This is a genomic window from Ralstonia pickettii (assembly GCF_000607165.1).
GTDB classification, from domain to species: Bacteria; Pseudomonadota; Gammaproteobacteria; order Burkholderiales; family Burkholderiaceae; genus Ralstonia; species Ralstonia holmesii.
On sequence record NZ_JFZG01000025.1, the window covers coordinates 171,623 to 229,293 of the forward strand.

Genomic DNA, 57,671 nt, shown 5'->3' on the forward strand with positions numbered 1-57,671 from the left:
TATGCAGGACGCATTGGCGCAGATACGACATACCTCGAACAGGAAAGCGCAGAACAGATGGACGTCATCCGTCGGCGCCGTGCGCTCTATACCCCGAACCGCGGTCCGTATGACGTAGGAGGACGCGTTGTGATCGTGGTCGACGACGGGCTGGCGACCGGAGCTTCCATGAAGGCGGCACTCCACGCCATACGGCAGCGTCATCCGCAACGCCTCATCTGCGCGGTTCCCGTGGCGGCACCAGATAGCCTGGACGACATTCGACCGCTGGCCGATGAGATCGTCTGCCTCTACGCGCCGCAGGGTTTTCGCGCGGTCGGCTTGTATTACACCGACTTTCCTCAGGTCGAGGATGCCGAGGTGTGTGCCGCGCTGGCCGCGGGTCCGCAATCCGAACGCCGGGCTGGCTGACGCGGCCTCTACAGGCGCGCCACGCCCGGATTCAATCCAGACCGTATCTGCGCACGTACCAGGCTTTCATCACGTAGGCAAACAACCCATAGGTCAGTACGATCGCTGCCAGGCCGGGCCAGTACGCTGCCGGCAGCGGCACAAAGCCGAAGAGCGCCCCGACCGATGTCAACGGCATGGCGACACCCACGCAGGCAATGGCGACGCTGGTCAGTACCAGTGCAGTACTCGCCCGGCTTTGCACGAACGGCACCTTCCCTGTGCGGATGATATGGATGATGAGCGTTTGCGTGAGCAGCGATTCAACAAACCACCCGGACTGGAAGAGCGCCGGATCCGCCCACGCGTGAAAGACACCCAGCAGCAGCGCGTAGGTCGCAAAATCAAACAACGAACTGACCGGCCCCATGTACAGCATGAACTTCAGAATGCTGCCGATCTCCCACCGTCGTGGTTTGACCAGGTACTCGTCGTCCACGTTGTCGGTCGGGATGGCGGTTTGCGAGAAGTCGTAGAGCAGGTTGTTGAGCAGCACCTGCACCGGTGCCATTGGCAGAAAGGGCAGAAACAGGCTTGCGCCCAGCACGCTGAACATGTTTCCGAAGTTTGAGCTGGCGCCCATCTTGATGTACTTGACGATGTTGCCGAACACCTTGCGCCCTTCCGTCACGCCCTCGCCCAGCACCGCCAGGCTTTTCTCCAGCAGGATGATGTCGGCGGACTCCTTGGCAATATCGACCGCGCTATCCACGGAGATGCCAACATCCGCGGCTTTGAGCGCCGGCCCATCGTTAATGCCGTCACCCATGAAGCCCACGACGTGACCTCTGCGGTGCAGTGCCTCGACAATGGCCGCCTTCTGCGCGGGCGACACCTTGGCGAACACCGAAGCGCGTTCGGCCATGTCAGCCATCTGGTCGGGTGACATGGCAGCCAGCTCGGTGCCAAGCACCACCGGTTCCACGGCCAGACCGACCTCGCGACAGATCTTGCGCGCAACAATGGCGTTGTCCCCGGTCAGGATCTTGACTGCCACGCCGCTTGCCTTCAATGCGGCAATGGCAGGCGCGGCCGTATCACGCGGCGGGTCGAGAAAGGCGATATACCCCAGCAACGTCAACCCTGACTCGTCTGCCACGGCGTACTGGCTTTGCTCGGGCGGCATCTCCTTGTATGCAACAGCCACGACACGGAAACCGTCAGCATTCAGGTTCTCCGCCAACTGCCGCGTATCTTGGAGGTGGCTTGCCTCCAGCGGGCCTGCCTCATCGCCGCTCACGTAACGCGCGCTGACGGCCAGCACTTCTTCCACCGCACCCTTGCAGATCAGCACGTGCGTGCCGTCGTCCTGCGCCAGCACAACCGACATGCGCCGGCGCTCGAAGTCAAACGGCAGCTCATCGATTTTCTGGAAACGCGCATGCACATCCAGACGCTGCTCCAGCTCCACGTGCTTGAGCACGGCCACGTCCAGCAGGTTCTTCAAGCCCGACTGATAGAAGCTGTTAAGAAATGCGTACTCCAGCACCTGGTCGGATTCTTCGCCGCGCAAGTCGAGGTGATGCTTGAGGATGATGCGGTCTTGCGTAAGCGTGCCGGTCTTGTCGGTGCACAGCACGTCCATCGCGCCGAAATTCTGGATGGCGTTGAGCCGCTTGACGATGACCTTTTTGCGCGACATGGCGATGGCGCCCTTGGCCAGATTGACCGTGACGATCATCGGCAACATCTCGGGCGTCAGGCCAACGGCCACCGCCACCGCAAACAACAGCGCCTCAAACCAGTTGCCCTTGGTCAATCCATTGATGAGAAAGACCGTGGGCGCCATCACCAGGATCAGCGTCAGCATCAGCCATGTGAATCGGGTAATGCCGCGATCAAAGCTGGTCTGCACGCGCTGCCCGGCAATCAGGTTGGCCACATGACCAAAGGCGGTGCGGTGCCCGGTGGTCAAGACAACGGCCGTGGCGTAGCCGCTCACCACTGCGCTGCCCATGAAGCACAGGTTGGGCCGGTCGAAATCCGCCGCAGGATGGCTGTCGGAGGGCTGCGCGTGCTTTTCCTGTGGCATGGCTTCGCCAGTCAGTGCCGACTGGTTGACGAACACATCCTTCGCACTGAGCAACCGCAAGTCGGCCGGGATCATGTCACCGGCGGAAAGCTGAACGATATCGCCTGGCACCAGTTGCTCGATCGGGATTTCCTGGCTCGCTTCGGCACCATCGGAACCGATGCGCCGTACCGTTGCCGTTGTATGCACCATGCGACGCAGCGCCTCCGCCGCCCGGTTCGAGCGGTGCTCTTGCAGAAAGCCCAGCACAACACTCAGCACCACCATGACGGCAATCAGCACGGCCGCCCGTACATCGCCCAACACCGCCGAGACGCCCGCCAGCGAGATCAGCAGCAGATTCAGCGGATTGACCGATCGGCGCACCAACTCAATCAGCACAGCTTCGTGATGGCCGTTGGCCACGCGGTTGAACCCGTATTCGCGCAGGCGCTGTGCAGCGGCTTCCTGCGTCAGGCCCTGCGTCTGGGTCTGAAGCCGGTCCAGCACGTCCTGTGAGGCAAGCGCCGACCACATTGAGAGATCGTCGGCGGGCGAATGCGGAAACGGCACGGACGTGATGTGCATAGGAAATTGCGAGCAAACCGCATGGATGTGCAAACCATTAGAGCGCAGGACGCGCGTCGGGCCTTGACGCAACTCAACGGCCATCGTTGCCTGGGCGGCTGTCGTGCGTGCCCGCCACCGGGGGTTCAATGCCGGCGCCACGCCAGCCGCCGCCCAGCGCAAGGAACAGCGCCACGGTGTCTTGCAGCCGCTGTGCACGCACCTGCAGCGTGCCGAGCACGGCTTGCTGATACTGCAGGTCAGCACTGAGCACCTGCAGATAACCAGCAACACCAGCACGGTAGTCTGCGTTGATCTCTTCCAGCGCGGCACTTGCCGCCGCCTGCGCGCGCAACTGTGCGTCAAGCTGCACTGCATCGTGTTCAAGCGCACGCAGCACATCGGCCACCTGCTCAAATGAAGCGAGCACCACCTGCCGATAGCCGGCATCGGCAGCCTGCAATGCCTGCCGGGATGCGGAACGGCGGAAATACAGGGTACCGCCTTCAAATAGCGGGGCGACAAGGTTTGCCCCCACGCTCCAGGCGCCGGCTTTCGCACCGAACAGATCGGCGCTACGGCCGCTCATCCGGGCGTAGTCTGCGCTCAGGGTCAGGCTTGGCAGCATCGCCGCCGTTGCAACACCCACCTCTGCGCTGGCTTGGTGCAGGCGCGCCTGTGCGGCCAGAACGTCGGGCCGCTGGCGCACCAGTTCAGAGGGCACCAGCCTGGGCAGGTCCGCCGGCAGTTGCAGCCCGTTGAGCGCAACGTCTACGGCGTCTGCCTCGGAAGGAAATCGGCCGGCCAACACCGCTTGCAGATGCGCAGCCTGGTCACGCTTCTGCTCCAGCGGCGGCAGCGATGCTTCCAACGACGCCAATTGCGCAGCAAGGCTCAACTCGCTGGCATGCGCCATGACGCCGGCTTCGACCTGTGCGTGTGCAATCTCCACCTGCTCGCGCACCACGGCAATCAGGCTGCGCGTGGTGTCGATCTGCGCCTGATAGGCGGCATGCGCGATCACGGCGTTCACCAGATTGCCGGTCAGCGCAAGGTAGGCGGCGGCAACCGCGTACCTTTGCCCTTCTGCTTGCGCCGCCAGTGATTCCACCGCACGCCGATTGCCGCCAAAGATATCGACCGCGTAACTGATGGATGCCCCCAGTGTCCACAGCGTAAAAAGGCTTGGCGCGCCGGTCTGCCCGAGCCTGGCGGGCACCGCTGCCTGGCGTGACACATCGGCTGATCCAGCCACCTGCGGGTAGAACACTCCCGCGCCAGCTCGCAACAGGTCTTGCGCGGCGCGCAGGTTGGCTTCTGCCTGCTGCAGGCTCGGGTTGGCCGTAACAGCCGCTTCCATGGCCTGATCAAGCGCGGGACTGCCGAGGGCGCGCCACCAGTCTGCAGCAGGCACTGCTGCCGCCGTGAAGCGTTGCGCAACGCCGTCTGCAGAGGCCGCCTGCGCAGGATCGCCGTCACGAAGATAGCGATCGACGTCAGGTGCCAGCGGTGCGTGGAAATCTGGCCCGACCGCGCAGCCCCAGACCACAACCGCTGCGGCTAGCGCCCCCGCCGCCGCTTTCACGACGCCCCCTGCAGATAGACGTCGACCAGTTGGCCGGGATAGACGGCGAGCTTGTCTGGCTGCTTGAAGCGGAAAAGCAACGGCAGCACGCGCACATCCACGCGTTCGGAGCGCTGGTCGGACAACTGCACCTTGGGCGACACGTACGGCTGCACGCGCACAAATTCCAGCGGCACGCTGACATCGGTGCCGCGCACAAACATGCGTGCCTGTACTGCACCGGGCGGAAGGCGGTGTACCAGGATCTCGTCCACATACACACGCACGGCCAGCTTGTTCTGACCGGTGCTCATCGTGACCAGCGGCACGTTGGCCCGTGTGTAGGCGTCATAGGTGCCCTGCGGCGATACATAGCTGCCCATTGCCGTGTTCACGGACATGACAACACCATCCACCGGTGCCCGCACGGCATATTTTTCGAGCAATGCCGCCGCTGCTGCCGCGCCCTTCTGTAAGGCGTCGCGCTGTTTTTGCAGCGTGCGGATGTCGTAGCTCCAGGCGCCGGCGCGCGTCAGGTCGTACTGACGCTGGGCAACTGCAAGATTGCCGTGCGCCACCCGTACCGCGTTGGCAGCGTTGTCCATTGCATCGCGACTGACTGCCTTGGGATTGAGCCGGGCGGCCGCTTCAAGCTTGTCCAACTGATCCTGCACGGTGCGCAAGCCGGCATCTGCGGCGCTCACCTGCGCGCGGGTGACTTCCAGCGCTTCCTTGCGCGGTTGGGCGAGCAGCGCGTTCAACTGGGCGTCGACGGCATCCGCTTGCGACTGCTGCTGTGCCGTCAGCGCGCGTTGCACGGAATCCTCGATCTGGATCAGCACATCGCCGCGCTTGACTGCCTGCCCTTCCTGCACGGCGATACGGGCGACGGTGCCCGACACTTCGGCATACAGGTTCAGGTTGGCGCCACTGGGCTGATCGCTTTCGACAATGCCGTTGGCGTAGATGCCCGTCGCGTACGGATTCGCCGCCGGTTGGAAGACAGGCGGCAGCGGCGGCCTCTGCCGTGCGTAGTAAATGGCCGCCCCCAACCCTGCCAGCGCACCGATCACAGAGAGCACAAACAACCATCGGATCTTCATCGCATCTCTCCGTGTTCAATGCGGCTCAGCTTGCCATCCTCCATGTCGAGGATGCGGCTGGCCATGTCGAGGATGCGCGCGTCGTGCGTCACGATCACGATGCAGCGGTGCGCATTCAGGATCTCCGTCTTCACGAACTGCATGATGGCGCGGCCGGTGTCGCCATCCAGCGATGCGGTGGGTTCATCCAGGATCAGGATGTCGGGCTGCGTGACGATGGCACGTGCAATGGCCACGCGCTGCTGCTCTCCACCGCTGAGCTTGACCGGCGGCAACTGCGCGCGGTTCTTCAGCCCAACCACATCGAGGTAGTGCATGGCCTGCTCGAGCGCTGTGTCCCACGGCACATGCCGCAGGATTAACGGGATGGCGACGTTCTCAACCGTGGTGAGACGCGGGAACAGGTGGTAGTCCTGAAACACGAAGCCAATCTTGCCCAGGCGGAAATCGGCCAGAGCGTCGGCACCCAGGCTCCAGATGTCGACCCCATCCACCACCGCGCGGCCGCCATCGGGGCGCAGGATGCCGGAGATCACGCTCAGCAGTGTGGTCTTGCCACTGCCCGAAGGCCCGACAATGAACAGCATCTCGTTGAATTCGGCCTCGAAACTGACCTGCATGAGCGCACGAGTACGCGCCTCGCCCTCGCCAAACCATTTATCGAGTGCCTGCGCGGCAATGGCAACATTGGCCACGATCAACCCCGGAAGATGTCGAAAGGCTCGATGCGTAGTACCTTGCGCACCCCGATGTAGCCAGATATGCCGGCAATCGCCACCACCATGGCCAGCGCCAGCATCAAATTGGTGAACGTGATCATGGCCGCATAGTCCGGAATGCGAAGACGCACCAGCGCGATCGACGCGGCACATAGGCCGATGCCCAGCCCGTAGCCAACCAGCGCCACGAACGTGGCCTGGAAGACGATCATCGTGACCAGCTCGCGCCCCTTGGCCCCGATGGCCTTGAGTGCGCCGAAGCGCTCCAGGTTTTCCAGGATGAAGGTGTAGAAGGTCTGCCCCGATATGGACAACCCCACCACAAAGCTGATCACCGTCATCAGCAGGATGTTGGTGCCAAGCCCGGTCTGGAAGGTATAGAAGCGAGAAATGCGGTTGATGAACTCTTCTTTGGTCACGGCGCGATAACCTAGCCGGTCTACCGCACGTTCGATCGCTGCAATGTCGGCCTCGGTCTTGGGCTCAATCAGGATGTATGACATCGTGTAGCGCGTACCGGGCAGATATTGCACAGCGCGGCGATACGTTGTGTACAGGGTGGGCACGCCAAACAATCCGCTTGTTGCCACCTCGCCAATGCCGACGATCACCCCTCGATGGTCGTTGACTTCGAATTCCGTGCCGATATGTGGGTTTTCGAGCTTCCCGAACTCGGCGTCCTGGATGACGATGAAGGCGTTCTCGCCGTACAGATCCTGGATACGGCCACTGAGCATGCGAGGGCGGCCGAACAGGCTGGTGTCGTCGATGCCGACCACGGTCACGGGCTGATAGGCTCCGCTGTTCAGACGCACAAGTGCGCCGCCTGAATACAGCGGTACGGCAAATTTCACGCCGTGAATGCTGCGTACCGCATCAAGAACGTAATCCGGCATGCCGATGGAATTGGCCACGGTGTTGACAGCCGGATCCATGACCCACATGCGAGCGCCGATGTTGTACACGGCAGACGAAGACCGATTGAGCACGCCCGCAAACAGCGACGTCATCTCGATCATCAGAAACACCGCAAACGTAATGCCGACCAGCAAACCGCTCAACTTGGCCTTGTCATTGACCAGCAGCTTGTAGGCGAGTTTGAGAATGGCTTGCACATGGCCCCCAGGCCATGCATGGCAGACAGGGATACGCCCCGGGCGTGATATCGACCGGCCGATGCATGTGCATCAACGATAGCGATTCGGGCGCGGCGGCCTTTGACGTGTCGCAAGACCGCGCTGGGTCCTGCGGGGATTGCGCTACAGCGTATCGTCGTCGGAGAACAAGCGATGACGTATTGCGTAACGCACAAGGGCAGCTTCGCTAGAGAGCTGCAGCTTGTCCATCAACCGCATCTTGTAGGTGCTGATGGTCTTGGCGCTCACACACAGGCTTGTGGCGATTTCGGTCAAGGGCTCGCCGCGCACCAGCCGGCGATAGACCTCCATTTCACGGTCGGACAGGCGCGTGTGGGCGGCCTCATCACTGGGCTCGCCCAGGCTGTGGGCGAGCTTCTCCGCCATGGGCGGACTGACATAGGTGCCGCCGCTCGCCACTTTCTGCAGCGCACTGACCAGTTCGGTGGCGGCGCTTTCCTTCGTCAGATAACCGGCCGCCCCAGCACGGAAGGCGCGCGCTACGTACTGCTCTTCAGCATGCATGGTCAGCACCAGCACGCGCACCCTGGGGTGATCATCGTGCAGCTGGCGGAGCAGCTCCAGCCCGCTGCGCCCCGGCATCGAAAGATCGAGCACGATCACCTGCGGTTGATGGTCGCGCACCAGTTGCACCACCTGCGTACCGTCAGAGGCTTCACATGCGACTTCAAAATCCCCCGCGCGCTCCAGGATATGACGCACGCCATCGCGCATCACGGCATGATCGTCGGCGATCATCACGCGAATCATGTCCGTGCCTCCTCAATGGCTTCGTGAACGGCGGGAAAGCTCACACTCAAGCGAAAGCCGCCCCCAGGCACGTGTGTGATCGTTGCCTGCCCGCCCAGTAACCGGGCCCGTTCGCGGATGCCAAGCAACCCCAGCGGCTTGCGTTCACCCACCGCCGGAGGCGCCCCACTCCAGCCATGCCCATTGTCTTGAATGGACAACTCCAGCACGTCCTCCTGCTGCGAGAACTCGATCTCAACGCGAGTGGCATCGGCGTGGCGCACGACATTGTTGAGCGCCTCCTGCACGATCCGAAAGACCGAGATGGCAGCGCGCTCGTTCATTGCCAGTTCTTGTGCATGCACAGTCACGACCAGGCCAAAGCGTTGGCGAAAATTCTTGGCCATCCACTCGATGGAAGGCACAAGCCCCAGCTCGTCGAGCAACGGCGGCCGAAGATCCGCCGAGATCTGCCGCACGGCAACGATCGTCTCGTCAATCACGTGTTGCATCGCCTGGGTCTGGTCGATCAGCGCCTTGTCGCTCCGTGCGGCCTGCAGATCCGCCGCCAGCAGCGAAATGTCCATCTTGAGCGCACTCAGGCGTTGCCCCAGATCGTCGTGCAGTTCACGGGCGATGCGGTGCCGCTCCTCTTCCCGCGTTGCCAGAACGCTGTCCGACAGATGTTGCAACTCTTCCTGAGAGCGCCGCAGCGCCGCTTCCGCGCGGGCACGCTCCGTGGTATCGCGCAGCATCACCGTGAAAAGCTTGCCGCCGTTCACCTCGATCTGCGAAATCGACGCTTCGATCGGGAACTCTCGCCCATCGGTGTGCAGGGCAAACAGCGGGCGCTGCTTACCCATCTGGCGTTCCGACACGCCCGTCACCCCGAAGCGCCTCACGTGCGCTTCGTGCGCGCCGCGAAACCGCTCGGGAATAAAGTCTGACAGTGGCCGACCGATGGCCTGGCGAGCTGAACAACCGAACAGTGTTTCGGCCATGGGATTGAACAGCACGACGCGCTGGCTGTCATCGACTGAAATGATGGCTTCCATGGACGAGCGGATGATGCCGGCCAACCGGGCTTCGCTCTTTTCAAGGTACGACAGATCGCGGGCGACGGCGGCTCGCAACTTCCGTAGCCGCAGCCAATAGAACACCAGTGCGATCACGGCAGAAATACTTGCCGAGGCTAGCAAAACAAAGGGAGCGTCCCCGGCGTTGAGGGCAAATGCCAGCCGGGCAACCGACGCGGCCAGCAGCAAAATGGCCAGCCCACCCACCACAAGTTCGGCTGAGGTGGATTGCAACTGCAGCCGCCGCCTGTGCGTCGCCTTCGAGGATTGAGCGTCTTTCTCCGCCACCGGACACCATCAAAAGGTCGGGATGCAATCAACATAGCCCATTCCTAAGGCTGGAGATACTAGCCGTGTGAAGGAGACGCCCCCCGGAAAACCCTGCCGCCGCTGTCAGGGAACCCTGACAACGGCATGGCACATCCCGACGACCATCTCAGCACTGCCTGATTTCGTGCAAACCCGGCACCTCCGATACTGAGCGTACGGACACCGGACCCTGGTGGAACGCTGTGACCGGATACCCACCATCTCACCGAGGATGTGTGGTTCAAACACTACAGACGCCTTCCGGAGCCGCCCCATGATTCCGCGCACGATAGAGTCCCCTGCACCCGTCGAAACCCGCCATCCTGCTTCACTTCCTCAGCTCAGGCTCGTGCGCGACGCAACACAGGTCCGCCAGACAACGCCACTGATCCCCAGCAGCCAGTGCGCCAATTGCATGATGCACTGGGCCTGCATCGCGAGCGCTGTACCATCCGCGCAACGCGAACAGCTGGACCAGATGGTGCACACCTGGCGCAAGATCGCCAAGGGCGAAGCACTCTTCCGTGCGGGTGACATCTTCCACGCACTGTATTCCATCCGGTCGGGATCGTTCAAAACCGTGGTATCGCACCCCAACGGCGCAAATCACGTCACCGGATTCCAACTGTCGGGCGAAACGCTTGGGCTCGACGGCATTGCCGCCGATCGCCACACCTGTGATGCGATTGCCCTGGAAGACAGCACGGTCTGCTCCATGCCTTTCCATTGCGTTGAGGACCTGTGCCAGGACATCCGCCCACTGCAACATCGCCTTCACCAACTGATGGCCGAAGAGATCGTGCGCGAGTCGGGCCTCATGCTGCTGCTCGCCGGGCTAAGCGCGGAAGCGCGTGTTGCCACCTTCCTGCTGAATCTCTCCACGCGCATGCAGGACCGCGGATACTCCGCTTTGAGCTTCACGCTGCGCATGACCCGCGAAGAAATCGGCAGCTACCTTGGCATGCAGCTTGAGACTGTCAGCCGAGCGCTGTCGAGGTTCCAGCGCGAAGGCTGGATCGTGGTGAGCGGCAAGAACATCGAGCTGACCGACAAGGCCGCCCTGATGGAGCTTTGATCGCTCTGCCTGCCCCTCAAAAAAAACATGCCGCCCCGCTTTTTCTGGCGGGGCGGCGTGTTTTTTTTCCTGCATATTTCCAACCTTACGGCGCGATCTGGAGATGATCGATGACTTCCGTCACGCCAGGTGCGGACCATGCCGCCCCCTTGGCCGCGCGCCGCTCCGCTGCGGAACCGATGTGGCCGCTGAGCGTAACCGTCCCGCCCTGAACAGAGACGCGGATGTGGTCGGCCTCGCGCGCGGCATGCCGCTTGAGCGCCGCACCAATCTGCTCGGCAACATTGGCCGGCGCCACGCGCGCTTTGATCCGCAGCCGGTTGATCAGCCCGGCGACACCGCGCAACGATCCCACCGCATGCGCCGCCTGTTCGCTCTGATATGGCCAGTCCACCTCACCCGAGAGCGTCACCCAGCCATTTTCGACCAGCACCTCAATGCGGTTGGACGGTAGGCTGACCTGCCATTCCAGCGCGGCACGGGCCGCTTGGGCAACGTCGGCGTCCGTGTGTGCTCCCGGCAGACGGACTTCGATTTTCTGCACGACTCCACGCACACCAGCAACACGCTCGGCCGCATGCTCTGCAGCGAGCTTCTCCATGTAGCTGTGCACGTGGCCGGTCAGTGTCACCACGCCGTTTTCCACTTCCACACCAATCGCCGCGGCATCCACCGCAGGTTCCCAAACCAGTTCGTCGTTGACGTCCTGCTTGATACCCAGATCGCTTTTCATACCTCGCTCCTGCTAGATAGAGTCGCCTGGCTATGCCCAGTGGCGTTCACGCGCCGTTTGGCAAGACAGACAGCGCATGGCTGTCGGCTGGGCTTGCAGGCGTAGAAACGGAATCGCTTCGCCACAATCGACGCAGATGCCGTAGCTGTGCTGCTGCATACGCTCGCGTGCAGCATTCAGTTGCTCAAGCTCCCTTCGGTAACGCACAAGCATGACGTCGTTCGTTTGGTCCCCCGCCTCTTCATCGGCAAGATCCGCGTTCTCGAACGGCGCTTCACGGGGCATCGGCACAACGGATCCGCCCAGCGCCGATAGTTGGCGCTGCACGCGTGCTTCCTGTTCGTCGAGCAAGCTCCTCAGCCGTTTCCATTGCACCTCGGTAAAGCGGGTCATGCCGAGTCTCCTTCTGTTGATTCAGCGTCGCACCGTGTGTTCGGCTTCACGCTTCCGTTGGCGAGAGCCAGGCCGGACGCTGCCTCGATTGCTCCCACCGGCCGGCCGCCTTCACCTGATCGATAAAGCCCGCCATCTCCTCCTGCGATAACCCGCTGAGCACGTCGCGCTGGAACAGCGCCAGCACCGGCGCGGGAATGGTGGCGGTGATCCGCATGATTTCTTCGACCGCACGGAATGCCCCGCGCGCCGCCATGACGCAAATCACGGACAGGTGCGTGGACCCGGGCAATTGGTCAGCCAGGAAGTCCCGCATGGGCGAAGCCAGGTGGCCCATCCAGATGGGTGCGATCACGATGACGTGTTCGACTTCATCAAGGGACGGACCTTCATAGCGATACTTGGCGCGCGCATGGAATACCGTTTCGATGACACAGCGCGCATCTCCCAAGAAGCCGGCACGCGGATGCTCGTCCGTCACCTCGGCAAGCTGCCATCCGCTTTGCGCAGCCATCTGTTCGGCCACCTGACGTGCCGTGCCGGTGCGCGAGTAGTACACGATCAGCTTCTTTTCCATCTCGTACTCCAGGGATTTCGAAAGCAGTGGAACGGGCAATTGCCTCTAGGAAACAACCCACATCTGATCGACAACGGCACGCACGCCCGGCGCGTCCCATGCGGCTTCGCGAGCCGCACGGCACTCGTTGAGGTTGCGCAGCGGCCCATACAAGGTCACCGTCCCATCCGCCACGGAAACACTGAGGCGCGAGGCGTCGACCACCGCCAGGCGTTGCAGCGCCCTCGCAATGCGATCACTCAGATCCGCCGGGCCGGAGGCGGGGCGCAATGTCAGCGCATTGGCCACGGACTTCACGCCGTGGACTCTGCGCACCGTGTCTAGCGCCGCACGGCGCTGGAAGTCCTGGTCGACTTCACCGCGCAGCGTCACGGCCCCGTCTTCGACGGTGATCTGTACTGCACCGGACGGCACCGATGCATTCCAATGCAACGCACTGCTGATTGCCTGCGCAATCTCGTCATCCGGGCGTTCCATATCCGGCGGCATCCGTACATCCACGTGGATGACAAGGGCGGTCACACCGGCAACGCGCCGGATCGCCTCTTCCGCGGCATGCTTGTCAGCGAACGTGTCGACGCCGCCGGAGAGCGTGACGACGCCGTCCTTGGCCTGCACTGCAAAGCGACTGGCATCCACCGCCGGGTCCCATTGCAGTTCTTCTTCGACATCGTGCTTGAGCTGGATATCGTTTTTCATGGCGACCTTCTCTGGTTCAATTGAGGTCGAAGCTCAGTGCGACATCAGCACCGGCACGGTCATCGTCTTCAGCAGGGTGCGTGTCACCCCGCCCAGCACGAGTTCGCGCAAGCGGCTGTGCCCGTAGGCTCCCATCACGATCAGATCGGCATTGAAATCGGCCGCTCGCGAGAGCAGCAACTCACCTACGGCGGTGTCGGAATCTGCACAGTCGGTCTCTTCCACCGTTGTGTGAATGCCGCGCGCGTTCAACGCACGCGCCACCTGACCCACCGTGGTTTCTTCGGCCCAGTGCTTCGGCTGCGTGCTCGTGATCTGCAGCACGTGCACATTTGCGCCCGTCATCATTGGCATGGCGTCGTGCAGCGCACGGGCCGATTCGCGACCGCCGCTCCAGGCCACCAGAACGCGCTGCGGCAATGCCGTGAAGTTGCCCGCGTACGGCACAACCAGCACCGGGCGGCCCGACTCCAGGATCAGGGTTTCCACAAAGTCGCCGGCGATAAATTCATCCGGGTCATCGTGGTTCCGTTGTCCGACGACGAGAAGATCGGTCTCCCGCGCTTCGCGCAGCACGAGTGCCACGGGATCGCCTTCCACGGCACGCCACTCCGTTTCCACCCCAAGGCGCTCCGTCGCCTGGCGAAAGCGCGCTTGTACGGTATCGCGGATGCCGTCGCGCCGGATGCGGTCTTCCTCCAGATAGCGCGCAGCGTTCTCCATCATGTAGAACCAGCTGAGGCTTGGCGCAAAGCTCGCATAGATGCCGACGAGTTTGGCGCCGTGCGCCTGCGCGTACTGGGCCGCAAGGTTGAGGCGATGCATGGCGCGTTCGCTGCGATCCAGATGCACCATCACACTGGCATAGCTCATGGTCAGATCCCGATGTTGTGTCAGAGGACGAGCTACCCGGCTAGGCAATGACGGCATTGCTTAGCGGTTCGGTCGCCGCATGCGGTGTTTCCGTGGGCAACGCGCGGACGAGCAGCACCGGCAGCGTGCTCCGGCGTACAACGCTCTCGGCCACGCTGCCCAGGAGCAAACGCTGGAAGCCGCGACGCCCGTGCGTGCCCAGCACCAGGGCTTGCGCACCGACGTTATGGGCCGCCTGTTCAAGGGCAGTGCCGATATCGAAGGTTCCGATGGGGTCGTCCACCACCACGCTGTGGACGTGCACACCTGCCTTTTCGGCCTTGGCCCGCGCGTCGGCAACGATTTGATTGCCTTGTTTGACCAATGCCTCGGTAAAGGCGCCGACATCGATATAGCCAACGTCGTACATCAGATACGAGTTGTCGATCACGTGGGCGATGACCAGCTCAGAGCCGAGCTTTTGCGCAAGCTGGATTGCCTCGTCCAGCGCGCGATCTCCCGTAGGGCTGCCATCCACCGCCACCAGAATCCTGTCGTACATGATCTGCCTCCGTCGAATCCGTCGTCCGCCCCAAACGGGGTTGCTGGATTCCATGTTGGACCACCAAGCGGATCACCCCTTGATTTACATCAGCGTTTGGCTCACCGGATGCGCCGGCCATGCCACTTGATCTGCCTCAAGCGCTTGCGTCCAACGCTCGATAGACTCGTTCGCTATCGACTGCCTCCTGCTGCAGTCACGGAAAGCTCACGGCACCTTGTGCGGGATCAACCTCCGACACCTTCCCGTTCTTATAGTGAAAACGTACGCGCATCGGAGTTCAGCATGAGGGTCGACGAGATTTGTTCCCACCGCATCGTCCACGTTCAGGCAACGGCAACGCTGCAACAAGCTGCCCGGTTGATGCGGGACGAAAGCGCCCGGGCGTTGCTTGTCACGGAACACACCGCTGGCGGTTCGCGGGTGGTGGGCATCGTGACAGACCGCGACATGGTGGTGCACGGCATTGCCAGCCGCAGTGATTGCACCCAGACCGCCGTCTCGGAAGTCATGACGCGCGGTCTTCTGACCATCCACAATGACGCCGTGATCAGTGAAGCCTTGCGCTCGATGCTGAGCCACGGCCTGCACCGTCTGGCCGTGGTCGATCGCCAGCAACGGCTGGTGGGCATGCTCAGCCTGGACGACACCATCCGCGCGATGGGCGGCGAATGGACCTTGCTGGCCGGCATTCTCGGTCGCGAGAACGCGACCGGCTCCCGCCAGCATGCGCCGTCCGATTTGATTCTCTGAGTCTTCCCCTCTGGAGACGGGTCTGATCCGCATGTGCATTAGCCAAAATTGACTAGGCGACAAACCAGAACACCGCCCAGCAGGACAAAAGCATGGTCAGCAGACCTGCGGTGACCCTGCTGGCAAAGGCACGCCCACCGCTGATGGCCACGACAACCTTCGAGAACGTGTTGGCCGTCAGCGCGAGCATCACCAGCGTGCCTGCCGTAGATATCTGCAGCGTATGACCAGCAACCTGCGTTGCAATGGATGCAGTCGCGGCATGCACATCGGCAAATGAGCCAAACACGGTGACAGCCACCACCGCTGCTGTCCCGAACCATGTGCGAGCGGCGGCGGCGGCAAGCAGCAAGGCCGCCGTCCACAACGCAAAACCGATCGCGACCCTCCAATTGATGGATGACGCTGAACTCTCCGGCGCCTCCTGAAGCGGCTCGCTGCCGCGCCATATCCATAGAGCAGACCATGCCACGGTCGCTATCATGCCCACCGCCAGCGGCGCCGCCAGCACGCGCAGCAAGTCGATGCTGATGGCGGCAATCAGCAGCAGCATCTGCACCATCGTGGCGACGTTGGACAGCAGCGCTGCGGCAACCGCACCGTCAATGGGTCGATGGTCCTTCCGGACCCGCGACGCCATCGCCGTGATCGTTGCCACACTCGATGCAAACCCACTGAACAGGCCGGCCAGCGGCAAGCCGATGCGCTCTCCAAACCATCGCGCCGCAAAATGGCCTGTGTTACCGGTCAGCATGACAAGCAGCACAACCAGCCACAGCGTATGCGGGTTCCAGGCGTTCAGCGGCCCTATGTTCCGGTCGGGAACCGCGGGCCAGATCAGCAATGCCGCGACGGCGAGGATCAGCAGATCGGCGAGTTCACGCTGGGTGATGACCGTACGGGCAAACCGATGCAAACCCGCTTTGGCATAGAGCAGGACCAGAAGTACCGTACCTAGGCCAGCCGTCATTTCGGGCTCGCTCACGGCATAGGCGCCTAACAGCGTGGTCGCCACCAGTGCGAGTTCCGTCGTCACGCCAGGATCAACATTGGCCGAATGGTGATAACCCACCGCCGCCAACACCGCGACCGTCAGCAACACAATCGGCAAGGCAAACGGCACCGGCAGGCTTGCCGCAATGGCGCCTGCCAGCGACCCAATCGCAAAGGTTCGCATGCCTGCCGGCAACTCTGCGCTGCCGGTGTGACTACGCTCGCGCTCAAGGCCGATCGCCAGGCCCACGCCCAAGGCAACCGAGAAGGACAGTAGTGAAGTCATTCAGTGGAGCCGGATGGCCGTTGCATTGCACCCATTCAGTATTGCGCGTGGCAACGCTTTCCGATTGATCTGGCGCAGTCGATGGTCGACTGCCGGGGCGGAGTTCCGCAGGGCTGATCCATACTGACCAGACATGCCAGACGGAGACAGCGATGTCTGAATCGATGCAGGCCATGGTGATGGAAGGCGCCGGAAAGCCATTGATTTGGCGTGAAGTGCCCAGGCCCACACCTGGACCGGGCGAGGTCCGGATCGCCGTGTCCGTGTGTGGTGTGTGTCGTACCGACCTCCATATCGTGGACGGCGAACTGACCGCCCCGAAACCATCCCTCATTCCCGGTCACGAAATCGTAGGTATCGTCGAGTCGTGCGGCGAGGGCGTGACGACGCCCGCCCCGGGCGAGCGCGTGGGCGTGCCGTGGCTAGGCTGGACATGCGGCGTCTGCCCGTACTGCCTGCACGGGCGCGAAAACCTGTGCGACCACCCTGCCTTCACCGGATACACGCGCGATGGCGGGTATGCGCAATACGTCGTCTGCGACGCGCGATACTGCCTGCCGATTCCGGCGCGGTACAACGATGCCCACGCGGCGCCCCTGCTCTGTGCCGGCCTGATCGGCTACCGCACGCTGCGCATGGCTGGCGATGCGCGCCGGATCGGCATCTACGGCTTTGGTGCTGCGGCCCACCTCATCACGCAGATTGCCGTGGCAGAGCAGCGCGAAGTCTTTGCCTTCACCCGGGCTGGCGACACTGCGGCTCAGCAACTTGCGCTGGACACCGGTGCCAAGTGGGCCGGTGCCAGCGACGGCCCTGCACCGGAGCCGCTCGACGCCGCGTTGATCTTCGCGCCCATCGGCGCGCTCGTGCCGCAGGCGCTGCAGGCCGTGGTCAAGGGCGGCTCGGTGGTCTGCGGTGGCATTCACATGAGCGACATCCCCGCGTTTCCGTACCGGTTGCTATGGGAAGAACGCAAGCTGGTCTCGGTGGCAAACCTGACGCGGGCGGATGGGCTCGCGCTCATGCGCATCGCAGCGGAAGTCCCCTTGCGGGTTCACGTCACGCCCTATCGGCTGCAAGACGCCAACACCGCCTTGGAAGACCTCCGCGCCGGGCGGGTGGCCGGCGCAGCCGTCCTGCAGGTGTCTTCGGAAAACATTTGACACGTATCAACAGCCCAGGCGCCACGCTGTCTACGCTGAATTACACGCGGTGCCCTACTGCGCAACGCCTTGGAGACCACCATGTATCAGCGAATCCTGCTCGCCATCGACGGCAGCCACGCGTCCTATCTCGCGCTGCACCAGGCTATTGTGGTCAGCAAGGCGACGGGCGCGGAAGTCGAGGCCCTATTCGTTGCCGATAGCAGCGACATCACCTTCGACATGGTTGGAGTTGACTCGATTGCCTACGCCAACCAGGTGGTCGGCTACGGCCGTGACACGCTTGCCGAGGTATCGAAGAAGCTGGACGCGGCTGGCGTCAAGCATTCGACCAAATTGCTCGAAAACTCCATTGCGCCGGGGCAAATTTCCGCAACGATTGTCGGGGAAGCCAACGAGACCGGAGCCGACCTGATCGTGCTCGGCACGCATGGCCGGCGTGGACTCAAGCATCTGGTGCTCGGCAGCGTGGCCGAGGGCGTGGTGCGCAAGACCAACAAGCCGGTACTGATGGTGCGTAGCGAGGTCGACGAGTAAGAGGCAGCGAGCAGCGCGGCCTACCGATCCTCTCCTGCGAGAGGGGCACACCCTGACGCCGCCCGCCTGGAAACCCCGGACGGGCGGCGAAGTCTTTCTGGAAACCGGGCCTGTCGCGCGGCAGCTAGTGCATTCAAGCGCACTCAATTCTCTGCCCCCCTCCCCGTCCGGACCGGCCCTCCGCCCGCCGGACCAAGCCGCGACAGTGCAAAACGCAGCCGCGCCGGAACGCGAGCCAATGGTGATGCGTTTTGACGACAGTGTTGCCGCGCTGAACGTGCACGTCTGGGTCACGACCGAGCACTTCTGCGACATGCCGGTGGCGCTGTCCCTGCCAGTCCGCACCACCCTCGCAGATGCCCAGTGCGCTGCGCTCATGCGGGTTCGCGAGCTGAATATCGTGCAAGCCGCCGCCCAAAAAAACGAGGGCGGACGCATCTGTCAAGGCCGCAAAACCGCCCGGACCATGGCTGGATGAGGGTTGGGATTTTCTTGTGCATTCGCAAACGCATTGCATAGACTCACCTTTCAAGGCATCCCTATAGGCAATGCATCATGTGTCGCTGGCTGGCGTATTCAGGCAACCCCATTCAGATGGAGACAGTGCTGTTCCGGCCGCGGCACTCGTTGATCGACCAGAGTCTGCGCTCCCGCCTCGGCGGCGAGACGACCACCAACGGCGACGGTTTCGGCATCGGGTGGTACGGCCGCTACTCAGAAGTGCCCTTCCGATATCGTTGCCTGCACCCCGCGTGGAACGACACCAACCTGCGTGAAGCCGCTCGCGCCATCCGGTCTTCGATGTTCATTGCCCACGTGCGCGCGGCAACGGACACGCCCGCCCAAGAGACGAACTGCCATCCGTTCCGCTACGGCCGGTGGCTTTTTGCGCACAACGGGCTGATCCGCGAATATCCGTTGCTCCGCCGCGCGCTGATGATGGAAGTGGCGCCCGAGCTGTTTCGCTGGATCGAGGGTTCGACCGATTCCGAGATCATGTTTTTCCTGGCGCTCTCGTTCGGGCTGGACCGCGACCCACGCGGCGCCCTGGAACAGATGGTCGGGTTGATCGAAGACATCGGCCGCCGCCACGGCGTCGAATACCCATTGAACATGACGGTCTGTGCAACGGACGGCGTTCAGATTGTGGCCGCGCGCTATTCCAGCGAGGGCGAATCACGCTCCCTCTTTCACAGCACATCTTTCAAGCACCTGCACCAGCTCTATCCTGACAGCGCCGCAATTGAAGACGCAGGCGACGGGGCATTTCTTGTGCTGTCAGAGCCGCTTGTCGACCTGCCCGGCGCTTGGGCGGAGATCCCCGAAGAGACTGTCGTCATCGTCAAGGGCGGTGTGGTCGAACACCACCGTTTTGTGCCGCGCAAGCCCGGTCCCACGGGTTTTGACCTGCCCGCCAACCAAGCCACTTACGGACGCGAGGCAGGCTGATCGCGCTCCCGCCGGGGTGATACCAGCATCACCCCGTCCTTTTTTCCCCTCCGCTGAAACCTCCTGACAAAACGCTGTCAGGAGCCCTGCGTTACGCTCGCGTCCGCGTCATGTTTCGTAGGCGAACCGGATCTTCATAATCCGCTACAGTTTACGGCTCGAATTCTGATTGCCGGCGCGGCTGCCATCGGTTCATCCGCGCCGGCATTCCCCCTTACCTCCAAGCTCCAAGGAACGCCCTCCATGTCCTCCGGTGTCATTCGCCTGCGCGGAGCCCGTCAGCACAATCTCAAAAACCTCGATCTGGACCTGCGCACGGGCGAAATGACCGTCGTGACCGGCCCGTCGGGGTCCGGCAAATCCAGCCTCGTTTTCGACACGCTCTATGCCGAAGGCCAGCGCCGCTACGTCGAGACCTTCAGCGCCTATGCGCGCCAGTTCCTCGACCGCATGGACCGGCCGCAGGTCGAGCACGTTGAAGGCGTGCCGCCCGCCATCGCCATCGACCAGACCAACCCGGTGCGCAGCTCGCGCTCGACGGTCGGCACGATGACGGAGCTGAACGATCACCTGAAGCTGCTGTTTGCCCGCGCCGCACAACTGTTCGACCGCGACACCGCGCTGCCGGTGCGGCACGACACGCCGGAAACCATCTACGACGAGCTGCTCTCCCGCACGCGGGAGGGCGATCCGCGCCTGGTGGTGACGTTTCCCGTGGAGCTGCCGGCCAATACCAGCCCGGAAGAAGTCACGCAGTGGCTGTCGGTCAGCGGCTATACACGCGTGCAGGCCGAGCGCGTGGTCGAGTCCTCCACGGGCAAACGCAAGCTGCTCGACGTGGTGGCCGACCGCTTCCGCCTGCAGGGCACCGAGCGTGTCCGCGCGCTGGAGGCCATTGAGTCGTCGCTCAAGCGTGGCGGCGGCCGCGTGAGCGTGTATGTCTTGCCGGCCGACGAGGCGTCGCAACCCGTCATCTGGCGCTTTTCCACGGGCCTGCACTGCCCGGAAAGCGACCTGCGCTACGCAGACCCGCAACCCGCCCTTTTCTCGTTCAATTCCGCTTACGGCGCGTGCGATGCCTGCCGTGGTTTCGGCCGCGTGATCGGCGTCGATCTGGGGCTGGTGATTCCCGACGAGCGCAAGACCCTGCGCGACGGCGCCATCAAGCCGATGCAGACGCCGGCGTGGAAAGAGTGCCAGGACGATCTGATGCGCTACGCGGCCGCAGCCGACATCCCGCGCGGCACGCCGTGGGCAGAGATGACCGAAGCCCAGCGCAACTGGGTCATCAATGGAGACCCGGCCTTCAAACGTGGCGGCTGGAACAAGCAGTGGTACGGCGTGCGCCGCTTCTTCGACTACCTGGAGTCGAAGGCGTACAAGATGCACATCCGCGTGCTGCTCTCCAAATACCGCAGCTACACGACGTGCGAAACCTGCGGCGGTGCGCGCCTGAAAACCGAGTCGATGCAGTGGCGCCTGGGCACCAAGGAAAACGCCGACGCCGTGCTCGCACCCGAACACCGCTTCATGCCGCGCGGCGTAGCCTGGAGCCGCGCCCAGCTCGAAGCCCTGCCCGGCCTGACCGTGCACGACCTGATGCTGCTGCCCATTGAGCGCATCCGCCGCTTCTTTGACGAACTGACGCTGCCCTCAACGCTGCTCGACGACGCGCTCAAGCTGCTGCTGGACGAGGTGCGCACGCGCCTGGCGTATCTGTGCGACGTCGGCATCGGTTATCTGACGCTCGACCGCCAGAGCCGCACGCTCTCTGGCGGCGAAGTGCAGCGGATCAACCTGACGACGGCGCTCGGCACATCGCTCGTCAACACGCTGTTCGTGCTGGACGAACCGAGCATCGGCCTGCACCCGCGCGATCTGGACCGCATTGTCCAAGCCATGCAACGCCTGCGCGACGCGGGCAATACGCTGGTGGTGGTTGAGCACGATCCGTCCGTGATGCTGGCTGCAGACCGCCTGATCGACATGGGGCCCGGCCCCGGCGAGCGTGGCGGCAACATCGTCTTCGACGGAACGCCGGCGGCCATCCGCCAGGCCGATACGCTCACGGGCGCCTATCTGTCCGGACAGCGGCGCGTGGCCGATGCAACCGATTGGCAAGCGCGCGCCGTCAACGACGCCACGCCGCGTCTGGTGCTGGAAGGTGCGGCCGAACACAACCTGCGCGATGTCACCGTCGACATTCCACTGCAGCGCCTGGTGTGCGTGACCGGCGTGTCCGGCTCGGGCAAATCGACGTTGATCCAGGACGTCCTGCACCCCGCGCTGGCACGCCACTTTGGCAAGGCTACCGAATCGCCAGGCGCATTCCGCGCCCTGCGCGGCGCCGATCAGATCAGCGACGTGGTGTTCGTCGATCAATCCCCGATCGGCAAGACCGCGCGCTCGAACCCGGCCAGCTACGTGGGCGCGTTCGATGAAATCCGCAAGCTGTTCGCCAAGGCGCCGATGGCGCTGCAGCGCGGCTACACGGCGGGCACCTTCAGCTTCAACTCGGGCGACGGCCGTTGCCCGACCTGCGGCGGCTCGGGTTTCGAGCACGTCGAGATGCAGTTCCTCTCCGACATCTACCTGCGCTGCCCGGATTGCGACGGCACGCGTTATCGCGCCGAAATCCTGGAAGTGAAGATCCCGCGCGCGGGGCGCTCGCTATCGGTGGCCGATGTGCTGGAGCTGACGGTAAGCGAGGCCGCCAGCATGTTCGCTGATGACGCTGACGTGCTGCGCGTGCTGCAACCCATCGTTGACGTGGGCCTGGAATACGTGAAGCTTGGCCAGCCGGTGCCGACGCTCTCCGGCGGCGAGGCACAACGCCTGAAGTTGGCGGGCTTCCTGGCCGAAGCGGCGCAAGCCGCCCAGGCGGCGGCTCGCAAGCGCGTCAAGCAGGATGTGCCCGCCAATGCCGGCCGCCTGTTCATGTTCGACGAACCGACCACGGGCCTGCACTTTGACGACATTGCCAAGCTGATGCGTGCCTTCGGCAAGCTGCTCGAAGCGGGGCATTCGCTGATCGTGATCGAGCACAACCTCGACGTGATCCGCGCGGCGGACTGGATCATCGATCTCGGCCCCGAGGGCGGCGACGCAGGCGGCCTGCTCGTGTGCGCCGGCACGCCCGCGCAGGTGAAGGGCTGCGCTGAATCGCACACCGGTGTGGCGCTCAAGCAGTACGAAGCCAGCATCGGCCAGCCGGAGGCAGCCGAAGGTGTGCCGTTGCAGACCGCGTTGGCTGAACGCCGCGCAAAACGCGCCGCCTTGGCCGAAGTCCAGGGCGAAAACGTGGTGCGCATCGTTCACGCACGCGAGCACAACCTGAAAGGCCTGAACGTCGATATTCCGCACGGCAAGTTCAACGTGGTGACGGGCGTGTCGGGCTCGGGCAAGTCGACACTGGCGTTCGACATCCTGTTCCACGAGGGGCAGCGCCGCTATCTGGAATCGCTCAACGCCTATGCACGCTCCATCGTGCAGCCGGCGGGGCGACCGGAAGTCGATGCGGTCTACGGCATTCCGCCCACGGTGGCCATTGAGCAGCGCCTGTCGCGTGGCGGCCGCAAGAGCACGGTGGCGACAACGTCCGAGGTGTGGCACTTCCTGCGTCTGCTGTATGTGAAGCTGGGCGTGCAGCACTGCATCCACGACGGCACGCCGGTATCAGCGCAAAGCCCGGAGGCGATCTTTGCCCAGCTCATGCGCGACCATCGCGGCCAGCACATTGGCCTGCTCGCGCCGTTGGTCGTGAACCGCAAGGGCGTCTATACCGACCTTGCCAAATGGGCCAAGGCGCGCGGCTATACACATCTGCGCGTCGATGGCGAGTTCCTGAGCGTCGACCCATGGCCACGCCTGGATCGCTTCCGCGAGCACACGCTGGAACTGCCCGTGGGCGACATCGTTGTCTCGCCGGAAAACGAAGCCGCGCTGCGTGCATTGCTGGAGCAGGCGCTGGAATACGGCAAGGGCATCATGCACGTGCTCGCGCCGCTCGATGGCCTGCAGAACGCCATGCGCAACGGCGGCACGGCGCACGTCGGCAATGTGAAGGTGTTTTCGACCAAGCGCGCGTGCTCGACCTGCGGCACCAGCTACCCCGAGCTGGACCCGCGCATGTTCTCGTACAACAGCAAGCATGGCTGGTGCACGAGCTGCGTCGGTACCGGATTGGCGCTCACGCGCGAACAGCGTGCCGCGTTTGATGACACCGTGCTCGGCGGTGACGATCGCGGCCGCGAGCAGACGTTGCCGTCGGAGGAGGTCGATCCGGACGGCATGACCGACCTGCCCTGCCCGGATTGCCACGGCACGCGCCTGAATCCGACTGCGCGCGCTGTCACCTTTGCCGCCAAACCCATCGTCGACATTGCGCAGTGGACGGTCAGCCAGACCCGCCGCTGGGTCGAGGGCCTGGACCTGACAGGCCGCGATGCCGACATCGCCCGCGACGTGGTGGCCGAGATTCACAGCCGCCTGTCGTTCCTGGAAGAGGTCGGCCTGGGCTACCTGAGCCTGGACCGCGCCGCGCCGAGCCTGTCGGGCGGTGAAGCGCAGCGTATCCGCCTGGCTGCGCAACTCGGCAGCAACCTGCAAGGCGTCTGCTACGTGCTGGATGAGCCGACCATCGGCCTGCACCCGCGCGACAACCGGATCCTGCTCGACGCGCTGCGCAAGCTGGGCGACAAGGGCAACACGCTGGTGGTGGTTGAGCACGATGAAGACACCATCCGCCGGGCCGATCACATCATCGACATTGGCCCGGGCGCCGGCAAGCGCGGCGGCACGCTGGTTGCACAAGGCGGCGTGGCGGACCTGGCAGCCCAGCCGGATTCGCTCACCGGCCGGTTCCTGTCGCAGCCGATCGAGCATCCGCTGCAGCCGCGCCGTCAGGTGGTCGCACCGCGCGCCGGTGTTCAGGCGGTGCCCGAGCAATGGCTGACGGTGCATGGCGCCAAGCTGCACAACCTGCGCAACGTGACGGCGACGATGCCGCTGTCGCGCCTCGTGGCCATTACAGGCGTATCGGGCTCGGGCAAATCGACGCTGGCTCGCGATGTTTTGATGACGAACCTGCTCGATGCGGTCGGCCGTTCGGTGCTGTCTTCGCCGGCCACGCGGCGCGCGCGCAAGACCGCACAGGCCGAGACGCCTGAGGCGAAGATGCCGCGCAAGCTCGACGTCAAACACGACTGGCACGGCTGCGACAGCGTCACCGGCTGGGAAACCATCGACCGCGTGCTCGAAGTCGACCAGACCCCGATCGGCAAGACGCCGCGCTCCTGCCCGGCCACCTACATCGGCGTGTGGGACACCATCCGCAAGCTCTTTGCCGACACGCTCGAAGCCCGTGCGCGCGGCTATACCGCCTCGCGCTTCTCATTCAATACCGGCGACGGCCGCTGCCCCGCCTGCGAAGGTCAGGGCGTACGCACCATCGCCATGAGCTTCCTGCCCGACGTGAAGGTCGGCTGCGACGTCTGCCACGGCCAACGCTTCAACGCCGAGACGCTTGCCGTCACCTGGCGCGGCAAGAACATCGGCGATGTGCTCACCATGGAAATCGACGAAGCGGTCGAGTTCTTTGGCGCGATGAACAGCATCGCCCATCCACTGCAACTGATGAAGGACGTCGGCCTCGGTTACCTGACGCTCGGCCAGCCTTCGCCCACGCTGTCCGGCGGCGAGGCGCAGCGCATCAAGCTCGTCACCGAGTTGTCCAAGGTGCGCGATGACCTGACCCGCCGTGGCCAGAAGGCACCCCACACGCTGTACGTGCTGGACGAGCCGACCGTGGGCCTGCACATGGCCGACGTGGCCAAGCTGATCCGGGTGCTGCATCGCCTTGCAGACGGCGGCCACAGCGTGATCGTGATCGAGCACGACCTCGACGTGATTGCCGAAGCGGACTGGATCCTCGATCTCGGCCCCGAAGGCGGCGATGAGGGCGGCACGATCGTGGCGGCGTGCGGGCCGGAGGCGTTGACGCGCGTAGCGGCCAGCCATACGGGCGCGGCTTTGGTGCCGGTGCTGGTACGCGGCAAGCAGGTCGACCCAAGCAAGCAAGGCGAAACGGTCTAGCGTGGCGCGCGACGGTCTCGGGGCAGATGGAGACCGTCAGCGCGGTGCGCCGCTCGGTGTGGCGTGGGCAATTCTTTCGCTTTCCTGAGCAAACCGGCAAAAAAGCCTGCCCGAGCAGGGTTTGCCCTAAAGAACCGGGCTGCGCTGCCGTCACATTGTGGAGATTGTGAAGAAAGCGTTTGCGCGCGTCCGACCATGGCCACTTCGTCCACAAGCAACAACTACATTCCGCCGATCTCGGTTCCGGGCATCGGTACGAACATCGACGTCAACAGCCTTGTCACGAAGCTGATCCAGGCGGAAAGCAAGGGCATGACGCTGCGGCAGACGCAGCAGAAGGCTTTTCAGACGCAGTTGTCGGCGGTCGGCTCGCTCAAAAGCGCGTTGGCGACCTTCCAGACAGCGATGGCGGCCCTGAACAACCCGGACACGTTCACCGGCAACAAGGCCAGCGGGCACGACACGTCAATCCTCACGGCTTCGCTGTCCAACACGGCGCCCGCCGGCACGTATCAAGTCAACGTGACGCAGCTTGCGCAGGCGCAGGTGCTGTCGGCCAACGGGCAGGCATCCAGCAAGACGCCCATTGGCGGCGGCACGCCCACCACCCTCACGTTTTCATTCGGTAGCGTCTCGGGCGGCAGCTTTGCCAACGGCAAATACACCGGCGCCACGTTCACGCAAAACGGCAACCAGGCCGGCGGCTCGATCACCATCGACCCATCGAACAACACGCTCGCCGGCATCCGCGACGCCATCAACAGCGCCAACGTGGGCGTCTCGGCCAGCATCGTCAACGACGGCAGCAATTCGCCCTATCGGCTGGTGCTGACGTCCACCGCAGGCGGCGCCAATTCGGAGATGAAGATTTCCGTCTCCGGCGACCCTGCTCTGCAATCGCTGCTGAGCCACGACCCGGCCGGCACGCAGAACATGACCGAGGTCGCCACGGGCCGCAACGCCATGGCCACCGTCAACGGCATCAGCGTGCAGAGCGCCACCAACACGCTGACGGACGTGGTGGATGGAACGTCGTTCACGCTGGCCAAGACGGGCAGCACGACCGTCACGGTCGGCAGCGACGCCGGCCAGGCCAGCCAGTCGGTGCTCAACTTTGTCAAGGCGTACAACGCGCTGCGCATCCAGCTCAACGCGCTGACCAAGTTCGACACGGCCAACGCCGCCAACAACGGCGCGCTGGCCGGCGACGTCAGCACCAAGATGATGATCAACCAGCTGACCGACGTGCTGGGCCAGGGCATCGGCAACGGCGCGTTCCAGTCGCTGGGCAGTATTGGCGTGACGATGGACAAGGAAGGCACGCTGTCGATTGACGACCCCAAGCTGACCGCCGCGCTGAAGAAATCGCCCGGCCAGGTGGCGGCGCTGTTTGCCGGCACAGGCACGGCGACGGATTCGCTGCTGAAGGTCTCGTCGTTTTCAACGACCACGCAGGCCGGCAGCTATGCCATCAACGTCACGCAACTGGCCACGCAGGGCGCATTGAAAGGCTCGGCGGCCGCCAACGCGACCATCCAGAGCGGCGTGAACGACAGCCTGTCGGTCACGCTCAGCGGCATTACGACCAACATCAAGGTGCCGGCGGGCAGCTACACCCCGTCGAGCCTGGCCGCGCAGATCCAGAGTCAGATCAACGCATCGCCTGACCTGCAGAGAGCGAAGGTGGAAATCGCCATCGGCGCCGATGCCAACGGCGTGCTGACGTTGACCGACAAGCAATACGGATCGGTATCCACGGTGTCTGTGTCGGGCAATGGCGCAGCGTCGCTGCTCGGCGGCAGCCCGACGGCCACCGGCGGGCGCGATGTGCAAGGCACCATCAACGGCGCTGCCGCCACGGGTTCGGGCCAGAACCTGTACGGCGCCAGCGGCTCCGCAGTAGATGGCCTGACGGTGCAAGTCACGGGCGGTGCGTTGGGCGACCGCGGCACCGTCACCGTGCAGCGCGGCTACGCGGCGCAACTGCACACCGTGTCGGGCAACTTGTTGTCGAGCAACGGCATGGTGCAGAACGCCACCGACGCCATCAACAGCTCCATCACCTCGATCGGCAACCAGATCGACCGGATGCAGAAGCAGCTCGATGCCAAGCAGGCGCTGTATTACGCGCAGTTCAATGCGCTGTCGAAGGTGGTGGCCAGCATGACGAACACCAGCAACTACCTGACGACGCAGCTGGCGCTATTGCAGAAGCAGCGGACGGCGGGCTGATCGCGCTGACCGCACCTTGAGTGCGCATCCGCCGCGGCCATTTGCATGGTTACTGCTGCGGCTTTCCCCACAACGGATTTTTGTTGTCCGAACCCAGCACCTGGGCGAGTACTTCGGCATCGCCGTCACGCGCTGCCGGAGTGCTCTTACGCGCGCGGGCGACCTTGGCTCGCTTACCGTGCTTCTTGGCGTGCACGGTTTTCTTGATTCCGCTTTGCGGGGCATTGCCCGGGGCCGGCACGGTGGAGGTGTGCTGGGCGCAGATGCCTGCGCTCATCCAGGCGGTGGTCAGGAGGGCTGCGGCGAGTTTGTATTGCAGGTTCATGTGAGAGAGTTGACTGACTTAGGAAGTGGAAATGCGAGCGCATGAGGCATACCGTGTCACCGCGCGCGAGTGACCTGCAAGCATCCGCGCCCGACCATCATTTCGCGCCAGTCTTCGCGGGCGGCGAGATGGGCTGATCACCGGATGTCTCGTCCGGGTTGTGGTAGCTGGTGTCAACGCTGTAGCCCTGAGCCTTCAGCTTTTGCTCGGAGCTGGCACGCTCGGCACGCATCTGGCGTTGCAGGCCGGGAAAGAGGTCGCGCCAGTGTGGGCGGTCCTGCTCATTGAACGCATTGCGCCAGAAGTTGGCGTAGCCCTCTAGCTTGATCTTGACGAAGTACGCGCCCGGCTCATCCACCTTCATGCGCGTCGAGTCTCTGGACATCTGTATGTCCATATAAACCCCGTTGAGATAAAAGCGCCACGAGGTCATGTCGGGCAGTTTCATCCAGTCTTCCAGGCCCGGCACATACTCCGGGTCCAGTGAATCCACCCCTTGGTCTTTCACGAGCCGATAGCGAAAGGCCTCGGCACCTGCCAACCGCGGATTTTCCGGATATATCCACCGCTTCCAGCCAGCCTGCTGGATACGCTTGAGCATTTCGTAGAACTGCAGGCGCGCCTGGTCGTGCGTAACGTTGTTTCGCGGCGGAATGCCCAGGCTGATGCTGTAGTCATAGATGCCTTCTTCAGCGTGGGCCTTGTCGAACGAACCCGACACACCCAAGGCGGTGTCCAGGCGCACCTCGCTCTTTTGGTTCTTGATGACGACCGTACCTTGCGAGCTGTCGGGCCAATCCACCGCATAGAAGGTCACGCCGTAGGCCTGCTCATTCTTGTTGTCAACATCCACGGCCTTGCCATAGCGCCCAATGAGCGCCTGCGGCGACTCGCCTATCTCAATCTCAATACTTTGCGGCATCACTATTTTGCTGGATGACTTGCTGGTGGAGGAAGGCTGGCACCCCATGAGCAGGAGCGCGGCCAGCGTTGCGAGAAGGCACGAAACCGTGCGGCGTGTTCGAACCATCATCGTGCAGGGGCTGTTTCGTCGGGATAGCGCACGCTGTCGGGCGTGCCAACCCAGCCGGCCATGGTCGAGAGTTGCGCTTCCATTCCGCGCGGGTCCTTAATCATCAGGCCGTGGAACTTGTCTGCAACCAGGCCAATCCACTTCATGCGGCTATCGTAGTTTTCCAGTTTCGTGTTCTCTGGAGCGACGTCCTCAAACGCCGGCAAGTCGGTATCGCACGCTGCCACGAAAGCCACTTTGAGCTTGGGCGCCATCCAACTGGTGGCGATGCCTACCGCATGACCCCACGTCCATTTACCGACATCGGCGCCGCCTCGCTGTACTTTTACCCACCAAGCGAAATCCGAATCCTTGTAGATCAGCGGCTGCAAGATGTTCCCTTGTTCATGGCGGGCCAGCGCCATGAGATTCTTGAACTGGAAATCTCGCCGCTTCACGTCGCTCGTGGCTCCGTCAAACTCTTTGACTCTATCGAACGCCTCTTTGACCTCTGGCGTCCACCGCAGGTTCTTGATCTTAGGCAGCGCCTCGCCAGCCCACGGCATCTTGTGCAACTGCTCCTTGACCTTGTCCACGTAGGTGTCCACGTCGCGCTTTTGCAAGCAGGTGTCGAACGAGTCGGCATCGAAGTTGTGATACCAGTGCCATGCAGCAATATCGTTGAACAGCCAGAAGTTACCCTTGCCTAACCCCGTACGCACGGTATCGCCCACCGCCCGGGTCGACAACTGCAGGGTCTCCAACGAGCATGCCACTGTTTTGCTGGCAAAGGCACCGAGCGCCATCCAGTAGTAGCGTCCCTTTTTTCTTGGGTCTCCATGCTCCTCCTGCTCAAGGTAGAGGCGTGCATAGGTGGCGGCGATACGCCGAGCCCGGGCCGGAAAAAAGTTGATAAGGCGGTTGCTTTTCTCGCCCTTGCGGTTAGACAGCCGCAGATAGCAAAACTGTTGTGCCAGCGACCACATCGTCGGGCATTGACAGTTCACATCGACGCAGCTGTCTGGTCGATCGTTGGTGATAGCGGTGACGGTTGTTTCATCGCTCATGGCTCGCGCTTGATGTCCTTGTAGCTTATGTCGTGCTGACGTCTTGTTCGGGGCCGCCAGTGTGAGCATGCTCATCCACCTCGGTCTCGTGCCACAACAGCGAGAAACGTAGCTGCTGCGGAGCCTCCGTACCGATGCGGGGGGTGCCGCCCGTATTGGATTGCGTCTTGGATTCGTGCCCGTCGCCCTGCGCAGCTGTGATCTGGTATGGCGTAGGCCGCATCGGTTTGCCGTTCGGGGTCAGCAGACGGAAGGTTTCATCATAGAGCCCAAACGATGTCGTCGGGAACCCTGCAGCGGTAACGGTTTTGCTCACCGGCCCCTCAAACACCCGCTGCGCCGCCTTATACGTAATCGGCCCCGCACACTCCACGGTGATATTCCCACCTTCGAGCGTGATCGACGCCCCGCCGGCTGTGGCGATGCGAATGCGCTTGGCGGCCGCAAAATCCACATTCATATTGGCCGACACCAGCTTCAGGTCCTGCTTGGCCATCAGCTTGAGCACGTCGTGCTGGGCCTGCACGTCGATGTTGTCTTGCCCGGCCGTCAGTTGCAGGCCGATGTTGTTGTCGCCCGCTTTTGACAAACCTGCGGCCACGCCGATCGCGTGGCCGGCGTGCATGCGTGCCTGCTTGCCGACGGCGAGGTTGGTGTCTTGGCCGCTGCCCAGCGCGATGCTTTCGCCGTTGGCGAGCTGCAGGTCTTGCCCGGCCACCATGACGAGGCCCGCTCGGCCTGCAAGATGCGCGATGGCTTCGCCCTGATGCGGCACCTTGCCTTGCGTGGCCGTGTTGCCTGCGCTTGCGTCTTGCTTGGCAGCGTCGAGCGCCTTGCCGTCGACCATGCCGGCCACCGCCTTGGCTTGCTTGACAAGCGGGGCATCGTCGTTCTTGGCGGTGTCGAGTGCGGCAGTCTGGTGCGTGACCGCGCCTTGGCCCAACGATGACGTCAATTCCTTGGCTTGCTTGATCAGCGCAATGCCTGCCACGTTGTCGCCGGTGGGCACGGCTTTGCCGTTACTGGCATCGCGGTAGGTGGTCAGCAGCAGGCCGGCCTGACCGCGCACGGCGGCGTGGCCATCGGTGCGCAACTCGAATCCCTGGCCACGGAAGCTGCCGCGCCGGTTGTCTTGTTGATGGACGAGATGGCCGAGGTTGAGTTGGCTGAATTGCTGCGTGGTAGCGAGCTGCGTACGCAACTGGCCGTCGCTGTCGTCAAAGACGAGGTGGTTGTAGCCGCTGCCGCCGTGTTCCGCGCTCTTGAAGCCAGTGTGGGCGGCGGCGTTGCGGTGGCCTTCGGCCTCCGTGCCCATGCCGTGCCACGCGGGGCTGTGGCCGCCGGCCACGTTGCCTTGTGCGCTTGCGGCGCTGTCGCTGCCTTGCTTGTAGAGGGCTGTGCTGTCGCTTTGGTCAGATGCACCCTGCCCGCCGGGCGTGGGCGCAATGCCGGCCTCGCCCTGGCCGTTGTACAACGAGCCGATCACGACGGGCTGGTCGATGTCGTCTTCGCTGAACTTGACGAGCACTTCCTGCCCGATGCGCGGCAGCCATTGCCAGCCCATGCCGGAACCTGCCTGCCGCTGCGCAACGCGCACCCAGCGGGTGCTGCGGTCATCCGCACGCTCGCCTTGTTGCCAGGGAAAGCGCACGCGGATTTCACCTGCGGGGGTGGCGTGGTGTTCGCCGTCTCCGCCTGCCTGCGTCTGGCCGTCCGGGCCGACCACGATGGCGCTGTGCACGCCTTGCGCGGTGGGCGCGGCGTAGAGGCGACCGCAATCAGGCTCTGTCACAGCGGGGCGCCACGGCCGACGTGCATCGCTTGCGCGGAACATTCCCGCGTAGCCATGCGTGCGTGCGGCTTTGAGCAGATCGCCAGTTGGGGTGATGCGCTCGATGGAGCCCTCTGCTTCCTGGAAACCGAAGACGCCAGGGCCAGACTCCGGCGCGCTGGGCGGCGTATCGAATTCCAGTGCGGCATCGAGCCCGCCCAAACGCTGGCTGAGCGCGTTGTGCGTATCGACGGTCAGGTTGTTGATACCGCAGTGCTCGACCAGATCCATCAACAGCGGATAGGCGCCTTCCACGTCTTGCGGCAGGTGCGGGCAATCCACCACCTGCAGGCGCGTACCGCTGCGCAGCGTGCGCACCGTGCCACGCCCCGAAAACAGCAGCGCACGCGCCTCCAGGCTTTCCATGACCTGTTCGGCAATGCGCTGGGCGTTGGCGGAATCGGGTGCGAGCGACGGGCTGATCGACAGATACGCATCAGGGCTGCCTGCGCTGGTGGCGAAGCGCGCGGGTGCGTGGGCGCGGGCGTTCTGCTTGCCCTCCGGGTCCCACGCGGCCACCGCCACGCCACTTACGGTGGTGCGGCTATGGCAAGCGAGTTGCTGGATCGCGTCGCGCTCTTCCAGGCTGTGCGCGCGGTGGAAGCGGATACCGCCCGCCGCTGCCGATTCCGCGTCTTCCTGCAGTTGTGTGCTGTCGGCGAAGATCACGAGCGTGTGGCCGCCGTGCGCCTGGTCGTCTTCCACCGTGGTGAAACCGAGCCCCGCTTCGGCCAGCAGGCGCGTGACGAAGTGGTAGTCGGTCTCGCGAAACTGGGCGATGTGCGTGCGTGTACCGAAGTCGGCCATGCGTGCTTCGGCACCGGCCGCATAGCGCCACGAGGCATACGGCTCGTACGGCGACAACATCTGTTCAATGATGTCCGGCAGCGGCCGGTTCTGGAACACCTGGCTGTGGCGCTGCTGCGTGGTCAACCAGAACCAGGGCACCACGGTCAGGCGATAGCGCGTAAGGCTGCCATCCGCGCCAAGTTTCTCGGCCAAGCGGATCAGGCCTGTGCGCTTGGTCTGCGTTCCGTCGGCCAGCGTCGTGACCAACGTGACGCGCTGTCCCAGCAACGATTTGAGCGCGATGCGCGCATTGGCGCTGACGGCCACCACGCGCCATTCAAACAGCTCGGACAGCGCCTCCCGACCGAGCCAAGCTTCCACCGCAAGGTCCGCAAGCGGCCCATCGCCTTCCAGCGTATACAGGCGGCGTGTTGGTGCGAAGAGGTTCTGAAGAAGGGTCGTGGCGTCCATTCGCTGTCCGATGCTGCAACGCGTGGCGTATCACGGGGCGATTTCGTGAAACCAGCGCGGGCATTTACGAGGCAGCGCAATGTCGAGCATTGCAGCCGCCTCCGCTCAATTGCCTGGTTGTAAAAATAACCAACCAGGCAGTCGGGCGGCTATTGCCCTTTGTAAGTGGTTGGATTGGCTGCCTTATTGGCAGCATTCTGCGGCGCAAGCAATGCCGCCAGCAGATCGGCGTCAGGATCATCGGGGGCCAATCCGCCTTTTCGATTCTTGGCGGCTTTGGAGGTTGATTGCGCCCTGGGCTTTGTTGGCTGCTGCAGCGCCTTAAATGGCGTATTGGTCGATTTGGCCACCAGCTTGGCGGTTGCCGTCTTGCCTTCGTCGGTATTCGCCGGGGTGCTTGAAGACTTTGCCGCCAGGGTGTGCGTGGCCGGCGTCTCGTCATGCGCTTCCTTGGCGGGCACGCTTGCAACCGACGCCTTGTCGCTCTTCTCGGTTGCGCCGTCTTCGCCCGCCGGAACGTTGACGATGGTGGCGGCCCGCACTTCCGCCACGGGCTCGCTTGCAGAAGCGACAGGCGCCGCAGCGGCCGTGCGAGCGGTTTCCGCGGCCGCCGCTTGCGTGGCTGCAGGTGGTTGAGCAGCCGCTGGCGCGGCTTGTTCAGCCACCTGAGCGGGGGCAGGTTCGCCGCTCGGGTTCAGCACGATCCATGCGCCGATACCGGCGGCGAGCACGACGACCGCCGCGGCAACGCCATAGCGCTGCCCCGACTTTTTCGGTGCCTTGCCGCTGGCCGCGACGCGGCCTTCCAGGCTCGCCAGAATGCGCGTATGCCCGGCCTCATCGGTCTCGGATTCAGAATTGAAGAGCGTTGGGGGCCCTTCTTGTTTCAAATCGCCGTTATTACTCATCACGGGTCCAGAATTGAAATAGAATGCGCGGCGAACGTATGGATTACAAACAAGCGCCGATTCCGGTGGTGGCTGCTGATTCTAAGTCTGGCCTTGCTGAAAGACAAATGATTGACGTAGGTTGCAGTATTTTCTTTATCGTTTCTTAATATTTCTGCGTGGCGAGCGCTTGATTATTACCGTTTATTAATAATTTAGACCTCTAAATACAGATATAAATCTGAATGAATTGACGTAGGCGCCCACGCTCCGCAGGTTGGTATGGTTTTTGTCGCTCTTGTTCTCTACTTCGTTGCCATGGTGGTAGTGGCTGCCGTGCTGCTGCTGCCGTCGGTACGGCAGCGCTGCGCGGCGTTGCTGCGTGCGCAGTGGCGGCGCGTGAGCACGGGGGCTGCGGTAATGGGTGCGCGCTCGGCAGGGTCGTTGCGCGAGTCGGTGGACAACGCGACGTCGGGGGTGTCGGCGTTCAAGCAGTTCGTGGTACGGCGGCGGATGTTGCTGCTCGGTGCGCTGGGTGTGTTATCGGTGCCGCCCATGCTGGCGCTGGCGCTGCGCGAGCAGCAGTCGTTCGAGTTCGATGACGACCAAGTGCGCGAGCCGGATCCGCACATCTCGGCGTTGCTCAATGGCGAACGGCTGATCCCGCCGCCGCCCTTGCCGCCCGAGGTATTCACCACGCGTGAAGTGGAGCAGGTCCGGCCGGCCATCCGCGATGCGAGCCGCGACTGGAATCTGCTCGATGCGGACTTCCGCCAGCGTTTGCTGCTCGTCTACAAGATCATGCGCGACGAACACGGTTACGAAATGGCGCTGCTCGAAGGCTACCGAAGCCCCGAGCGGCAAGTGAAGCTGGCGGCGATGGGCAGCAACGTCACGCAGGCCACGGCGTTCCAGAGCTATCACCAGTACGGTCTGGCGGCGGACAACGCGTTCTTCCGCGACGGCAAGCTGGTCATCAGCGAGAAAGACCCGTGGGCGATGCGCGGCTACGAGCTGTACGGCCAGACGGCGGAATCGGTCGGCCTCGTGTGGGGCGGCCGCTGGAAGATGATGGACCTGGGCCACGTGGAGCTGCGCCGCAAGGGCGTGCTCGGCAAACAGCCCGCACCAAGACAATGACGATAGGACACATGGAGAGCATGCAATGACACGGCCCTTCATCCTGCTGGGTGACAAGACGGACCACGGCGGCGTGGTGATCACCGCATCGGGCAACACAAGCACCGGCGGCAAGGGCATCGCCTGCGTGGGCGACAAGGTGACGTGCCCGCGGAACGGCCACGGCGGCACGACCGTCATCGTGACGGGCGACCCCAACGTCATCATCGACGGCAAGCAGGCGGCGCGCCATGGCGACAAGACCGCGTGCGGCGCCACGCTCCTGTCCAGCCAGGGCAACACCGGCAGCATCTGAACGCGCACGACATGGTTGCAAGACTCTTTCGGTCCGGGCTGACGCTGCTCGCTGTCTTCGTGGTGGTGTGGATTGCCGTCATTGTGTGGTGGCAGTCCGCCAACCGCATGCCGACCACCGCCGACATCCTCACCTACCTGCTGTTGCTGCCGGTGGGCATGATCGTCGGCTATTGGGTCATCAAGCGCGCGCTGGATGGCATTCGCTCCAATGTGGTCGCGGGCCGCGAGCTGGCAGCCGCCACACCGTCCGCAACAGGCGCTGATGCAAAGGCCGCCGACCCGCAAGATGCCACGCGCCAATGGCGCGCCGTGCTGCTGGCCAGTGCCCTGCGCGCGCCTGCGGGCAGTGATGCGGCATCGGTGGTGGACGCAGTGCAAGCCAACACGCAACCGGGCCTGACCGATGTCCAAGGCTTTGGTCAGCCGATCTTTGCTGCGCAAGTGGAAGGCGTCGACATCGAAGACCTGCGCGCCGAGCTAGCCGAGCACCATCCTGACGTCGACTGGCTGGACGAACGCCTGCGCGCCCTTTTGCTTGCAGGCCAGGTGGCCGAAGAGCTGGCCGCACGTGCCGTTGCGCAGATTCCGGAAACGACCGCCCCGGAAACCACGCGACTGATCATCACCGCCCTGCTCCCGCGCGACTGGACACCGCAGCATCAAGCCGCCGCCGATGGCTGGCTGCGCCAACGCATCGCGTTGATCTGGCCGGCAGACCGGTTGACGCTTGAGCCCATCGCCGCCAAGGGCGATGCCGACGCGCTGCTGCTGCTCGATCGCGCCACGCAAGGCGTGAACCGCGCCAACGATGAGCGCGTGCTGCGCATGGTGGTGGTGGCGGATTCGCTGGTCGGCCCCAGCGCTGTTGAGCAACTGATGCAGCAAGAGCAATTGTTCGAAGCCAATCGCCAACACGGCCGCGTGCCGGGCGAAGCCGCTGCGGGCGTGCTGCTGTGCGGGCCGGCCATGACGCAAAGCCTGCTGCCGCCTGCGCTGGAAGGCGACGCCGCTGCAACGGAGTCGTTCACGATCACGCGCGCTGGTGTGGCGCGGCTTGAATCGCCGACGCCGGATCGCGGCCAGCCGCAACTGCAGGCGCTGGGTGATGCAGTTGGCCACGTGCTCGATACCTTGGCCGCCACACCGGTCAAGGCCAAGCAGGACGCAGCGCCCGCTGAGAAAGCAGATACCGCCGAGGGCGATTCGGCTGCCGACCCCATCACCATTGCCGGCGTTGTCTCAGACACCGGCATGCACCCTGTGCGCACCGTCGAGGTGGCACGCGTGTTTTCCGAACGTTTTCCTGCGCTGGACCTGGCTGCGGATCTGCTGCCGGTTGGCACGCCGTGCGGCTATGTGGGCGCTGCGGGCCCGCTGCTCTCGGTGGTGGTGGCACACCAGTTGAGCCAGCAGACCGGCAAGCCGGTACTGGCCATTACCGCCAACGACATCCAGCAGCGCGGCGCCATCGCGGTGGTGCCCAGCCTGACGTGACCTTGTTCCTGATTTCGATTCCGATTCTGTCTGTTCCCGAGCCGAAGGCAACATGCAACGCTTCCTGAACTTCCTGACCAACTCACGCACGCTGTCCATTCTTGGCGTGATCGTGCTGACCATCTTCCTGCTCCTGATGGCGCAGACCTTTGAGGTTGGCCTGGTCTGGGTCGGCGTCGCGCTAGGCGTGCTGCTCGTGCTGTGGCTGCTGACGTATCTGTGGAAGCGCTGGCGTGCGCGTCAGGCCAGCAACAAGCTGGAGGGCGTGCTTGAACAAGCCGCCACCGACAAGGCGGCCACGCCAGACAAGCGTGAAGAAGTGGAAGCCCTGCGCGTGCGCCTGGCAGAAGCCGTCAAGACCATCAAGCGCTCCAAGCTCGGACAGATGTCCGGCAGCGCGGCGCTGTACGAGCTGCCCTGGTACATCGTGATCGGCAACCCGGCGGCGGGCAAGAGTACGGCCGTGCTCAACTCCGGCCTGCAGTTTCCGTTTGCCGACAAGGGCGGCGCCGTCATCCAGGGCATCGGCGGCACGCGTAACTGCGACTGGTTCTTCACCACCGAAGGCATCCTGCTCGACACGGCCGGCCGTTACTCGGTGCACGAAGAAGACCGCCGCGAATGGCTAGGCTTCCTGGACCTGCTCAAGCGCTATCGCCCCAAGGCGCCCATCAACGGCATCGTCGTAACGGTGAGCGTGTCGGAACTCACGCAAAACCGACCCGAATTCGCCATCAACCTGGCCAAGAACCTGCGCCAGCGCGTGCAGGAACTGACCGAACGGCTGGAAGTGTTTGCCCCGGTGTACGTCATGTTCACCAAGGCCGACCTGATCACCGGCTTTACCGAATTCTTCGGCGACAGCGAGAAGCAGGAGCGCGACCGCGTATGGGGCGCCACCCTGCCCTTCGAGCCGGACTCGAAGCCGGACGTGGCGGCCGTGTTCGACCAGCGCTTTGATGAGCTGTGCGACGGGCTGAAGGAGATCAGCGTGGCGCAGATCGCGCTGCACCGGAACAACAAGCTCTCGCCGGGGCTGCTGAGTTTCCCGCTGGAGTTCGCATCGATCAAGCCGACGCTGCGTGCGTTCCTGATGACGCTGTTCGATGAGAATCCGTTCCAGTACAAGCCGGTGTTCCGCGGCTTCTACTTCACCAGCGCGCTGCAGGAAGGTGCCACCAACAGCGTATCGGCCGAGCGCATTGCGCGCCGCTTTGGCCTGTCGACCGACGGCGCCGCGCGCACCCGCGAAGTGTTCTCCAAGAACGGCTTCTTCCTGCGCGACCTGTTCTCGAAGGTGATCTTTGCCGACAGGCAGACGGTGCGGCAGTTTGCCAGCCCCGCCAAGACGCGACTGCGCATCGCCACGTTCTTTGCGCTCGTGCTGGCGCTGGGCGTGATGCTGGGCGGCTGGACGTGGTCGTACATGGGCAACCGCACGCTCACTGCCAACGTGCAGGCCGACCTCGACAAGATCGTCAAGATGCAGCAGAACCGGGGGGACCTGCAGGCCCGCCTGGAGGCACTCGACATCCTGCAAGACCGTATCGAACAGCTTGACCGGTATCGCACCGACCATCCGCTCGCGCTGTCGCTGGGCCTGTACCAGGGCGACACGCTGCAGCACAAGCTGCTCGACGAGTACTACAACGGCCTGCGCCAGGTCATGCTGAAGCCAGTGGGCGGCGCAATCGAAACCTTCCTGGCAGAAGTCAACGCGCATCCGGACCAGTTGGCCCCGATGGTGCGGCCGCCGGAAACCGGTGCAGTGATGACCACGTCCGTGACGACGGCCACCGCCACCGTGGGCGGTGCGTCGGGTGCGTCAGGTGCGGCCGCCAATGCGCCTGCCGCACCGAACCAAGCCACGGCTTCAACCGGCGCCAAGCGCTACACCGACGCCTCCCCCACCAACGTGGAAGACGGCTACAACGCGCTCAAAACGTACCTGATGCTATCGGACAAGCGCCATGTGGAAGTCGCGCACCTGACCGATCAGATCACGCGCTTCTGGCGCGGTTGGCTGGAAGACAACCGGGGCAACATGCCGCGCGAGCAGATGATTCGCTCGGCGGAGCGCAACCTGTCGTTCTTCCTCGCCCGCGTAAACGACGACAACTGGCCGCTGCTGGAAGGCAACCTCTCGCTGGTCGACCAGACGCGTGAGAACCTGCGCCGCGTGGTGCGTGGCATGCCCGCACGCGAACGCGCCTATGCCGAGATCAAGGCACGCGCCTCCACGCGCTACGCTCCGATGACGGTCGCACGCATTGTTGGCGATACCGGCGCTGGCCTGGTGGCCGGCAGCTACGCCGTGCCCGGCACGTTCACCAAGGAAGCGTGGTTCGGCTACGTGCAACCCGCCATCAAGGAAGCCGCCAACAAGGAGCTGCAGACCAAGGACTGGGTGCTGAACGTTGCCGCGCGCGACGACCTCACGCTGGAAGGCAGCCCCGAGCAGATCCAAAAGGCGCTGGTCACGATGTACAAGACCGAATACGCGCGCGAATGGCAACGCTTCATGCAAGGCGTGGCGATCCAGGACTTCACCAGCTTCGATCAGGCCGTCACCGGCATGAACCTGCTGGGCGATCCGACCAACTCGCCGATCCGCAAGGTGCTCGACACCGCATACGAGCAGACGTCGTGGGACAACCCGTCGATGTTCAATGCCGGCCTGAAGCAAGCCAAGACCGGCGTGCTGGGTTGGTTCAAGCAGCTGTTCGCGCGCCAGACGCCGTCGCAGGTGAACGTCAACGTGGACGTGGGCGGCAATGCTGAAGCCGGCGCCATTCCGATGGGCCCGGTGGGCAAGGAGTTCTCTGGGCTCGCGCGCGTGGTTGTCATGCGCGACGACAAATCGCTGCTGCGCGGCTACATGGATTCGCTCTCCAAGGTGCGCACGCGCTTCAACCAGATCAAGAACCAGGGTGACCCGGGGCCGGGTGCGCGCCAGTTGATGCAGCAAACACTGGATGGCAACGGCTCGGAACTGGCCGACACGCTCAAGTACGTGGATGAGCAGATGCTGACCGGCATGACCGACAGCGAGCGCGCCACGCTGCGTCCGCTGCTGGTGCGTCCGCTGCTGCAGTCGTATGCGGTGGCGATCCGCCCGGCCACGACCGAAGTCAACAAGGTGTGGAACGCGCAGGTGTATCAGCCGTTCGCCACCACGCTGGCAGACAAGTATCCGTTTGCGCCCAACGCCAAGATCGAGGCCAGCGCGGCTGAGATCGGCCAGGTGTTTGGCCCGGACGGCGCGATTGCCAAGTTCGCCAGCACGACGATCGGTCCGCTGTCGGTGCGCCGTGGCGACATGATCGCCTCCCGCACCTGGGGCGATCTGGGCATTGCCTTTGTGCCCGAGTTCACCACAGGCTTCACGCGTTGGATCGCGCCGCTCACGGGCGGTGCGGCCGGTGGTGCAGGCGGTGCGGCAGCCGCAGCACCGCAGACGGTGTTCCAGATCCTGCCGGTGCCGTCGCAAGGCGCGACCGAGTACACGATCGAGATCGATGGCCAGCAACTGCGCTATCGCAACACGCCGCCGCAGTGGGCCAATTTCGTCTGGCCGAATCCGCAAGGCACGCCGGGCGCGCGCGTGACGGCCACCACGTTTGATGGCCGCACGGTGGAGCTGCTCAACGAGCCCGGCCGCTTTGGCCTGGAGCGCCTGATTGCCACGGCACAACGCAAGCGTCGTCCGGATGGCGCGTTCGATCTGTCCTGGACGAAGGACAACCTGACGGTATCGATCAGCCTGCGCATCATCAGCAGCCCGCAGACCGCCGGCACAACCGCATCGGATTCGCCGCAAGGCCAGGGCCTGCGCGGCCTGCGCCTGCCGACGTCGATTGCCGATGCATCGGCACCGCAGAACACACTGACGCCGCCCGCCCCGGCAGCGCCCGCAGGCACGCCGCCTACGGCGCAAGCAGCAGTGTCAACGCAGGCCGCACGCCGCGGCATCACGGAAGAGCAAGGAGGGACGGCGCAATGAGCCAGACCCAGTTGCAGCTTTCGTACTTCGGGAAGCTTCCGTCGCGCGGTGATTTCGTCAAAAGCGCCAACAACGTCCAACTGCTCGACACACTCGACCGCTGGCTGGCGCAAGGCATGGAACTGCTGGCCGAAGCCCCGGATTGGAAGACGACCTACGACAATTGGAAGCCGGTGCAGTTTGCGTTTCTCGGTTCGCAGAGCAAGCTCGCCATCGCGGGCACGCTCATGGCCAGCAGTGATCTGTCATCGCGCCGCTTTCCGTTCCTGACGGCGGCGGCCATGGAAGTCGATCGCCCGATCAACTTCATCGCGCGCAGCCCGATTGCGTTGGCGCGCCTTTGGACACGCGCCGGCCAGCAAATGATCTCGCTCGGCACGGCCACCGACGCCACTGAGGGCTTGCGTCTCCTCGCCGAAGGTCAGCACGGCGTGGAGACCGGCACGGGCGGCACGAGCACGCAGTCGCACGACGCGAGCTTTTCGGATTTCATCGATTTCCAGACCGTTGCCGGCCTGGAGCAGATGCTGCGCTCGGAAGGCCACAACATCCGCCTGCGCCGCACCCTGCTGGCGCTGGGCACGCTGCTGCAACCCGTGATGGCGAACGGCTCGTCGCGGCTTGAGAAAGGGCTCACGCTGCCGCTGCCGGCAGACCCGCTCTATCGCAGCCTGGTGGCGAGTTTCTGGCTGGAGTTGGTGTCGCGCTTCCTGCAGCGCGCGGACTTCGAGCTGTCGCTGTTCCTGGGCGATATCAACGGTACCGAGCGACTGGTCATCGGCTTCAACGGCGCCTCGTCACGCACGCTGCACAGCGTCATGTCGCCGCTGGCGTATGCCGAACAGAACATCAACATCGACGATCCGGAATGGGTCGACCAGCACGTCAGCGGAGATTACGGCTTGGCCAAGTTCGTGAGTTACCTGGATCAACCGCAGCTCTCGCTGCGCGTGGCGGTCGATACCTTCCGCGAAGTCTTCATCGGAGAATGAACATGGGTCTGGATGCAATCAAGCGCGGCTTCCGGCCTGCAACCTTCCTGGCGAACGCCGCCATGCTGGTGTGCCTGGGCAGCGCCCTGCCCGCCCATGCCGCGGCTGGCGACGCCCCCGTGCCGGGTCAAGTCGTGGCCGGTGGCATGGTGCCGGACGAAGCCACCAAGGCGACCGTGCTGGCCAAGCTGCGCGAGCTTTACGGCAGTGCCAACGTGGTGGATCAGATCGAAGTGGGCAATGTGGTCTCGCCGCCCAACTGGTCGGCCAACGTGCAGAAGATCCTGTCGCCGGCCATCAAGCAGGTCAACCGCGGGCAGCTCAACATCGACGGCACGCAGGTTTCCCTGCACGGCGACGTTGGTAACGAGGCGCAGCGCCAACAGCTCACGAGCGACATGGCAACGGCGCTCGGCCAGAGCTACACGATCAAGAACGGGTTGCGCGTGGCAGCGGTGTCCGAGCAAGGGCTGCTGGACCAGACGCTGGCCAACCGCATCATCGAATTTGAAACCGGCAGCGCCACGCTCACACCCAAGGGCCGCGCGATTCTGGATGAAATGGCCGCCGTGCTGCCACGCCTGAACGGCCGCAAGATCGAGATCGTCGGCCACACCGACAACTCCGGCAGCCGCGCGCTGAACCTCAACCTGAGCCAGGCGCGCGCAGAAACGGTCAAGAACTACCTCATCGCCAAGGGTGCCGAGCAAGGCACGCTCACCGCGATGGGCGTGGGGCCGGATCAGCCGGTGGCGGCCAACAACACCGATGAAGGCCGCTCGCGCAATCGGCGGATCGAGTTTCGGGCGAGTAAGTGACGCGGGAGGATGCACGCCGGCGGGCGCGGTTGCGTGAGCCGTTGCCTGCTGCACCATTACAGCCGGGTGATCAGCGGCGTGCCTCCCCCCAGATCCGCCTCGAGTACCACGACCCCATCAAGAAACTGTCGCAGCCAATCGCGCAATGTTCTCCGATAAAAGAGCGCATCTGGTGGCTCTGGTGCCATTTGGTATGGGCCTGGCAGCAGCTTGAGCACTGGCTTGCCAGTCGACGACAGGGTGCGCCCGTCGCGATCGTCAGCGGCATCATTCGCTCAGTACAGGTGGATAACGCGGCATTCAAGGCCTATGAGGCCATGGGACGGAGCGTCGACACCAATGCGCACAGCGCATATGACTACACCGACGATACTTCGCGAGACACCTACTATCGCGTGACCCCCGTCGTCATTACGTTGACGGACGATCGGGTCATCCACTTCTGCGAATACCAGGTCACGGACCGTCGGGTTTGGTCCAATGCGCCCTATTTCGCAGGCCTGAACGGCATGCGCGTGCGTGCTGCAGGCTGGTGGGACAACGACGTTTTTTCGGCGTGGGGCATGCGCTTGACCGGCCGTCGTGAGCCACAGACCGTCTATGTTGCAAAGCGCCCACGAGACTTGCCCGAGCCGCTGGAGATCATCCTGTCGCACAGGAGTGCGGGCTTTAGCGAGGCGATCGGCCTTCTCGGCTATTTCAGCGCGCTGATGATCGTGATCATGCTTTTTTTTGTAGTTAGTGAGTTTGGCCTCGAAGGCGCTGGCCCCGTCGCGGGGATGATGGTCGGGATGTTTACCCTGGCGCCGATGTTGCTCGTGGTCGTTTCACAGACGCTGATGCGCCTGATGGCGGGGCCCCTGCGCCCGATCCCGGAAATAATGGCGGCTGGTGAATACGGCAACCGCCATCTGCGCTTACGGAGCTTCGACTTCGGCCGCTGCGAACGCGCGGTATTTGAAGCGTTGGAGCGGCAGGAAGAGAATTAGTCGTACACGGCTAGGTGCATGCAAGCGCCCAGTGTCCTCCAAGCAGGTAGGCATTAACGGTTGACAGCAACACACATGACATCGTCCGCCCAATTGACCCTGCCCGATTCCGCCCCGACCGAAGCGCATCGAGAAGCCTGCCTGCGCCGGCTGAGCCAGTATTCACCGGACGCGCCTGATGCTCCAGTGCCGTTCAGCCACCGCCTGGCCGAAGCCGAGGGGTGGTCGCGCTTATATACGCTGACCGTCATCGAGGAGTACAAGCGCTTCGCGTATCTGGCGGTGTTTGCCGGGCATGCGGTCACGCCTTCCGAGGCGATCGATGCGGCATGGCATCTCCATCTGCAATACTCGAAAGAGTATTGGACGGTGTTCTGCGGGGAGGTACTGGGCGCGCAGCTCCACCATGCGCCGGGTATTGGCACCCCGGACGAAGACGACACCTACGCGCAGCATTACGCGCAAACACTCGACAGCTACAGGCGCGCGTTCGGCGTCGAGCCCCCTCCTGACGTCTGGCCGGTGCCTGAACCTGCGCAGCCGGACATTGCCCCGAAGGCCGCCAGCACCGCGCAATATCCGCCCAACCTCGTCGCGCCGCCACCCGCATCGACCGCGCGCTCGATCGTGCCATCCGTGTGGCTCTTGATCGGCGTCGTCCTCATCGGCATCACCACGAACATCGTTTCAGATTTCGATGTGCTGAACTACCCGGGGTTGCGGTTTCTCGCCTTCTATCTGGGCGTGTGCGTGATTGCGTGTTTGCTGATCCGGGGCCTGCATCGATCAACCTACAGCCGCCGCCCATGGGGAATGGCCGGCGGCAATGTACCGCGCCCACTGTCGCCCGCCGAAGCCGCGCTGATCACCGGCGATTCCACGCGAATGGCGCAGGTTGCGACGCTGACACTGCTCGACGCGGGCGCGATCCGCATCGCTTCTCCAGCAAAGAGAAAGCGTGACCGCAACACATATGTGGTCGCGAACGAGGCGCCAACGCCCCAGCGCCACGTCAACGCTTGGACCTGGCTCGCCCGACAACCACAGCGCCGTTCGCCATGGCCGGCCTTTCGGGACCGATTCCTCGACGAAGCCATCGACATGACAGATCGGCTGCGCCACGAAGGTTGGATGTGGGCCGCCGGCGCGATGCGCGGAACGACCGTCGCTGCATGGGCGATCGGGCTATCGGTGCTGTGGCTCGGGGTGGTGAAGGTATTTGTTGGCCTGTCCCGAGACCGTCCGGTGATGTGGCTGCTGGTCGAGATGGTGCTGTTCGGAATCGTCTACTGGTGCGTGACCGTGCAGCTGATCGGCGTCGGCCGCGCGGGCCCCACCGCAGGAGCCAGCGCCGCGCTCGATGTGCATCGTCAGCGTAGCCAGCAGGCGCCGAAGGCCGGTTTGTCGACAAGCGATCTACTGTGGCTGGCGGCGTTTGGCGGCACGAGCGTGCTGGCCAACACCGCGTGGGCCGGATACCGACCGATGATGGGAACACCCGCAGGCGCCAGTTCCGGCGGCTCTGGGAGCGACACGTCGAGCAACTGCAGTTCAAGCAGTAGTTCGAGCAGTTGCAGCTCGAGTAGCTGCGGATCCAGCGGCTGCGGCGGTTGTTCGAGCAGCTAGCCGGTTCAGCTCGCGCTTTCCGACGGCGGATCGCCCAGGCCCAGCAGCTCCTCAATCTGCGACAGCGTCGCGTCATCCTTGACCACCGTGCGCAGCCAGGCGTGCAGCGGCATGTCGCCCCACTTGGCGGCGCGCGCGGCGAGGTAGGCCACCGGGCTGTGCGGCTCGGTCTGGCGGAAGAATTCAGCCACGTCACGTAGTTGACTCAACGCCTGGGCACGCGAGCGGATTGGGCCGGCAACAACTGTCTCAACAACGGCGCCTGCCACAGACTGCGCCGTCTGCTGCTGAACACCTTTCGCTTCCACCGCGGTTGGCTTGGGCTCCGGCTTGCCACCAAAGCGCTCGACCAACGCGCGAACCGCCTGCAATGCTTCACGTGCGGGGCGGAAGCTCGGCGCATGGTCTCCAGCACGCGCATCCAGCACGGATTCCAACCGCAACAGCGCAGCGCCACAGCCCACCACATCATCATGCAGCGTCTTGTAGAACGCCGGCGACGTGGCACGCCGCGCCGATTCAAACTGGTCCTGCGTGATTTTTCCGCGCGACAGATCATCAGCCTGCTCCGGATCGCGGCGGATGGCTTCGACCAGGCTGGTCGCAACTTCCCAATCGACAAGGCTGTAGCCGCCCTTGCCCGCCTCCACCAATGGAACCTCGCGAATCAACTGGCTTGATCGCGTCGCAAGCCACGCCATGCTGCCCGTGCGGGCTTCGGGGTCATCGGCTTCGGGCAGCGGATAGAGGTGTTCCCAGAACTGTTCGCACAGGCTGGCGATCAGCTCGTAGCCCTCACGCAGGCCCGCGAAACCGCGCTCTTTCGACAACGCCTCGGCCAGCCATGCAGCCAGGCGCAGATCTTTCGTGCGGTTCTGCAGCAGTGATGTGCTCTCGGCGATCACGGCGCGCCAGTCGGCCTCCTTGATCTCCGTGACCCACTCGCCTTGATCGAGTGAGGGGTCATCAAAGCGGCGCGCATCCTGGATGCTGTCGAATTCGGCGGAGAAAAGCATGTCTTCGCCGCACGGTTGGGCGCCGGGCAGCGGAGCGAGCAGTTGGTCAAACGGAAGAGAGGCCATGATCGGAAACGAAAACCGGAGTGCGATACGAAAGTCAGGGCTGGGCGACGCGGCAATCCGCCAGCGCCAGCGTCACGCCAACGAACTGGCGGTTCAGGCAATCCAGCGTGATGTCCTTGCTGGGCTTGTATGCCGCCAGCTTGTGATCGGGAAACAGCGCCTTGAGCGCGTCACGTTGGTCATCCTGAAACGGCGCGCCCACCTTCAGGTCTTCGGTCACGGCCAGCGTGTTCAGGCTGTCGTCGGACAGCGGATAGACCTGCCCCTTGAAGACGAGCCGGTGGCCGTCGTATTTCTTTGACGCGGTCGGCGCGTCCTTGAAATACTCGGTCAGCACCTGGCGGTACGAAACCTGCAACGGGGTGTCGTCCTGGGCGAATACGGGCGTGACGAGCAGCGCGGCCACAGCAGGAGCGGCGGCGAGGCGGGACAGAGCGTTCATATCAGCGTGCGTGAAATGTGACGTCCGCACGCGCAAGGGCGGACGGTGGAGATGCTACGCAGGCTTGGGGCGGTTGGGGGGATTGTTTCTAAATCTTCATGTGGGTGCACCCCGCTCAATACCTCACATTTGCACGACTCTTTTGCAATCGTGGCCTCGTCCCGGTGCGGGGAAATTAATCTTGGTGCATCAAGCCGGCTTGCGAGACGATCTCTGCAGACCATGTTGGTTCTGGGGCAAGACGTTGGCCGACGTACTCAAAAACACCTGCAGGCAGAAACAGCCAAAACAGCGGGATCCCAACCGCCGTCAGTAGCACCAATTCAACCACGTGCATATTGGCGCGGAGTCGGGCACCTTCTTCTGTCCGGTCAAACAGCGGGTAGAACTCCAGCAAGCACCGTCGGAAACTGACATCGCGAGGAAACGGCCTGATTTCTTGCAGATTCTTTGGCCCCTCATTCATGAAGCAGCGGATATACGCCTTTCCTGTTCGGCCTCCGCACAAGGGCCCGAGCAATTACCTGCTAGCGCGCACACGCCAGATTCTCGATCTCTTGTTCACTGAGCGCCGGGCCTCCTGCAGCAGCAATGATCTCTGGCGAAAAAGCTGGCACCTTGCCAACGCCCGAACGGCGCGGTTTTTCTCCCGGCTGAATCTGCGCACCTCCCTCTTCCATATAGCGACGGATGTGTTCGTAAAGTCGCCAGAGCACTGCGTCTTCCCACCAGCCTGCGTAGCCGATATTCACGATCTCTTTGCAGAGATTCGGCTTATCTGGCTCACCCCACAGGAGGGTTAAGAAGTATGTTTCTCTGCCTGCCGACCCCGTAAACTGGGTCATCTTGTAGCTGCGCGCCTTGACCTCATCCCAGGAATAGGTGCGGGGCTTTGCGACGTGCTGTACTTTCCAAAACCGAAAGAAGACGAAGGGTTGAAGCTGGATGAAGCTGACCTGTCGCGTTTTCCTGTTAAAAAGCACAGGCAAGTCCCGTGGCAAGAAGAACACGATCTTGAAACAGGCCACAGCCACAAGAAACGCGATGACAGAACAAAAAATCATTAGCGCAGATGTGCCTATGAGCATCGGCTCATCCGGATCCCACATCGCCGCCCCCGCATACGCAAACATGACCATAAAAACCATCATGCTGACCAAGAACAAGGTTCCTAAAATAGTCTTACCCTCTGATCCTAGCGGGGCTCCGATTTCTATGGCATCAGGATAGATATTCAATAGCGATTCACACGTGCTTCCGACCAAATGCACAGGCTGATGCTTGTTATCGGGCGCAACGCGCCACGGTTTTCGCTGCGCTTGTAATGTGCGCCTCTTCGTCTTCGGGAACTCGAAATATGGCTCGGGCTGATTCCACTCCGGTAGCAGCACGCGAAAATCAGGATTACCCTGAGACATCTTGGGAAACCTCACAATATTTTGTTCAGCGTACGCGAAACTTAACGTCTGCACGCGCGGGGTGGAAGGGGGAGGTACGCAGGCTTGTGGTGGCTGAGGGATTGCCTCTAAATCTTTATCTAGCCTCGCTCTCCGCAGATCGCTCTTAGATATCTCTGCGAAAACCCGTGGCTCTTACCTACTAAGGCAGCTTGGCCGGCCAGTTCAGTGGCTGCTCTGGTCCGATGCCGTTTTCCCGCCTTATTTGGCCAACCTCGCTCTTCCACTCCGCAGGGAAGATCGGCCAGTAGCACAGGCATTTCTCCAGCCAATTGAGTACGTGGTCGGGGTTGCGGCCTTTGTGTAGCCATTCGTCCGGCATAGTGGGAACTTGCACGGCGTCCATGCACTTCTGCATGAACGTCTGTATGTAGCGCCAGAGACGCTCGCCACTGTTGCGCGGCCCAACCCAGATCAGATCCTCTCCGCATCGTTGCGGATCGGCTGCGTCCAGCGGCGGCCAGTACAGAAGCAGGCAGCCGCCGTATTCTCTCTTCCGCCGCTTCTCGCGCGCTTCGTCCGACAAGTCATAAGCGGGCATCCTCACTGCAGAGTCCGCCGCCATGCTGTCGCTCAACTCCCGCAGACCATTCGGCCCGGGAAGGAAGCAGCGTATCGAGGATTGCACCAGGAATTGGCACTGGGTCGCCATCCTCTCTCAAGTGCCGCAACGCGCTGGTCAGAAGCTGAGCGCCGTTGGCATCAATCCACTTCACATACGCAATATCAAAAGGAAGCTTTGCATCCGTCTTGAATATCTTCCGGCGCCGTAAGTGGTTGACGCAGCGGCTGCATTTGACGTTGTCGGACCAAGGTTCTAAGCACCCGCCGTTACGTGGGCACGCAGCGCCGTTTGCTGGACAACTTCGGTGGGCCATTTCGGTTTAGGCGCCAACCGCTGCGCAATGTATTCGCAAATGCCTATCGGCACGAACAGCCAAAACAGCGCCAACGCAAGGACACTTGCAATGGCCACCGAGACGATCATTTCGGTGCGACCCATGCGTGCGCGAATGCGTCGCCCATCCTCCGTTGGATCAAGGAACGGAAAGAACCCGAACAGGCAGCGCCTGAAATTGACGTCGCGCGGAAATGGCTTGACCTCTTGAAGTCGTTCAGGCCCTTCATTCATGTAGCAACGGATGTATGCCCACATCTGATGGACCGTTTGCGGATGAAACACATCAGATTTCAAGATAATCCGATCCTCGACTTTGGTCGTGCCGGCTTCGCACTGCGCGAGAATCAATCCGTAGCGTACCGAATATGTCTTACCGTTGTATCCGGCGATCTTCCCAAGTTCCGCCTCGACGCGAGACCAGTCAAACTCCTTGACCACAGTCTTCCACTTCGAGAACGGATTGGGCTTTGCCAAATATTCCAGCGCAAATACTTTTTGATTCCTACGATCAAACAAAACCGGAAGATCCAATGGTGTTCTTATACTTTTTTTTAAAACATAAAATACAAGAACAACGAGCCCCATCAACATTAAAAATACGATCAACGCCATGAAGATGTAATCTTTCACGTCGTCATCCATATATATTCCAACGAGAAACGGTAACATTGCAACGAATCCAACCGCCACACCTCCCCCTAACAATAAACCGGGGCCACGCTGAATTGATGTTGCCCGCGACAACTCAAAGACGTTTTCATCCACGTAGTTGAGATCCAGGTCCAAGTCCGGCTTTTCATTCGCATCGCCCGCTTTCAGCGGCGTCGCGCGCGCCGGCAAATCCTCGTACCAGTACGGGCTCTGGGGCTGCAGTTTGGATCTATTTTCTTTCATCTCAATCTGTCACCTTCATCAGTTTCTCGGCCCACCCCTCCGGATCGCTCTTGTCCGGCCAGTATTTAACTTCAATCTGGGCTTGCTTATAAATCTTCGTGTTGACTTCGATGCTTTCTTCGATCACATAAGACCCTTGGTCTCGCTGCGTCGTCCCCTGGCGGTTCCGATAGCGCGACGACGTATCGATGATTCGGTCAGGCATCGGCCGGAGTTCAGGCAGAACGTCCGGGTCCTGACCGCCCGCCATGATTAGCTCGGAAGCACCACGTGTATTGATTGCTTTGACTTTCCACTCATAGACGGATCGCCTGGCATCATAGCTGGCAAGCGTCAGCTTGACCTTGAGGGTATCGAAACCCGTGGCGACTTCCGACCAATCGTCGTTGAAACCCATCTCCACGCCAAGTCCGAGCACTAGGGCATTCAGATCGGCGATTTCTTCAGCCATCTGCGCGTCGGTCCACTTGCCCTCCTTGCGTTTTTTCCCGTAACCCCAATAGCACCGATCCAGCCAGATTTCTACAGGTGTACTTTCCAGGTTGCCCGCACACCAGATTGCGGCGATCCCTATGGCCGTCAGCAGTAGCACCCAACCAAGCGGGCCAAGCAAGAATGCGCCGGTCAGTGCAGTAGAGAAACCAGACCCAAAGGCAATCACGGCACCGCCAATAAAAGCGACGGCACCAGCTGTATATGCCCACCCAGCCCCTTTGTCACCTTGCTGAAATGTTCTACGGGCAGAAAACGCTGCCTGGATACCATCAACGAGTAGTGATACAGCACCTAAAACTGCACCGGCCTTGACAAAAAATTTCCCTACCGCGACAGGACCAAGTGCTCTCAGGCCAATCCCAAGCACCTCAGCCGAAGCTCCCATGAAACCCAGCGTAGCCGACACCACCGGCAGCTTCGCCTCCATGCCGCCCTGCGGTCCGATGGTCGAGTCCATCGTTTTGTTTGCGTCACGAAGAGCCCAGGCTTGAAAGATCCAAGAGCCCGCTGCCAGCAAGGGTTCGCCACCAGCACCGGCGAGGCGAAGGCTCTTCGTCAGCAGTGACCGCCCCAAGCTCTTGGCAACCCCCGGCAGCAACGACGCAGTTCGCTCAAGCGGACGTAGTATTTGAACCGCCTCTCGACTCAACGTGATAGCACCAATCTTCAGTGCACTTGCTGCTTGCCCGGTCAGGTCAATTGCCTCACGCTTGGCTTTACTGACGGCGCTCTGAATGTCTTTCTTCAGCTCGTCCGCTTGCTCTATGGTCCATATCGTCACCTCGATCACTGTATTCCGGACCTTGGCATTCGGGATTGAAATCATCCCGCCGAGCAGCGCACTGCGGACCTTGCGGCCAGCGACGTCGGCAAACTTCTTGCCGGCATCCACTCTTTTGCGCGAAAACTGATTCAGCAGATCCACATACTGACCAATCGTCATTTTGACCTGTATGCATACCGGACTGACGTTGGCGTAAAGCCTGAGCGCAGCCTGGACCGCCCGCTTGATCTTGGCGTCTACGGCATCCACTGCCTTGGTCTGCAATTGGGAAACGGCGCCTTCGATAGCAGCCACCAGATGCGACGCGGCGACCTGAACCTTGGTATCCATCAGATGCTTGAACTTCTCCGGCGCATCGATCTCCTTGGATGCCAGAATGGCCTTAAGGGTGTCGTGTAGCTTGTCCCCCTTATTCAAGTCGGAGTCCTGCACCTTCTCTGACAAAGACTTCTTATCGGAAATCCTCGGAAGCAGGGCGGTGAGCAAATCCTTGCGCCCCCCCATGATGGCGGCGTAGGGGATCGTGAAACCAGTGGGATTGGCCGCATCCTTGTGATTGCTCAGCCAATCCTCCCACAGCTTGATGCCCGCCTGACCTTGCGGTCCACCCGCCAGGCACGGCGCGCACATCGTCATCAGCTTGACGTTTTCGTGAAGCTTCTCGGTGTCGTAGTCACCAAGCCACGCCTTCCAGTCGTCGGTGCGCGCCCAAGCTGCCCAATCATGATCGCAGTTCGAAATCTGAGAGGCGAAATCGTTCATCCGCTTGGTATATCGCTGCTCGAACTCGCTGCGCTCCGCCTCGTTGTACGACTTCTTCAGTTTTCCCCAAGTCGTCTTCTGCTGGTCCGCAATACGCTCGGCACGTGTCGTTGTGATTGTTTGTGTGGATCCGGGGGCGGTTATGCCGTCCCCAAAGTAGTAGGTCTCGCTGACCTTATCCGGGATCTTGCGCTCCCCTTCATCCTTTGTAATGGCCGCCCGGGTAGCGGCCTCAATCTGCTTTTTAAGCCCGACGATGGCTTGGGATACAAGGAGCGGACGGGCAACCGCCGCGTGGTAGGCCTGTCGCCACTCGATCCGGTCATGCGTATGGCCATTCAATTCCTTGACGATACCCACAGCGTCGTACAACGCAAACGCAGAAACCTTGCCAGGCTTGCCCATCGCTTTGCGCTTGTCCGCGATGCTCTTCACATAGCTGGTCAGTGCAGCGGATTGCCCGGCGCGAGCAAAGTTGCCGTGCAGGCTCTGCCACACGTTGTTCTTCTTGGCTGCCTGCATACCGCTTTGATTCCAGTTGCCGCCGCTATAGCCTCTGCGCGATAGGTATTCCTGCTCCTGCCCGACGTATTCGAAAACCATGTCGTGCAGGCGCGTGTTGTCCGGTCCGATTTCGAAACTGTGCTTAGTGGCGTCCGGGTGGGATGCCAACGCAGCGACATCGCACGGCTGCATGCGCTTGCCTGGATTTCGCTGGTATTCCGCGCGCACGGCTGGGCTCCAGACGTCTTCGGCAAAGGCGATCCAAACCTTGTCGTGACCGTGCGGGATAGTGATGAAACTGGCCGGGATGTTGTCGCCAGCGCGCTTGCAGGCTTCCGTCAACGGCCGGTCTGTTTTCCAGTCCGGATCATCCGGGTCAGCCAGCAATCGCAGATAGCCATCATCGGTCACCACATAGGTTTGCCACATACCAGGCGTACCGAGATACACGTGCACGAAGCCTTTGCGCAACGTTCGCAGGGTGTACTTATTCACCTGCAACTGTTGCTTCGCGAATGTCTCTAATGTTGATACGACACTGAGTGGCTTGGTGCCGGCCGCTGCCAGATAGCTCGGTAGGACGGCGTAGCGGACCGGCAGAATCGGATATCCGTCGCGGTCGCAAAAACCGCACTTCCCGGTCTTATTGCTGGGCGCACATTTCTGGGCGGTCTGGACGTTCTTCTTCAGCGCTTGCGCGCCAGATGCAGGTGTTGTTGCCATATCGGGCTCTTATTGCAGTGCCGGCGCGGAGGCAAGCGCTCTCTCCGCACCATAGAAAGCAATTTCATCCAGCACCACGTCCGGCTGGGCGGAAATGGCATCGGCCAAGGACATTTCAGCACCACTGGTTATGTCGCGCAGCATCTGCTGAATGTTTGGATGCTCGTACCAAGTAGGACTGAGAGTGAGGCAATTCAGGGCGAATAAAATCACGTCCTGCTGACCACGAAGCCCCTGGTCGTTTGCGAGCTTGACGAGTGCATCAAGACGCGTCTCTGGATGCGCGGGAATAGCCCGTTCAGACTTCCTAAGCGCCATCAGGACTCTACGTGCATCGGCAATGCGCTCTTGCTCTGCCCATAAGGCATGCATGCTCTGAACAGATACGTGTGCTGCCATACCGGTTTCATGCGCAGCGACGCAGCGCAAGGTCGCTGCAGCATCCACAAACCACCAGCGAGTGGTACCGGCAAGCATCCAATCAATCATGTCTGCATGATTGCCGGCGATCAACGCAAGACGATGCGGTTCAAACCATGGAAGAACCTTTCGACCACTAAGCGGGTTGGCGATAACGCATCGATCCGCAATGCGCGACGCCATCTGGCTCGCATCGCTCGTCGTTGCGACCCATCCGCATACGTAAGCTCCATTGATGCTCGCGCAACGGGCAATGGCACAACGGATCGTTTCATTCAACAGTGCCTCGTCCGGATAGCCGCGATCCCCAGGGGCAAATATGGTGACTAGCAGGGGACAGATGTCCAGATCGTGTTTCAGGTCCGGGCGCTCAATACGTTTCCATAGTGGCTTCGGCTTACGTGCCACTAAGTGCTCCGGATGCAGAAGATCAAAGGGAGCAACCGGATGGTTTGGATCCAGGACGACATGAATGAAGTGATCTGGATATTGTTCACGCACCTGGAACAACTCGGTGCGCAGGTGTTCTCGCAGTTCCGCCTCATGGCCTGCTGGAGTCGACTCAGTTGTAGTCATGATTTCCACTCACATTCAGCGAGCTTGCCTGGAGCAGTGACATTACTCACCGTCCCGCCTCCCGGCCCCACAAACCGATGCCCCGCCCCCTTAAACGTCACCATCCCAGGCGCATGCAGCTCGATCGTGCCGTTCGTCACCTTGATCTGCGCACCGGCCGCATTGACGAGCACATGCTGCTTAGCCTCCGCGGTCACGTTGCCCTGTGTGGACGCCACCGTCACAGCCTTTTCGGCCACCAGATGGCTCTCGCCCTTGAGGCTGGAAAGCCCGACCTTGCCGCTTGCGGCATGCATGGCGATGCCTGGTGTCGCATCGCCGGCCTGCCCGAGCGATTTGCCATGCGCATACAAGCTCAATCCCTCGGCGACTGCAACTGAGAGATTGCCGCCTGCAGCAACGTTGGTGTCCTGCTTGGCGATCAGCGTGGCTTGCATGCCTGCAACCAGCACCGCATCCGCCGGGGTTGTGCTGACGATGCCCTTGGGTGCGGAGACCTGCAGATGCGGCTCGCTGTAGGCAACCGCTTCGGCGCCTTCACCAGCGCTTTCGGCATGGCGCAGCACCTCGGTGGTGTGGCGCAGTTGCTTGAGCGCGGGGAGTTCCTTTGCAGTAGGCTCATCGGCCAGACCAGCCTTCTGCTTCTGCGCTGCGTCGGCAAGCGATTCTGCGAGGTAGCTCACGGCTTCGATCTGGCTGGCGGCGGCTTCGCTGTCTTGCAGCGCAGCGCCAGCGTCGGCACTGTGCGCGGTGAGCAGCAGGCCGGCGCCGGCGCGCACGCTGCCGCTGTCGTCGGTGGCGAGCGCTGCCCCGTGGCCCAGGTCTGCCTGCCGCGCGCTGTCGATCTGCTCCTTGTGATGACCGAGCACGAGGCCGGTGGCCGCCTGCGTGGTGCTGAGCTGCGTGCGGGCCTGCCCTTCCGAATCATCGAAGACGAGCTGGTTGTAGCCCGACGAGCCTGATTGGCTGCCCGCCAGCGCCTGCGTCTTGATGCCGGACAGCACGGCATTGTGGGCGTAGGCGCCCTGGCTCTTGTTGCCACCGGCAAACCAGGCCGGGGCATTGCCGGTCGCACCTGCGGCGCCTGCCTGGTTCTGGTTGTACTGCGCATCGGTCTGGCCGCTGCCGTTGTAGGCGGCGCCCACCACGACGGGCCGATCGATGTCGCCTTGCAGGAATTCGACCAGCACTTCCTGGCCGACCCGCGGCAGCGCCACGCCGCCCCAGTTCGGTCCGGCCACGGGCGCTGTCACGCGCACCCATGCGCCAAGACCGGCGCTGGCACGCGCGTTGTCGTCACCGGCCGGATGCGACTGGCGGCTGGCCGAGCGTGCGCCACGCTGCCAGTGGAATTGCACCTTGATTCGATGGTCGCGATCGGTATGCACGGGCCCTTCCGCTCCCACCACGAGCGCCGTCTGGCTGCCGTTGACGGTCGGGCGCGGGTGCAGCGCGCGGCCCTGCTCGTCGCTCTGCTGCGGGCGCACGGGCACGTTGTCGCGCACGACGGTGAAGTGGTTGCGGTAAAACGGCGCGTCGTCGCCCGAGGCATGGTTGCTTCCGGCGGCCAGCACATCACCGCCGCGCAGCGCGCCCAGCGTTTCCGTCAGCACCTGGCCGAAGCGGTCGTTGAAGTTGTTGCGCGCCTGGTGCGTCACAGCCAACACCGCAAAGCGCTGCTCGCCATCGTCATGATCGAAATGATCGAGCAACTGGAAGCGCGTGCCGGTCGCCAACGTGCGCGCCGTGCCTTCGCCATCGAACTGTTTGTCGCGCAGCTCCAGCGCTTCCATCATCAGGCGCGCGACGCGTTGCGCCTGGTTGTTGTCTTCAAACCAGTACTGGCCGGGGTAGTCGGTGTCTTGCAGCGTCAGCTGCGGGCCGTCGTTGCTCTGCTGCTGCGCCCCGAGTTGCGCGGTGCGCTTGGCGTTGGCGCGGTAGTCCCAACTGGCGATCGATACGGCGTTGGTCTGCCAGCGGCGCGCGCCTTGCCAGCGGTCGATCACGTCTTCGGTGGCGGTGGCATCTGCGCGGCCAAACCGGATGCTTGCCTGCGCGTTGTCGACGAACACGTCATTGGAATCCGCAATGACCATGCGATGCACGCCCAGCGCATCGCCGTCCTTGGCTTCGTGCTCGAAGAAGTAGAACAGCCCTTCTTCGGCCAACAGGCGCGTGACGAAATCGAAGTCGCTTTCGTCGTATTGCGTGATGACACTGCGGCGCGTGTAGACCGAGCTGTCGCGCAAGGCCCAGCGCCATGCGGGCACCAGGCGGCCTTGGCCCTGGTAGTCGCCAAACAGGCTGTCGATTACCTCGATGACCGACATGTCCTGGAACAGGAAGCTGTCTTGCCGATGACGCAGGAACGCGAGCCAGGGCTCGATCACCAGTCGATAGCGCACCAGGCCACCGTTGGCCCCCACCTGCTCGAAGCGCGTCACGTGGCCATGAAACGGCCGCAGCGTGCTTCGGCTCTGCTGCGTCAGCAAGTCGAGCCGCACCGGCTGGCCAAGCAACTTGGCCGAATCAATGTCAGCGTTGTCGGACAGCGCCGTGAGTTCCAGCCGAAAACCGCCTGCGTCGATGTGCTCGGCAACGTCCACCTGTTCAGGCAGCAGCGCGTTCGGCCCCAACGGCGTTTCCAGCCGCAGCAGCCGATTGGCCTGCGAGAACGATGCACGTAACAAGTTTGCCAACTCGGTCGGAGAGACCATGATGTGCTCCAGCGAAGCGACTTAGTTGATGCGGTACTTGAACTCGCCGTTCTTGCCGACGCCCACTTTGATCTTCTCGACGCTGTCGCCC

46 protein-coding genes (2 of these 46 running past the window's edge) are annotated in these 57,671 nt (G+C 62.8%); 17 read left to right on the plus strand and 29 right to left on the minus strand.

Going from position 1 to position 57,671, the window contains the following annotated elements:
- Positions 1-411, plus strand: the 3' portion of a protein-coding gene (locus BG83_RS0122910; protein WP_024978932.1) for a phosphoribosyltransferase. 240 nt of this gene lie to the left of the window's left edge; the window shows 411 of its 651 coding nt (coding positions 241-651); its start codon lies beyond the left edge, outside the window; the stop codon is at positions 409-411.
- A gap of 31 nt (positions 412-442) precedes the next feature.
- On the opposite strand, the gene mgtA is transcribed toward BG83_RS0122910, so the two are convergent.
- The 7 genes from mgtA to BG83_RS0122945 form a co-directional block, all read right to left on the minus strand.
- Complete coding sequence (mgtA, locus tag BG83_RS0122915; protein WP_024978933.1) at positions 443-3,049, minus strand: magnesium-translocating P-type ATPase; 2,607 nt, start codon at positions 3,047-3,049, stop codon at positions 443-445.
- A gap of 73 nt (positions 3,050-3,122) precedes the next feature.
- On the minus strand, positions 3,123-4,613 hold the full coding sequence (locus BG83_RS0122920) for an efflux transporter outer membrane subunit (RefSeq protein ID WP_024978934.1): 1,491 nt from the start codon (positions 4,611-4,613) through the stop codon (positions 3,123-3,125).
- The gene (locus BG83_RS0122925; protein WP_024978935.1) at positions 4,610-5,695 is read right to left on the minus strand and encodes an HlyD family secretion protein; all 1,086 of its coding nucleotides are present in this window, start codon (positions 5,693-5,695) and stop codon (positions 4,610-4,612) included. The genes BG83_RS0122920 and BG83_RS0122925 overlap by 4 nt, the downstream gene beginning before the upstream one ends.
- A complete protein-coding gene (locus BG83_RS0122930; RefSeq protein ID WP_037032383.1) occupies positions 5,692-6,390 on the minus strand; it encodes an ABC transporter ATP-binding protein in 699 nt (232 codons plus the stop codon). The genes BG83_RS0122925 and BG83_RS0122930 overlap by 4 nt, the downstream gene beginning before the upstream one ends.
- Before the next feature lie 2 nt (positions 6,391-6,392).
- Positions 6,393-7,529, minus strand: a complete 1,137-nt coding sequence (locus BG83_RS0122935) for an ABC transporter permease (RefSeq protein ID WP_024978937.1) — start codon at positions 7,527-7,529, stop codon at positions 6,393-6,395.
- Positions 7,530-7,673: 144 nt separating this feature from the next.
- Entirely contained in the window at positions 7,674-8,321 is a 648-nt protein-coding gene (locus tag BG83_RS0122940; RefSeq protein WP_024978938.1) for a response regulator transcription factor, read from the minus strand.
- The gene (locus BG83_RS0122945; RefSeq protein ID WP_024978939.1) at positions 8,318-9,664 is read right to left on the minus strand and encodes a PAS domain-containing sensor histidine kinase; all 1,347 of its coding nucleotides are present in this window, start codon (positions 9,662-9,664) and stop codon (positions 8,318-8,320) included. Before BG83_RS0122945 ends, BG83_RS0122940 begins: the two co-directional genes overlap by 4 nt.
- A 295-nt stretch (positions 9,665-9,959) precedes the next feature.
- On the opposite strand from BG83_RS0122945, the gene BG83_RS0122950 reads away from it, so the two are divergent.
- Entirely contained in the window at positions 9,960-10,760 is an 801-nt protein-coding gene (locus BG83_RS0122950; protein ID WP_024978940.1) for a helix-turn-helix domain-containing protein, read from the plus strand.
- 85 nt (positions 10,761-10,845) lie between these two features.
- Here BG83_RS0122950 and BG83_RS0122955 read toward each other — a convergent pair whose 3' ends face one another.
- The 6 genes from BG83_RS0122955 to BG83_RS0122980 are packed head-to-tail and all read right to left on the minus strand — an operon-like array spanning position 10,846 to position 14,576.
- Entirely contained in the window at positions 10,846-11,493 is a 648-nt protein-coding gene (locus tag BG83_RS0122955; RefSeq protein ID WP_024978941.1) for a BON domain-containing protein, read from the minus strand.
- Between the two features lie 30 nt (positions 11,494-11,523).
- Positions 11,524-11,886 carry a TraR/DksA family transcriptional regulator gene (locus tag BG83_RS0122960; RefSeq protein WP_024978942.1) on the minus strand — a complete coding sequence of 121 codons (363 nt, stop codon included), beginning with the start codon at positions 11,884-11,886 and terminating at the stop codon, positions 11,524-11,526.
- Positions 11,887-11,932: 46 nt separating this feature from the next.
- Complete coding sequence (locus BG83_RS0122965) at positions 11,933-12,463, minus strand: flavodoxin family protein (protein WP_024978943.1); 531 nt, start codon at positions 12,461-12,463, stop codon at positions 11,933-11,935.
- A 45-nt stretch (positions 12,464-12,508) separates the two neighbouring features.
- Positions 12,509-13,162 (minus strand): BON domain-containing protein, encoded by a 654-nt coding sequence (locus BG83_RS0122970; RefSeq protein WP_024978944.1) that lies wholly within the window; start codon positions 13,160-13,162, stop codon positions 12,509-12,511.
- 33 nt (positions 13,163-13,195) lie between these two features.
- Positions 13,196-14,035 (minus strand): universal stress protein, encoded by an 840-nt coding sequence (locus BG83_RS0122975; RefSeq protein ID WP_024978945.1) that lies wholly within the window; start codon positions 14,033-14,035, stop codon positions 13,196-13,198.
- 40 nt (positions 14,036-14,075) lie between these two features.
- Positions 14,076-14,576 carry a universal stress protein gene (locus BG83_RS0122980; RefSeq protein WP_024978946.1) on the minus strand — a complete coding sequence of 167 codons (501 nt, stop codon included), beginning with the start codon at positions 14,574-14,576 and terminating at the stop codon, positions 14,076-14,078.
- A 285-nt stretch (positions 14,577-14,861) separates the two neighbouring features.
- Between BG83_RS0122980 and BG83_RS0122985 the strand changes: the two genes are divergently transcribed.
- The gene (locus BG83_RS0122985) at positions 14,862-15,329 is read left to right on the plus strand and encodes a CBS domain-containing protein (RefSeq protein ID WP_024978947.1); all 468 of its coding nucleotides are present in this window, start codon (positions 14,862-14,864) and stop codon (positions 15,327-15,329) included.
- 52 nt (positions 15,330-15,381) lie between these two features.
- Here BG83_RS0122985 and BG83_RS0122990 read toward each other — a convergent pair whose 3' ends face one another.
- Positions 15,382-16,608, minus strand: coding sequence for an MgtC/SapB family protein (locus BG83_RS0122990; RefSeq protein WP_024978948.1), 1,227 nt, complete (start codon positions 16,606-16,608; stop codon positions 15,382-15,384).
- Positions 16,609-16,760: 152 nt separating this feature from the next.
- Here BG83_RS0122990 and BG83_RS0122995 point away from each other — a divergent pair, with 152 nt between their 5' ends.
- From BG83_RS0122995 to fliD, 6 genes are all read left to right on the plus strand, one after another.
- On the plus strand, positions 16,761-17,771 hold the full coding sequence (locus BG83_RS0122995) for a zinc-dependent alcohol dehydrogenase family protein (protein WP_024978949.1): 1,011 nt from the start codon (positions 16,761-16,763) through the stop codon (positions 17,769-17,771).
- Positions 17,772-17,852: 81 nt separating this feature from the next.
- Entirely contained in the window at positions 17,853-18,308 is a 456-nt protein-coding gene (locus tag BG83_RS0123000) for a universal stress protein (protein WP_024978950.1), read from the plus strand.
- Positions 18,309-18,546: 238 nt separating this feature from the next.
- A complete protein-coding gene (locus BG83_RS0123005; protein WP_024978951.1) occupies positions 18,547-18,786 on the plus strand; it encodes a hypothetical protein in 240 nt (79 codons plus the stop codon).
- A 77-nt stretch (positions 18,787-18,863) separates the two neighbouring features.
- Positions 18,864-19,757: a class II glutamine amidotransferase gene (locus tag BG83_RS0123010; RefSeq protein WP_024978952.1), complete on the plus strand. Its 894-nt coding sequence runs from the start codon at positions 18,864-18,866 to the stop codon at positions 19,755-19,757.
- Positions 19,758-20,000: 243 nt separating this feature from the next.
- Entirely contained in the window at positions 20,001-25,850 is a 5,850-nt protein-coding gene (gene uvrA / locus BG83_RS0123015; RefSeq protein ID WP_024978953.1) for an excinuclease ABC subunit UvrA, read from the plus strand.
- Between the two features lie 195 nt (positions 25,851-26,045).
- Complete coding sequence (gene fliD / locus BG83_RS0123020) at positions 26,046-28,082, plus strand: flagellar filament capping protein FliD (RefSeq protein ID WP_024978954.1); 2,037 nt, start codon at positions 26,046-26,048, stop codon at positions 28,080-28,082.
- 49 nt (positions 28,083-28,131) lie between these two features.
- On the opposite strand, the gene BG83_RS0123025 is transcribed toward fliD, so the two are convergent.
- From BG83_RS0123025 to BG83_RS0123045, 5 genes are all read right to left on the minus strand, one after another.
- Complete coding sequence (locus BG83_RS0123025; protein WP_024978955.1) at positions 28,132-28,407, minus strand: hypothetical protein; 276 nt, start codon at positions 28,405-28,407, stop codon at positions 28,132-28,134.
- A 97-nt stretch (positions 28,408-28,504) separates the two neighbouring features.
- Positions 28,505-29,440 carry a hypothetical protein gene (locus tag BG83_RS29580; RefSeq protein ID WP_160169400.1) on the minus strand — a complete coding sequence of 312 codons (936 nt, stop codon included), beginning with the start codon at positions 29,438-29,440 and terminating at the stop codon, positions 28,505-28,507.
- On the minus strand, positions 29,437-30,486 hold the full coding sequence (locus tag BG83_RS0123035; RefSeq protein ID WP_024978957.1) for a DUF2515 family protein: 1,050 nt from the start codon (positions 30,484-30,486) through the stop codon (positions 29,437-29,439). Before BG83_RS0123035 ends, BG83_RS29580 begins: the two co-directional genes overlap by 4 nt.
- 25 nt (positions 30,487-30,511) lie before the next feature.
- Complete coding sequence (locus BG83_RS0123040) at positions 30,512-33,577, minus strand: type VI secretion system Vgr family protein (RefSeq protein ID WP_024978958.1); 3,066 nt, start codon at positions 33,575-33,577, stop codon at positions 30,512-30,514.
- Between the two features lie 149 nt (positions 33,578-33,726).
- Positions 33,727-34,485, minus strand: a complete 759-nt coding sequence (locus BG83_RS0123045) for a hypothetical protein (protein ID WP_024978959.1) — start codon at positions 34,483-34,485, stop codon at positions 33,727-33,729.
- Between the two features lie 261 nt (positions 34,486-34,746).
- Between BG83_RS0123045 and BG83_RS0123050 the strand changes: the two genes are divergently transcribed.
- From BG83_RS0123050 to BG83_RS28015, 8 genes are all read left to right on the plus strand, one after another.
- Entirely contained in the window at positions 34,747-35,604 is an 858-nt protein-coding gene (locus tag BG83_RS0123050) for a M15 family metallopeptidase (protein WP_024978960.1), read from the plus strand.
- Between the two features lie 25 nt (positions 35,605-35,629).
- Positions 35,630-35,899 carry a PAAR domain-containing protein gene (locus tag BG83_RS0123055; protein WP_024978961.1) on the plus strand — a complete coding sequence of 90 codons (270 nt, stop codon included), beginning with the start codon at positions 35,630-35,632 and terminating at the stop codon, positions 35,897-35,899.
- A gap of 11 nt (positions 35,900-35,910) precedes the next feature.
- Positions 35,911-37,395 carry a hypothetical protein gene (locus tag BG83_RS0123060; protein WP_024978962.1) on the plus strand — a complete coding sequence of 495 codons (1,485 nt, stop codon included), beginning with the start codon at positions 35,911-35,913 and terminating at the stop codon, positions 37,393-37,395.
- Positions 37,396-37,447: 52 nt separating this feature from the next.
- The gene (gene tssM, locus BG83_RS0123065; RefSeq protein ID WP_024978963.1) at positions 37,448-41,398 is read left to right on the plus strand and encodes a type VI secretion system membrane subunit TssM; all 3,951 of its coding nucleotides are present in this window, start codon (positions 37,448-37,450) and stop codon (positions 41,396-41,398) included.
- A complete protein-coding gene (gene tagF, locus BG83_RS0123070) occupies positions 41,395-42,390 on the plus strand; it encodes a type VI secretion system-associated protein TagF (RefSeq protein WP_024978964.1) in 996 nt (331 codons plus the stop codon). The genes tssM and tagF overlap by 4 nt, the downstream gene beginning before the upstream one ends.
- Positions 42,391-42,392: 2 nt before the next feature.
- On the plus strand, positions 42,393-43,208 hold the full coding sequence (locus tag BG83_RS0123075; protein WP_037032349.1) for an OmpA family protein: 816 nt from the start codon (positions 42,393-42,395) through the stop codon (positions 43,206-43,208).
- Positions 43,209-43,237: 29 nt separating this feature from the next.
- Entirely contained in the window at positions 43,238-44,197 is a 960-nt protein-coding gene (locus BG83_RS0123080; RefSeq protein ID WP_152543746.1) for a hypothetical protein, read from the plus strand.
- A gap of 93 nt (positions 44,198-44,290) precedes the next feature.
- Entirely contained in the window at positions 44,291-45,823 is a 1,533-nt protein-coding gene (locus BG83_RS28015) for a TIGR04222 domain-containing membrane protein (RefSeq protein WP_235193260.1), read from the plus strand.
- Positions 45,824-45,828: 5 nt separating this feature from the next.
- Here BG83_RS28015 and tssA read toward each other — a convergent pair whose 3' ends face one another.
- From tssA to tssH, 10 genes are all read right to left on the minus strand, one after another.
- Positions 45,829-46,905, minus strand: coding sequence for a type VI secretion system protein TssA (gene tssA, locus BG83_RS0123090; RefSeq protein ID WP_024978967.1), 1,077 nt, complete (start codon positions 46,903-46,905; stop codon positions 45,829-45,831).
- Positions 46,906-46,939: 34 nt separating this feature from the next.
- Positions 46,940-47,347 carry a hypothetical protein gene (locus BG83_RS0123095; protein WP_024978968.1) on the minus strand — a complete coding sequence of 136 codons (408 nt, stop codon included), beginning with the start codon at positions 47,345-47,347 and terminating at the stop codon, positions 46,940-46,942.
- A 175-nt stretch (positions 47,348-47,522) separates the two neighbouring features.
- Positions 47,523-47,744 (minus strand): DUF6708 domain-containing protein, encoded by a 222-nt coding sequence (locus BG83_RS0123100; protein WP_024978969.1) that lies wholly within the window; start codon positions 47,742-47,744, stop codon positions 47,523-47,525.
- A gap of 130 nt (positions 47,745-47,874) precedes the next feature.
- Positions 47,875-48,765: a DUF6708 domain-containing protein gene (locus BG83_RS29925; RefSeq protein ID WP_024978970.1), complete on the minus strand. Its 891-nt coding sequence runs from the start codon at positions 48,763-48,765 to the stop codon at positions 47,875-47,877.
- 181 nt (positions 48,766-48,946) lie between these two features.
- Complete coding sequence (locus tag BG83_RS28020) at positions 48,947-49,345, minus strand: hypothetical protein (RefSeq protein ID WP_235193261.1); 399 nt, start codon at positions 49,343-49,345, stop codon at positions 48,947-48,949.
- A gap of 276 nt (positions 49,346-49,621) precedes the next feature.
- Positions 49,622-50,599 (minus strand): DUF6708 domain-containing protein, encoded by a 978-nt coding sequence (locus BG83_RS28025; RefSeq protein ID WP_024978972.1) that lies wholly within the window; start codon positions 50,597-50,599, stop codon positions 49,622-49,624.
- A gap of 1 nt (position 50,600) precedes the next feature.
- Positions 50,601-53,867: a T6SS effector BTH_I2691 family protein gene (locus BG83_RS0123120; RefSeq protein ID WP_024978973.1), complete on the minus strand. Its 3,267-nt coding sequence runs from the start codon at positions 53,865-53,867 to the stop codon at positions 50,601-50,603.
- 9 nt (positions 53,868-53,876) lie between these two features.
- Positions 53,877-54,863: a hypothetical protein gene (locus BG83_RS0123125; RefSeq protein WP_024978974.1), complete on the minus strand. Its 987-nt coding sequence runs from the start codon at positions 54,861-54,863 to the stop codon at positions 53,877-53,879.
- Positions 54,860-57,580, minus strand: coding sequence for a type VI secretion system Vgr family protein (locus BG83_RS0123130; RefSeq protein WP_024978975.1), 2,721 nt, complete (start codon positions 57,578-57,580; stop codon positions 54,860-54,862). The genes BG83_RS0123125 and BG83_RS0123130 overlap by 4 nt, the downstream gene beginning before the upstream one ends.
- A 21-nt stretch (positions 57,581-57,601) precedes the next feature.
- Positions 57,602-57,671 carry the final stretch of a type VI secretion system ATPase TssH gene (gene tssH / locus BG83_RS0123135; protein WP_024978976.1) on the minus strand. Its footprint extends 2,654 nt past the window's final position, so the window shows 70 of its 2,724 coding nt (coding positions 2,655-2,724); its start codon lies beyond the right edge, outside the window; it ends in the stop codon at positions 57,602-57,604.

Bases quoted from the DNA above. Each gene is read 5' to 3' on its own strand.
- mgtA (WP_024978933.1), bottom strand. From the start codon at position 3,049: ATGCACATCACGTCCGTGCCGTTTCCGCATTCGCCCGCCGACGATCTC.
- BG83_RS0122925 (WP_024978935.1), bottom strand. From the start codon at position 5,695: ATGAAGATCCGATGGTTGTTTGTGCTCTCTGTGATCGGTGCGCTGGCA.
- BG83_RS0122940 (WP_024978938.1), bottom strand. From the start codon at position 8,321: ATGATTCGCGTGATGATCGCCGACGATCATGCCGTGATGCGCGATGGC.
- BG83_RS0122950 (WP_024978940.1), top strand. From the start codon at position 9,960: ATGATTCCGCGCACGATAGAGTCCCCTGCACCCGTCGAAACCCGCCAT.
- BG83_RS0122955 (WP_024978941.1), bottom strand. From the start codon at position 11,493: ATGAAAAGCGATCTGGGTATCAAGCAGGACGTCAACGACGAACTGGTT.
- BG83_RS0122960 (WP_024978942.1), bottom strand. From the start codon at position 11,886: ATGACCCGCTTTACCGAGGTGCAATGGAAACGGCTGAGGAGCTTGCTC.
- BG83_RS0122965 (WP_024978943.1), bottom strand. From the start codon at position 12,463: ATGGAAAAGAAGCTGATCGTGTACTACTCGCGCACCGGCACGGCACGT.
- BG83_RS0122970 (WP_024978944.1), bottom strand. From the start codon at position 13,162: ATGAAAAACGATATCCAGCTCAAGCACGATGTCGAAGAAGAACTGCAA.
- BG83_RS0122975 (WP_024978945.1), bottom strand. From the start codon at position 14,035: ATGAGCTATGCCAGTGTGATGGTGCATCTGGATCGCAGCGAACGCGCC.
- BG83_RS0122980 (WP_024978946.1), bottom strand. From the start codon at position 14,576: ATGTACGACAGGATTCTGGTGGCGGTGGATGGCAGCCCTACGGGAGAT.
- BG83_RS0122985 (WP_024978947.1), top strand. From the start codon at position 14,862: ATGAGGGTCGACGAGATTTGTTCCCACCGCATCGTCCACGTTCAGGCA.
- BG83_RS0122990 (WP_024978948.1), bottom strand. From the start codon at position 16,608: ATGACTTCACTACTGTCCTTCTCGGTTGCCTTGGGCGTGGGCCTGGCG.
- BG83_RS0122995 (WP_024978949.1), top strand. From the start codon at position 16,761: ATGTCTGAATCGATGCAGGCCATGGTGATGGAAGGCGCCGGAAAGCCA.
- BG83_RS0123000 (WP_024978950.1), top strand. From the start codon at position 17,853: ATGTATCAGCGAATCCTGCTCGCCATCGACGGCAGCCACGCGTCCTAT.
- BG83_RS0123005 (WP_024978951.1), top strand. From the start codon at position 18,547: ATGGTGATGCGTTTTGACGACAGTGTTGCCGCGCTGAACGTGCACGTC.
- BG83_RS0123010 (WP_024978952.1), top strand. From the start codon at position 18,864: ATGTGTCGCTGGCTGGCGTATTCAGGCAACCCCATTCAGATGGAGACA.
- uvrA (WP_024978953.1), top strand. From the start codon at position 20,001: ATGTCCTCCGGTGTCATTCGCCTGCGCGGAGCCCGTCAGCACAATCTC.
- fliD (WP_024978954.1), top strand. From the start codon at position 26,046: ATGGCCACTTCGTCCACAAGCAACAACTACATTCCGCCGATCTCGGTT.
- BG83_RS0123025 (WP_024978955.1), bottom strand. From the start codon at position 28,407: ATGAACCTGCAATACAAACTCGCCGCAGCCCTCCTGACCACCGCCTGG.
- BG83_RS29580 (WP_160169400.1), bottom strand. From the start codon at position 29,440: ATGATGGTTCGAACACGCCGCACGGTTTCGTGCCTTCTCGCAACGCTG.
- BG83_RS0123035 (WP_024978957.1), bottom strand. From the start codon at position 30,486: ATGAGCGATGAAACAACCGTCACCGCTATCACCAACGATCGACCAGAC.
- BG83_RS0123040 (WP_024978958.1), bottom strand. From the start codon at position 33,577: ATGGACGCCACGACCCTTCTTCAGAACCTCTTCGCACCAACACGCCGC.
- BG83_RS0123045 (WP_024978959.1), bottom strand. From the start codon at position 34,485: ATGAGTAATAACGGCGATTTGAAACAAGAAGGGCCCCCAACGCTCTTC.
- BG83_RS0123050 (WP_024978960.1), top strand. From the start codon at position 34,747: ATGGTTTTTGTCGCTCTTGTTCTCTACTTCGTTGCCATGGTGGTAGTG.
- BG83_RS0123055 (WP_024978961.1), top strand. From the start codon at position 35,630: ATGACACGGCCCTTCATCCTGCTGGGTGACAAGACGGACCACGGCGGC.
- BG83_RS0123060 (WP_024978962.1), top strand. From the start codon at position 35,911: ATGGTTGCAAGACTCTTTCGGTCCGGGCTGACGCTGCTCGCTGTCTTC.
- tssM (WP_024978963.1), top strand. From the start codon at position 37,448: ATGCAACGCTTCCTGAACTTCCTGACCAACTCACGCACGCTGTCCATT.
- tagF (WP_024978964.1), top strand. From the start codon at position 41,395: ATGAGCCAGACCCAGTTGCAGCTTTCGTACTTCGGGAAGCTTCCGTCG.
- BG83_RS0123075 (WP_037032349.1), top strand. From the start codon at position 42,393: ATGGGTCTGGATGCAATCAAGCGCGGCTTCCGGCCTGCAACCTTCCTG.
- tssA (WP_024978967.1), bottom strand. From the start codon at position 46,905: ATGGCCTCTCTTCCGTTTGACCAACTGCTCGCTCCGCTGCCCGGCGCC.
- BG83_RS0123095 (WP_024978968.1), bottom strand. From the start codon at position 47,347: ATGAACGCTCTGTCCCGCCTCGCCGCCGCTCCTGCTGTGGCCGCGCTG.
- BG83_RS29925 (WP_024978970.1), bottom strand. From the start codon at position 48,765: ATGTCTCAGGGTAATCCTGATTTTCGCGTGCTGCTACCGGAGTGGAAT.
- BG83_RS28020 (WP_235193261.1), bottom strand. From the start codon at position 49,345: ATGCCCGCTTATGACTTGTCGGACGAAGCGCGCGAGAAGCGGCGGAAG.
- BG83_RS28025 (WP_024978972.1), bottom strand. From the start codon at position 50,599: ATGAAAGAAAATAGATCCAAACTGCAGCCCCAGAGCCCGTACTGGTAC.
- BG83_RS0123120 (WP_024978973.1), bottom strand. From the start codon at position 53,867: ATGGCAACAACACCTGCATCTGGCGCGCAAGCGCTGAAGAAGAACGTC.
- BG83_RS0123125 (WP_024978974.1), bottom strand. From the start codon at position 54,863: ATGACTACAACTGAGTCGACTCCAGCAGGCCATGAGGCGGAACTGCGA.
- BG83_RS0123130 (WP_024978975.1), bottom strand. From the start codon at position 57,580: ATGGTCTCTCCGACCGAGTTGGCAAACTTGTTACGTGCATCGTTCTCG.